A 43,190-nucleotide genomic window follows, 5' to 3' on the forward strand; every position below is an offset into this window, starting at 1 on the left:
CGGCAACCCTCCATTCGCGGTGGGGTGCCCCGGGTGACGACCCGGCCGGTCCGGAACGGATACGGCAAGCGCGGATCCCCCTGTGGGGGTCCCTCTTGAGTGAGGTCCCATGAGCACCGTTACGTTGAACGCCAACACCATTCCGTCTTTTGCTGAGGCAACCACGGCATCCGTAGCAGCAGCACGGCCGCTGGCCGCTGTTACGGGCGCAGAGTTGCAGGCCCCCCTGATCCAGGGCGGCCACGTCCGTTACGCCAACCTTGACTACGGCGCATCAGCACCGGCCCTGACCATTGTTTCGGCGTACCTCAACGAAGTACTGCCTTATTACGCCAGCGTCCACCGCGGTGCGGGTTTTGCGTCGCAAATCAGCACATCCGTCTACGAGAATTCACGGAACATCGTGCGTGAATTCGTTGGCGGGCGGGCTGATGACTCCGTGATTTTCACCCGAAACACGACGGACTCCCTGAACTTGCTGGCCGGATGCCTTCCCGTGGTTGATGGCCAGGCAGCAGGCGAGGTCCTGTACCTGGACATCGAACACCACGCCAACCTGCTGCCCTGGCAAGGCGTGCCCCACCGAAGCGTCGTGGCCGCGCCAACGCTTGCCGCTACCTTGGACAAACTCCGCAGCGAACTCGCCCAAGGCGGCGTGAGCCTGCTGGCGGTCACGGGTGCCTCGAACGTCACCGGTGAAATCCTTCCCATCGCCCAACTTGCCTCCCTTGCCCACGAATTCGGCGCACGGATCGTGGTGGACGCCGCGCAGCTTGCACCACACCGCCGCATCAATATCGCTGAAGCAGACGTCGATTATGTCGTGTTCTCCGGTCACAAGCTCTACGCTCCGTTCGGCGCTGGAGTCGTTGTGGGGCGCCCTGACTGGCTCGACGCCGGTGTCCCCCACCTGGCTGGCGGCGGAGCCGTCCGTGAAGCCCGGTTGGATTCGGTCAGCTGGGCCACCGGCCCGGCCCGTCACGAGGGCGGTTCTCCCAACGTCCTGGGAGCGGCAACCCTGGCCCGTGCCACCCAGGTCCTGGCTGGCCTGGATGAGCAGGAATGGCATGACCATGAGGCGGCCATCCGTTCCTACTTGGTTGAAGGCCTGGAGGCGATCGAAGGCGTCTCGGTCCACAAAATCTTTAGCGATTCGGTAGACACCATCGGCGTGGTCAACTTCTCCGTGGAAGGGTTCGACGCCGGTTTGGTCGCCGCCTACCTCGCGGCGGAGCACGGCGTCGGCCTTCGGGATGGCCGTTTCTGCGCCCACCCGTTGCTTAAGCGCCTGGGGCTCCCGTCAGGTTCGCTGCGGGCAAGCTTCGGCGTCGGCTCCCGGTTGGAGGACGCCACCAGGCTGCTGGCAGGCATCGAAGAGCTCAAGCGCAACGGACTTGGCTGGGACTACGTGGTGGACGAAGGCCGCTGGGTGCCCGCGAACGACCACCGGAGCTACCCCGAATGGGCGCCCAACACTCCGGGCACGGCAGGCGCCGCGCCCTGCACTGTGGACTAGGAATCCGCGCACCAAAGGGTTCCACGGCTGCGGTAAATTCGTAGGGTAACTTTTGGCAACCCTATGAAGGAGCTCCGCGTGTCCACGCCGTCCCCGGGAGCCGCAAACAGTACGGCAGGCATTCCCGGACCAGCAGGACCGAGGGGTCCCAAGCTCCACGCCACCCGCAGGCACGAACTCGGCCAAAGCTTCCAGGACGGCGGGGAGCACTATGACCGCGTGCGCCCCGGATACCCCATGGACTCCTTGGAGTGGATCCTGCCGCACGGGGCCCGGACAGCGGCCGACATCGGGGCTGGCACTGGCAAGTTCACTTCCCTGCTCCTCCAGCGGGACCTGGAGGTTGCCGCCGTCGATCCTTCCCGGGACATGCTGGAACAACTTCGCAATAGCTACCCGCAGGTCAACGCACTGGTGGGAACAGCCGAGGCAACAGGGCTGACGGACTCAGCATTCGACGTCGTCAGCGTTGCCCAGGCCTGGCACTGGTGCGATCCCCTCCCCGCCAGCACGGAAATCGCACGGATTCTCAGACCAGGTGGAACGCTGGGCCTGATTTGGAACCAGTTGGACACGTCCATTCCATGGGTCCACCGGCTGTCCCGGATCATGCATGCAGGGGACGTCCATAAACCGGGATTCCGGCCAGTCATCGGCCCGGAGTTCCATGGCCTGGAGCGCCAGCTGACGTCATGGGAAGATCCCCTTACCCCGGAGGACATGATGGAGCTGGCGAAGTCACGCAGCTACTACCTCCGCGCCAGCGAGGCCACCCGGGCGAAAGTCATGGCGAACCTCCAGTGGTACCTTCACGAACACCTCGGACATGCGGCAGGCGAAACAGTCCCCGTGCCCTACGTGACGCAAACCTGGCGTGCACTCAAGGTCCAGGACGCGCTGCCACGGTAGGCTTGGTGTGTGAAGACCAGTACGCCATCCTCCTCGATCGAGGACTACGTCAAGGTCATCTACTCCTACACGGAGTGGCAGGACAAGCCGATCACTTCCTCCCAGCTCGCCCAGAGGCTGGGCGTGGCCAACTCCTCCGTCTCGGAAATGGTCCGCAAGCTCAAGGACCAGGGCTTGGTGGACCACCAGCCCTACAGCGCCATACGGCTGACGTCCGAAGGCATGCGCCTTGCCTTATCGATGGTCCGCCGGCACCGACTCATCGAGACCTACCTTGTGGAGGAACTGGGCTACAGCTGGGACGAGGTCCACGACGAAGCCGAAATGCTCGAGCATGCGGTAACCGATACCTTCATTGAACGCATGTCCGCCAAGCTTGGGCACCCCGTCCGGGATCCGCACGGCGACCCAATTCCGTCCGCCGACGGCACGGTGGAATTGCCGCACGCGTACCAAATGATCGAGCTGGACCAAGGCCACGCCGGCAGGATCACCCGCATCAGCGACGAAAACCCCGATCTCCTGCGTTACCTGGCCGCCCAAGACATCGCGCTGGACGCCCCCGTTGAAGTCATGGGGCGCAAGCCCTTCGGCGGGGCACTGGTTGTGAAGATCGGCAGCGGACCGGACCGCCGTGAGTTTGACCTGGCCGACGAAGTCGCATCGGCCCTCTGGGTGCAGAGCGCCGGAGTCCATCCAGGGTGCGTCCTCCCAGTCCCCTGAAGTAGCCAAGCGACAGGCTAGCTGCGCTGGCTGGCGGGCCCGCCGTCGTCGGACGCCACATCAGTTACGCTTCCAGCGGGAGCCACCGCTTCACGCGGCGGATTCCGGATTCCGACGGCGGACGCCACCGCCCCGATAAGGAAAAGGGCCGCGGTGACCAGCAAGGCGTTGTAGAGGCCCTGCCGGGTGAACACCGGTCCGACGATCACCCCGGCGAAAGCGATCGTGATCAGCCCGGCAATGCGCGCTACTGCGTTGTTGACGGCCGAACCTATGCCGGCCTCCTCGGTGGGCACCGCCCCAAGTATCGCCGCCGTCAGGGGGGCCACCAGCGTTGCCAAACCCACACCGAAGACAATCTGGCCGGGAAGCACCTGCGTCCAGTAATTGAGGGGCTCCTGGACCGCCAAAGCCATCAGGAAGCCCACGCCGCACAACAACGGACCTGCCGTCATGAACCAGCGCGGCCCATATTTGCCTGCCAAGCCGCCAAAATAAGACGCGCACAGCATCAGGATGACCGTACCCGGAAGCAATGCAATGCCGGCCATCGTCGCACCCATGCCACCCACCTGCTGGAGATAGATGCCCAGGACGAAGAACCCTAGCGAAATCCCGCCATAAATAGCCAAAGTAGCCACATTGCCCCACCCAAAATTGCGGATGGCGAAAAGCCTGAGGGGCAGCATGGGTTGGGCAGACCTGGCCTCGTGGACGAGGAACAGCGCCAGGGCCACCGCACCAACCACCAACGGAGCCCACACCAGCGGGCTCCCCCAGCCCATCCTGCCCTGCTCGATGAAGGCATACACGGGGCCACCCAGGCCGAGCATAGCGAGGAAAGCCCCGAGGTAGTCGATCTTCTTGCTCTTGTCCCGCGCGGCGTCACTTGCGCGCAAGCCTGCCAGCATGGGCCAAATCAGGGCTGCAGGGACAACGTTGATAAAGAAGATGACCCGCCAGGAAAGCATGTCAACGGAAACACCGCCGATGAGCGGGCCCACAATCGCAGCCGCGCTGGTCCACCCTGACCACTGGCCAATGGCCTTGGACTGGGCGGGGCCGGAGAACGACGTGATGATCATCGCCAGCGAACTCGGCACCAGGAGCGCCCCGGCAATCCCCTGCAGGGCCCGTGAAATCACAAGCACTTCCCCGGTCCACGCCAGCCCGCACATGACGGACGTCAACGCGAAACCCGCCAGACCCCATTCCAGGATCCTGGCCCGGCCGAAATGGTCGGACAAAGAGCCGGCCACGAGGATCAGGGCACCCAACGTCAGGAGATAAGCGTCCACCACCCATTGCTGGATCACCAGGCCGCCGCCCAGTTCCCGCCCAATGGCAGGAAGTGCGAGATTCACCACAAAACCATCAAGAATGGCAATGAACGAAGCCACGATTGCCACCACCAGCACACGTTTTTGGAGCGGGGTGCTCGGTTGCAGAGCGGCTGCGTCAGTCATGAGCACAGCCTACGCCGGTGGAGTCCCGTATCGTTGAATGGTGATTAGCAGACGTGACGCCGCCTTGGCCCTGGATATTTCGATGGAAATGGCCCAACGCCACGGCATTCCGTCCCGCCTTAGCGAGGCAGACCTTCGCGAGATGCAGGACAATCCCCCGGCCTGGCTGGTGCAGTCCCGTGCCAACCGCACCGGAAAGCGCCCCGTCTGGGTCCACCTCACATGCGCTGTGTGCGGCTATTCTGAGGCTGTCCGGCCCAAGAAGTGGTGGCCGGACTTCTCCTTCGTCTTTTGCGGCACGCACCGGAACTCCGAGCTGCCGAAGCTTTTCCTCGGCGAAGTCCGCAGCGAATACGAAGGTGTCGGCAGCCGCTTCGTCGGCGTCGTCGATGTACCCGAGAACCAGGCCTAGCTGCACTACCCCGGCTGCTGGCTCATTTCCGACGGCACCGCGATGAGTTGGAAAGTGCGGCCCTCCCGCAGCACGGTGAGGGGGAATGGCTCGCCAATCGCCTCCTCAAAGAGCAGCTTCTGGAGGCTCTCCGCGCTGGATACCGCCCGCCCCTGGGCACGCAGCACCAGGTCTCCTGGCTGGAGACCGGACCGTTCCGCAGGAGACCCGGCTATCACCTCCACGACGCGCAGTCCCTCTTTCTGACCCGTCCGCACCACGGCGCTGGCATCAAGGGGAATCGGAGTGCTGACCAGGCCCAGATAGGCGCGACGCACCCGGCCATCCTTCAGCAACGAGGCAATGATCCTCTGCGTCGTCCTGTTGATGGGGACAGCCAGCCCGAGCCCAAGTCCGGCGACAGCGGTGTTGATGCCGACTATGCGGCCCTTGGTATCAGCCAAGGCCCCACCGGAATTCCCCGGGTTCAGGGCAGCGTCGGTCTGGATGACATCCTCAATCACCCTCCGGTGTTCCCCCGCCCGGACAGGGATGGAGCGGCCCAAGCCACTGACCACACCGGCAGTCACGGAACCCGCCAGACCGAGAGGATTGCCCACGGCAATCACCAACTGTCCCACACGCAAAGAGTCTGCGTTGCCCAACCGCGCCGGAGGCGGCGTCGACTTCAGCCCACGGACCACGGCCAGGTCGGACAAGGGATCCGCTCCCACCAGCTCCACGTCTGTGTGCTTGCCATCGGCGAAGACGACCCTGCCCGACTGGATGCCCGCCACGACGTGGGCATTCGTCAACAGATACCCATCGCCGGTATAGACGACGGCGGATCCGCTTCCCACACGGACCTGACCACGACGTCCGGTGCTTGTCATCTCGATGGCAGCAACGTGCGGTGTAACGGACTCGGCCACCCTGATGACGAGCCGCGAATACGCGTCCAAGGCCTCGTCCTCGTCCGGGAGTTGCTGTTCAAACTCAGGCTCCATACTCATCACTTGCCTCCTGCCAAGCGTCGGACCGCGATCCGCACGCCCCGTCCGGCTTCGCGCTTACCCAGTACAACGACCGGGGTGCGGGGGCTAGTCCGGTTTGCGGTACGCCGTGGGTGAACGGGGGTTTCGGGCACGAAGAAAGCCCCCGGATCACGTGGATCCGAGGGCTTTCAGGGGTGGAGATGGGGGGAATTGAACCCCCGTCCGATGTCGTTTTGTCAGGGCTTCTCCGGGCGCAGTTTGCGTCGGATTTTCTCGGCCCCAGCCATCCTGCAAACAGGTAGCTGATCCGGGCCCAGTCATCTAAGAGTCCCGTTTACCTCAATGACGAAGGTAAACAGCAGTGGCTATCTAAATGACGCCAGGATCCGGGGCGATAGCAACCCCGGGCTGACGGACTGTCTTACTGCTTAGGCAGCGAGAGCGAAGTCAGTGCGCTTAGATTCGGCACTTATTGGTTTGCAGACAGCGTTTACGAGATAATTCTGCATCCTCGGCCCGCTTCACCTGTCGCGACTAACATCGTCGAAACCGATCATCCCCGTATTTTGTTACCAAACCGGCAAGAACCCTCAGGTCCCCGTCGGACTACTTAGCATAGCGCATTAATCGGCCGTTTCATTCCCGGACACGCGCGAAGCCGACTAGCGTCGGTTGCGTTCCCGCAATTCACGCAGAGATTCACGCTTGTCCTGCTGCTCACGGAGGGTTTGCCGCTTGTCGTAGTCCTTCTTACCGCGGGCAAGGGCGATTTCCACCTTGGCCCGCCCGTCCAGGAAATACAGCTGAAGCGGGACCACCGTGAAGCCGGACTCACGGATCTTTTGCGAAATCTTGTCCAGTTCCTCCCGATGCAGCAGGAGCTTACGACGCCGGCGCGCGGCATGGTTGGTCCAGCTCCCCTGGTTGTACTCGGGAATGTGGATACCCTCCATCCACAGTTCGTCATTGTAGAAGGTACAGAAGCCGTCCACCATTGAGGCATGGCCCTCACGAAGGGACTTCACTTCTGTTCCCATGAGGGCAATGCCTGCCTCATAGGTGTCCAGGACATGGTAGTTATGCCGGGCCTTCCGATTGGTGGCCACTACCTTACGGCCACTTTCCTTGGGCACGGTAGAACTCCTTGATAGATGCGGATTTCAACTAGTGTACGCCAGCCCCGGCGGGCTCCAGCACCCTAGAGAAGGTTCATGGGATCCACTGCCGAACCATTAAGCCAGGTTTCGAAGTGGGCGTGGCAACCAGTGGAGTTACCGGTGCTTCCCGAGTATGCAATGAGTTGCCCGGCCGAGACTTGCTGACCGTTGGCAACCACAATGCTGCTGTTGTGATAGTAAATGGTGGTCAGCGAGTTGCCCTGGACAACGCCGTGGGAAATCTTCACGCGCCAGCCGCCTCCGTCTGCTGAGTTCCAACCGGAGTTGAAGACCTCGCCTGCCGCGGCCGCATAGACAGGGGTACCGCACGCCGCACCGAAGTCGATACCGGTGTGCATGTAACCACCCGTGCCGTAGAAGTCGATGGTGCCCGGCGGCGTTGCACGCCACCCGAAACCCGACGTGATGGGTACTGCGCTGGCGAACGGGTGCCGCAAACCGAATGCCGAAGGCGATCCCACAGCGGGCGGAACATAAGGCTGCTCCGGGGGTGCCGGCCTACCCTGTGCTGCCGCAGCCGCGGCGGCAGCAGCAGCGGCCTCCGCAGCGATACGCCGTTGCTCCGCTTCCCAGGCTTCCCGCAACTTGCGGTCCCGCTCCACGATTTCAGCCGCAACGCTGTCTTGCTCGGACTTCACCCGAGCGAGGTTGGCTTCGATCCCTGGTTTGGCCGCTTGCAGTTGGCCGTTCAGGCGGGTGGTGTCTTCGATCAGCTTGTCGACTTCGGCTTTCTTGCTGGCAGCCTCATCCCGCGCCGACTTTTCCCGCTCCAGCGCGGCATCCGCTTTTGCCTTCAGATCCTGGATTTCTTCTTCGACCGCAACCAGCCGCGCCTGTGAGTTCACGTTGGTGGCGTTCTGTTGGGTCAGTTTGGTCATCGCGGCGTTTTGGCTGCGCATGGCCTGGTCAGCCAAATCCATGGACTCGGTCAGGCTTCCGGATTCACTGGACCCGAACAAAAGGGCAATGTTGGTTGGCACGCCACCTGATTTGTACGCCTGTGACGCAATCTGCCCGATCAGCTTTTTGGTGTCAGTGATTTTCTGCTTATCACTTTCCAGCTGCTCGGTAATCTTCGCCTTGTTCTGCTGGGCAAGCTCAACCCGGGCAGCCAATGCTTCGACTTCCTTGACTGCGCTTGCAACCCGCCCCTGTGCTTCCAGCAGCGCCTGCTGGGCACCCGGGAGGCGGCCCTGGTAGATCACCAGGTCACCGGCAGCCTTCGCGATATTCGCATCAACGAATTCAAGGGAGGCCTGGACCCTGGCTGATTCCGCTTCCAAGGCAGCCTGCTGATCATCCAGGTTGTCGGCCTGCGCGGTCGGGGCACCCGAGAGGAGGCTGACAGCAAGACCCACGGCAAGGACAGCACCCAGAATCCGAGCTTGGCCGGACGCAAGGCGCCGACGCAGGGAGGTCGGGTCCAACGTGGTCATCAGGAGTCCTTTTCGCTTGTCAACAAGGTTGTTCGGTGCAACGGCATGGTCATGGCTAAACCTTCAGGTATCGCCGCAAGGTCAATAGTGACGATATACCAGCCAGTCCGGCGCCCAGCGCGACGAGGACCGGAGCGATCACCAGGACCTGCGCTGAAGATATGAACGGCGTATTAAGGAACTGCCTGGACAGGTCGCCATTGAGCCAGAAGTGAGCCATCAGCCACAAGGTGACCGATGCCAACAGGGCTCCAACAACCGCGGCTATGACGCCTTCGAGGATGAAAGGCAGTTGGATCACCATCTTGGAGGCGCCAACGAGCCGCATGATGCCCGTTTCGCGGCGCCGGCTGAAGGCTGAAAGGCGGATGGTGGTGGTAATCAGCAGCACCGCGCAGAAAATCATCACCGCAGCCACGCCAATCGCAGCAACTGAGGCCCCGTTCATCCACGAGAAGATGCGTTCCAGGACCTGTCTTTGGTCACTGACTGTCTCAACACCCGGCTGGGAGGAGAAGGTCTCGCTGATGATCTGGTACTTCTCTGGGTTCTTCATGTTGATGCGGAACGATGCCGGCAACTGGTCTTCGGATACCGAGTCCACGATTGGCGAGTTGGAGAACTGTTCCTTGAAGTGCGTGTAGGCCTCGGCCTGTGATTCGAACTGGAAGTCGTTGATGTACTGCTTTACGGCCGGCGACTCCAGCATGGCCTTCAGGTTGTCCTGCTGTTCCTGCGTGGCCGGACCGGAAGCGCAGCCAACCGCCGTCGAACCGTCGTTACAGAGGAAGACAGCCACCTGGACTTTGTCGTACCAGTAGCCCTTCATCTGGTTGATCTGCATCTGCAGCATGCCCGCAGCACCGACGAACGTCAGCGAAACAAAAGTTACCAATACTACGGAAATCACCATCGACAGGTTACGGCGCAAGCCACTGCCGATTTCTCCGAGGATAAACAGGAGCCTCACAGCTGCGCCCCCTGAGCCCGGTCGAGTTCCTCGCCGCTGGCATCACGCAAACGGCGCGACTCCCCCACCACAGGAATCATCGATGTGTACAGGGCCTTGGCTTCGTCGCGGATGACCTTACCGTTCTTAAGTTCCACCACGCGTCGGCGCATCTCGTTGACGATGTCGTCGTCGTGGGTGGCCATGACCACCGTGGTGCCATTCTGGTTGATTTTGTCCAGGACGCCCATGATTCCCATCGAGGTGATGGGGTCCAGGTTTCCGGTCGGCTCGTCCGCCAGCAGGATGCCGGGACGATTCACGACGGCGCGGGCGATCGCCACGCGCTGCTGCTCACCACCGGAGAGTTCATGAGGCATCCGGCGTTCCTTGCCTTCCAAGCCCACCGTCTTCAGGACTTCGGGTACTGTCTCACGGATGATCGAGCGGCTCTTGCCGATGACTTGCATCGCGAAGGCCACGTTGGCGAAGACATTCTTCTGGGGCAGCAGTCGGAAATCCTGGAAGACCACGCCAATGCCGCGCCGGAGCCTAGGGACTCGCCAGCTCGAAATGTTGGCGACATTCTGTCCAGCCACATACACGGACCCGGAAGAGGCTTTGTCTTCCTTCAGTATCAGCCGCAGGAAAGTGGACTTGCCTGAGCCCGAGGCACCGACGAGGAACGTGAATTCGCCGCGGTTGATCTCAAGGCTGACAGAGTCGAGCGCCGGTCGGGCATTCTGCTCGTAGACCTTGGTGACATTCTCAAATCTGATCATGGCCCTTTAGAACCCCGCCGGACATGACATAGTCGCCCAGTCCAACAGCCGGAGCGCGGGCTTTCGATGGGGGAAGTGAGAGCACCGGCCACTCGACTATACGCACGGGTAAGGAGCTAAACCGGACCTTTGACGGGCGTGTCGCCGAATCCGGACCGACTCCACACAACCATTGACGGGCTGCTGGATCGTCTGGTTGCTGCGCTGCTTAGCTGGCTGCCGAGCTGCCGCGCTGGCAGCGGCCTGGCTTAGCTGGCAGCGGCCTGGCTTAGCTGGCAGCGACGTGGCTTAGCTGGCAGCGGCGTTGCGGTTGCCAGTGCGCCAACGGATGCCGGCATCGATGAAGTCGTCGATGTCGCCGTCCAGCACTGCCGACGTGTTGCCCACTTCGTGTTCCGTTCGCAGGTCCTTGACCATCTGGTAAGGATTCAGCACATAGGAGCGCATCTGGTCGCCCCAGGACGCTTTGACGTCACCGGCCAACGCTTTCTTCTCGGCGTCTTGTTGTTCCTTCTTAACCAACAAGAGCCGCGACTGCAGCACCCGCATGGCCGCTGCGCGGTTTTGGAGCTGTGATTTTTCATTCTGCATGGAGACGACAATTCCAGTGGGAAGGTGCGTCAACCGTACAGCGGAGTCGGTGGTGTTGACCGACTGGCCACCAGGCCCCGAAGACCGGAAGACATCCACCCGGATTTCGTTGTCCGGAATCTCGATGGAGTCCGTCTGTTCAATCAGCGGGATGACCTCAACGGCGGCAAAGGACGTCTGCCGCCGGCCCTGGTTATCGAAGGGACTGATGCGGACCAGGCGGTGGGTGCCCGCCTCAACGCTCAGTGTGCCAAACGCATACGGCGCCTTCACTTCAAAGGTGGCGGACTTCAGACCTGCCTCTTCGGCGTAGGAAGTGTCCATGACCGTGGTTGGGTAACCATGGCGCTCAGCCCAGCGAAGGTACATCCTCATCAGCATTTCGGCGAAATCGGCGGCATCAACGCCACCGGCCCCCGCCCTGATGGTGACAACGGCCTCCCGCTCGTCGTATTCACCCGAGAGCAGTGTAACGACTTCGAGTTCCTCCAACGCCTTGCGGATGGAGGCCAACTCCTTCGCGGCTTCGGCCATGGAGGCTTCGTCGCCCTCGTCCTGGCCCAACTCCACAAGCACTTCGAGGTCGTCAATACGGGATGCAAGCTTCGACAGGCGCTCAACTTCCGACTGCCGATGGGACAACCGGGACGTGATCACCTGGGCTGCTGCGGGGTCGTCCCAAAGGTCCGGTGCACCGGCTTGCTCGCTCAGTTCAGCGATCTCAGCTTTGAGCGCATCAACATCTGTGACGTTCTCGATGGAGCTGTAAGTAGCGCGAAGGGCGCGGATTTCTGCGGGAAAATCAATGTCAGCCATGGTTATCCCAGCGTACGCTATTCATCGGACTCCCCCGCCGGGGCCACTCCCAGGTCCGGATCATTACTGCGTTAACCTCGACCTGGCAATGGACTTGGCCTCCACCGCAATACCGTCGGGAAGCAGGAAGCTGATCACCGGCGGATGGGCGATGGAGGTCAGCACCACAACAGCAGTATCCCCAGGCCCGCGGCCTGTTTCAGCTTCCACAGTCAAATGGTCATGCCTCCCGAAAGCATGGCTTTTGACCAGGTAGGAGCCTGCCGCCGCAAGCACCCTGTTGTCCGCCAAGGCGGTCGACGGCGAACTTCCGTCGCCTATCTCCCCCGCCACATACGAATCGGCGGCCGCGAGCGCTGCTCCGTCTGCCAGTGACAGCAGCTTCTTGTGTTCCAGGTACACCGCTGATGCGGCCATCACCGCTGTGGCCAAAAGGAGGGACAACGCCACGAAGCCGATGATAAGAACCGTCATCTGGCCGTCCTCGGACGTGTTCCTGCCCTTTCTCCAAGCCCTCACCGGTATCGCCCCACAACCTGGGTCGCCGTTGCACTCACCCTGCCCGCGGTCAGATGGCCGGAGTCCGCAAACGGCATCATGGGCAGGGGAACATCCAGGCGCACGGCAACGGAAACCGTGGCGCCCGCCGACGAGCAATCCGATCGGTCGCATGAGATCTCAAGGCTGGCCCGGTCCGGAGTGTAGCCATAGTCCTTCAGGGCGATGAGGACACTTTGTTCCGCCGCCGTTTGCGCCCCCGCCGGATCGGACTGGGCGACGAAGACCTTCGCGGCTTGGTCTGCCGCCCCAACCACAGCGAAGGAACCGCCCTGCAGTTGGCCGACAGTGACCACGAAATAGACCACCGGGACCATCAAAAGCAGGGCCAGGAACGTGAATTCGACCACCGCACTTCCTTCCTGCGCTCCGCGGGGAACCGCATTCGGTACGCGATCGGCCTCGCTTCCTGTTCTCAGGCATAGGGCGTCAGCGAGCCTTTCCCGCAGGGCCTTCCACAGAGCGACCAAGACGTTAGCCCGGGAGCACCGCATGGCCTTTCACCTCCAGTAGTCCGACGGGCCCGATCAACCCGACCAGCGGAAAAGGTGCCCTTACGGTGACCTCCAGGGTGCGGATGCCGTCAACAGTTGCTTCGGCCGAAGTAACCTCCCTCGGGAAGTCAGCATCGAGGGCAGAGCCAATCAGTTCCGATGCACGCGCTGTGGCGTCGGCAGGTGTCCTGTCCGCCAAGGATCCGTAGCGCGCGCCTGAGGCCGCAGCATCGATGAGCGTATTACGAATGTGCAGGACCAAGGTGAACTGGATGATCGACAGGAACAACAAGGTCAGCAACGTCCCGACCAGCACGAAGTCGACCACTGCGGATCCCCGCTCTTCGGCAGTTGCCAAGGCCACAGACCGGCTACGGATATTCAAGGTACGGGCCCTCCCCCCATCAGGCCCTATTTGGCAACCTGGTGGATGGCCTGGTTGAAGAGGTCATTCAAAGCCGGTGCCGCGAGCGCCAGCAGCCCCGCGACGAGGACCGCTGACATCAATGTGATCATCACCCAACCAGGCACGTCGCCACGTTCATGGTCTTCGGCGGCCGTTGCTGTGCGCCCTACCGCGGCCGCAAGCAAGGAGCTGCAGCCTAGGATCAGGACCAGTGCCGCTACAGTGCTTTGCGCTATTTTCTTCATGATTTCCCCACTATGTGTCGAGCTGGTGTTCAAGCAGCTTGTTGGTGAACAGGATGTCGGTGAACAGGATGATGAGTTGGAGTTGGCGTGGCTCTAGAGGCTGATGTCCAGGGCAGCTATGGCCGGGAAGGCCGCGAAAACGACTGTGAGTGGAAGGACGCCAAAGACGAGCGGCACCATCATGGCGATCTCTTTTCGGCCCGCTGACTCCATAAGTTCCCTCTTGGCGGCGTCACGGACATCAGCAGCCTGCGCCCTGAGAACGGCAGCCAGAGGAGTCCCGCGTTCCACAGCAACCACCAGGCCGTCAAAAAACCTGACCAAGGGTGGCAGTTCCGCCCTTGAGGAAAATCCCTGGAGAGCTTCTGGCAGCGGCTTCCCGGAGCGCGCGTCTGCGATGACTATGGCGAATTCGGCGGAAAGCTCGCCGCTGGAGCTACGGGTCACCCTATCCATCGCGCCCATGGCGCTCTCACCGGCAGCTACAGCCAAGGCCATGAGCTCGGCAAGGCTGGGAAATTCGGACAGCATCTTGGCCTCACGACGCTTGATATGTTGGCCAAGAACATAGTCACGGAGCAAATATCCCGCCATTGAACTTCCGATGACCGTGACCACCAGGAGTGCCGGACTGAACTGTCCCGCCGCTGCCCTGACAGCGACCACCAGCACGGCGAGCACAAAGCCGGCACCGGCCCACAGCAACTGCTCCGCCCGGTAATCGAGCGTTGTTTTGGGCGAACCGGCCCGCGCGAGCCGATTGGCCAAAGCGGCAGAACCGACGTTGAACCGGGAAAGGTAGGTCATTGCATCACGAAGCACGGGGCGGAGTATTCGTTCCAGTGGCCCGAACGGCGTCAGGTTCTGCGTGGGAGCGCGCAGCAGGCGCGATTCGAGGTTCCTGGACTTCAACTGCGGTTCGATACGTTCGGCCAAAGTTGTGCTGCGCAGGAAAGGCAGGCGAACAATCGTCAGCCACAGCCCTGCCCCAAGCACGAGTCCGCACAGGACCGCGAGCGCCGTCACCGAGCTCATCGGAGGATCCGTTCGTCCTCAGGCAACGCGCCAATCCGAAGCATGACTGCGTAGCAGAACACGGAGACCAACAAGCCCCCCAGCAACACCATCGCGCCAAGAGTCGAGCTGTAGGCCAGCATGGCCTCCGGCCGGCTGGCCATCACCACCAGGACGATCCATGGAGCGGCCACGGCCAGACGGGCGGCGTTGATCGTCCAGGACTGCCGGGCCTCGAGCTCGCTGCGGGTGCGGGCACTGTCCCGCAGGAACTCCGCGAGGGTGCCAAGCATGCGGCCAAGGTCGGAACCACCCACCTCCCGGGTCATCCGAAGCGCCTCGACGATGCGGTCGGCCACAGGATCAGCCAGTCGCTCTTTGAGCCTGCTCAACGCAGCATCGAATTGCCCACCGGACCTATAGTCCGCCCCGAAGTCGAGGAACAGCGAGCGCAATTCATCCGGCCCGTTGTGTCCCAGTTGAATCAGCGCCTCCGGCAATGCCAGGCCTGCCCGGATGGCGGAGCGCAAATGGTCCACGACATCCGGCCAAAGGACGCGGAGTGCCGCGCGGCGCTTGTTCGCCCTCCTGCGAACCACGGCGAATGGCACCCAGGAACCGAAGATCGCGAAGCACACAGCGATGGGAAGGGACGCTGTCACCACGAAGAAGACAAGGAGGGCCAGAAGCCCAAATCCTGCGCAGGTCGCAAGAAGCCCTCCAGCCGTCACCTTTTCTATCCCCGCCGATACCAGCAGCAGGTCCAATCGCCGTGGTCTGGCCTTCTTCTTTCCTGCGGGTTGGCCCCACGTGGACCACCACACAAGAAATACGCCGAGGCCGCAGAGACTCCCCAGAAGCGGGGCCATCAGTTCAACTCCAGGAGAGCGGCAACATCAAAGCCTGACCGGGCAAATTTTTCGACCGCGGGCATGGAGTTGGCTTGAGGCTGCAACTGCCCGCCACTCATGCCGAACACTGGCGAGGACTCGATAATCCCGTTTTCCACCCGGCGACCCAAGGAGAGCACCTCGGTTACTTGCCTGCGCCCGGTGGAGTGGCGACCGCAGTGCACCACAAGGTCTATGCATGAAGCGACCGTGGGTACAACGAAGGCACTGGAGATGTTAGCCCCTGCCAGTAGCGGCAAGGTACAGATCTTGGTTACGGCGTCATGCGCTGAGTTGGCGTGGACAGTACACATACCGGGAAGCCCGGAGTTAAGCGCGATCAGCATATCCAGGCTTTCGGCTTCACGGACTTCGCCGACGATCAACCGGTCGGGCCGCATACGCAGCGCTTCCTTGACCAGCCGACGCAAGGGGATTTCACCCTCGCCTTCCAGGTTGGGTTGCCTGCATTGCAGGCCCACTACATCGCGGAGCGGGAGTTGAAGCTCGAAGATTTCCTCGACCGTTATCACTCGTTCTCGAGAGCCCACGTTTGCCGCCAGGCAGTTCAGCATGGTGGTCTTCCCCGCCTGGGTGGCCCCTGACACCAGAATGTTGAGGCCGCTGGCCACGGCAGCGCCCAGGAACCTGGCAGCCTGGGGTGTCAGGCTTCCCAGTTCCACGAGGTGCTCCAGGCGGTTTGCCCTTGCAATGAATTTCCGGATATTGACTGCCCAGTGCTTCCGGGTGATGTCGGGTATGGCTACATGCAGCCTTGATCCGTCCGGCAGCGCCGCATCCACGAACGGTGATGACAGGTCCAGCCGCCGCCCCGAGCTTTTAAGCATCCTTTCGACGAGGTCGCGGACCTGCTGCTCAGTCAGGCTTATGGCAGTCAGTTCAGATTCCCCGTTGCGGGCCACATAGATTTCATGCGGGGCATTGATCCAGACCTCCTCGATGGAGGGGTCATCCAGGAGTGGCTGCAGGGGTCCGAAACCTGCGACCGCATCAAAGACGTGGCGTCGGGCTGTCTCGAGATGTCCCAAAGGCGGAAGTGGTCCGAGGAGCGCCCGCTCGTCGTAGTCGCTGACCGCTGCCTCCACGAGGCGCCTCACATCCGCGGTTTGTTCCATGGGATCCAATCCCCGGCGCCGGATGAGTTCGCGAACTTCGCCCTCGACGATTTTTACAGCGTCCACATCTCCCCCAATGATTCCCGGATTGGTCAATCGAGAGGCGCATCTCGAGTGACTCACGCTAGGCGAGCGCCAAGACGGCCTCAAGTCACTCCGGGGCACATGTGGATAAGTAGAAATCATGAGTCACAGCAGTAACCTCAACCCCACTAGTCACTCCAGTTCCGGAATGTTAGGGTAATGCCGTTAGGAGCTGGCCTTTGGTCCCACGCGCAGGCGCCCGCCCCGGAGCTTGTCCGCAAGCCACACCATGCGCCGCTGAGCCGCGGCACAGGGCCGGAATGAAAATGACAAGATCTTCCCTTGATGGGCCCCGAAGGTTGTCGTGGACGCACGCAGGCGTTGCACTTGCGGTCGCCCTCGTTGCGGGCAGTTGCCTCGCAGCTCCTGCGCAAGCTGTCGCAAAGGGACCCCAGCCGGCTCCACCTGCCACATCGCAGCCGGCGCCGCCGCAGGGCCCACAACCCGCTCCGACAGGCACCGTCCCGGTCCAGCCCGAAAAGGACTCCCAACCGGGTATTACCCCGACCGCACCCGCAGAACCCAAGCCGGGAACCGCCGTCGGACCTTCTCCGGAATTGCCGCCGCAGTCGGCCGCTGAATCGATGGGTGAGGCCGCGGCCCAGCCTTCCAGCACCACGGCACCGCCCGGCACGAGGCAGGACGCCGCGGCCTTGAACGCCGCCATGAAGGAAGCCATCCCATATGGAGGTGCTGAAATGGGACAGCGCTCTCCGCGGGTTTTGGCGGCAACCGCGGATCACGGAACTCCCGCAGCCCGGGACGCGCAGACTTATGGGGACGAGACGGCCCAGCCCCAGGCAGCAGACACCGGCCACTGGCGGCCGTCCATTGGCATTGCAGGTCAGGATGTCAGCGCCCACCAAGGTAACGTCAACTGGCAGAGCCAATGGAACCAGGGCTCAAGGTGGGCTTACGTTAAGGCCACTGAAGGTAACTACTACCTCAACGAGAACTACGCCCAGCAGTACAACGGCTCACGCAACGTCGGCATGGTGCGCGGGGCCTACCATTTCGCCATCCCCAACTGGTCCTCCGGCGCTGACCAGGCCAGGTACTTCGTAGCGAATGGCGGCGGTTGGACCGCGGACGGCTACACCCTTCCCCCTGTCCTCGACATCGAATACAACCCCTACGCCGGACGCACCATCAACGGGTTCTACTTCGGCAACACCTGCTACGACATGTCCAAGGCCCAGCTTGGGCAATGGGCGGCCGATTTCGGCAACACCGTCAAAGCCTTGACCGGACGTTTCCCGGTCATATACAGCACCACGGACTGGTGGAACACCTGTGTAGGAAACTCCACCTTCGGCAGCTACCCCCTGTGGATTGCCTCGTACTGGAACAACCCCACCAACACACCTGGAACCTTGCCTCTGAGCTGGGGTAACTACTCCATGTGGCAGTACAGCAGCACCGGGCCGTTCGAGGGTGATTCGAACATCTTTAACGGCAGCTATGACCAGCTCAGGACATTTGCGCGCGGGGTTTCTTCCCCATCCAATCCCTCCATCGCATCAGGAGCCGACATCCTCGCTACCAGCCCAGGAGGAGGATTGGACGCGTTCCCGGCCAGTGGAACCGGCCAGATCACCGGACCTGTAGCGATTGGCTCGGGATGGTCCGGGGCTTCGGCGCTCTACGTGGTGGACTGGAACCAGGACGGCGTCCAAGACATCCTCTCGCAATGGTCAGATGGCACTCTGAAGGTGTTCAGGGGCGCTCCCGGAGGCGGTTTCTACGCTCCCATCCAAGTAGGCTCCGGGTGGCAGGAAATGTCGCTGACTGTTGGGTGGTGGAATCTCACGGACGGATACCCCGGTGTCGTAGGCCAGGACTATAAGGGCAACCTGTATCGCTACCCGAACAACGGAGGCGGCGGGCTCGGAAACGGGGTCCTCATCGGGACGGGTTTCAGTGGACACCAGCTCAACCAGATCGACTTCGATGGTGACGGCAGCCAGGACATGGTCACCCGCACTGAGGATGGAACCCTCAGGATGTTCAGATCCAACGGCGTGGGCAGCTTCCTTAGCGAACCAAGCACCGTGATCGGTTCAGGCTGGGGTGGAATGACTGCAGTCAGTTCCGCGACGAACTTCTCTGGAGCTGACTCGCAAGGGCTGCACGCTCGCGCCTCCAACGGCGACCTCTACTACTACCCTGCAGGATCCGGGACGTGGGGAACGCGGAGCCTCATCGGCTTGGGCTGGAACGATGCGACCCTGATCAGCGGAATGGCTGTGGATGTGGACTCCACCTTGGGAATCGATCAGGAGGACGTCCTGGCAGTCCGGCCAGATGCCAACCTCTATCGCTATCCCGGCACCGGCACTACGGCACTGTTGCCGGAAGACTTGATCGGAACAAGTTGGGCCGGTCTCACCGCAGGTTTCGTTGCCGACTGGAACGGTGACGGCGCCTTGGACATCGTTGCGCTATGGTCCGACGGAAGATTGAACGTCTACCCGGGCAAGAGCGGCAAGGGATTCGGGGCCCCGATTTCCCTGGGAAGCAACTGGAAGGGCTGGACGCTGAGCGTCGGCACCTGGAAGAAGTCCGACGCCCACCCCGGAATCGTAGGCTACGACTCAAACGGCCGCCTGTACTATTTCAACAACCCCACCGGGAAGACAGTCTCCACCGGAGTTGCCATCGGGACGGGCTGGACCGGTCTGGATATTGTGCAAATGGACTTCGACAAGGACTCCAACGCCGACCTGCTGGCTAAAACCAGCACCGGGGACCTGAAACTGTACCGTTCAAACGGCAGCGGAAATTTCGTGCCTGAACCCGCCTCCTTGGTTGGAACGGGCTGGAACATCATTTCGAGTTTCGATGCCGTCAGTGGCTTCGCTGGCTCCGGTTCCAGCGGAATTATTGCCCGGACCACCATCGGGGAACTCAGGTACTACCCTGTGGGACCGAAGAAATCCTGGGGAACTGCAACCCAGATCGGATCAGGCTGGAACGGCCTGACAATTTTGGCTCCGGCAGCGAAATAGCCTCAGTCGAAACCCCTCTCCGGCACCGTCAACGGAACGGTGCCGGAGGCGGAACCCACGCCTGCACGTTGAAGCCTCCGAGGCTGTTGGCGCACTTAGGCAAGCAGTGAGTTCATGGCATTTATCAAGGTTGTCTCCACGCCGTTGGTACCGGCTTTGAAGTGTGCCAAATGTCCATAGACAGTCATTGAGCCCCCTGCGATTCCCGGGAAGTCAGGTTCCCAACCTCCTTCATAACTTCCGAGGGGCATGGATGGCGGGAAGAACTCGTTGCTGGGAATATAGCAGCACGACTCGTTGGCATATCCCCCAACGATGATCCCGTTGGTACCTCCGTTGCGGTTCCGGAAATAGGCGGCATATCCACTGACGAGCTCTCCGCCGACCATGGCGATCTTCAACTGAGGGCTGCCGTTGAACTTCCACACCTGGAAGGGCGACGGCACAGCCGTTTCAAAGCTGTTGCTGTCGATTCGTCCGATCATGACCTGTGCGTGGCGCTGATACCACTGCGGTTGGCCATTGGGATTTCCGAGTCGGGCCACGTAGGCAGCGCGCACTGCAGCCAGATTGGCCGCCGTCGGAGTGATGTCCAACGGCAGTTGGACTTCCTGGTACCGAGTCACTAGTGGCCCGCTGAGGGCACGGCCTGCGGACTGCATGTTCGAGTTCACAGTAGCCCCGAGGGCATCCCCATGCTGGTCCCTGAGTTCCCAGCTCCGCACGCCGCCCGGGTCCTGGTCCCCAGCAGGGCCCTGGATGAACATCGCAAAGCAATCTGGATTGCGATTCTCGATATAGTTGCAGGCGCCTGCAGCGAAATCCCCATCAAAGAGCGTACGCAGGCCTGCGCTGATCGGGTGGCAGCCGTAACTGAAAATAACAGCAGCCGGCGTGCCATTTCCGCGTCGGGCTACAAGAATGGGCACTGCCGTCTCGGTGTAGGGAAGGCCCACTCTGTTCGCAGAAAAATTTTGCGTCGACACTTTGTAGTCAAAAGTCACGGATGTTTCGTCCGCATCCAGGGCCTCTTGGGCGAGGTTGACAATCGTGTCTTCAAGGTCCGCACTGTAGGAACGCACAAGACCGAGATCTGCCAGACCATAAGCCATGAAGGGATGAAGGGTGTCTATCAGCGCCGGGCCATTGTGCGTATGCGTAGCCTGGATCAGAATGTCGCTGCTCGACCAGCCCGCGAGGCCGAGGATCCTGTCCCTGATGCGCTGGTGCATGGAACGCGGCAACGCCAGAACATCCAAGCTGATGATGATGTGGGGACTTGCGTCCTCCCAGATCAGGATGGCGCGGGCGTACAGAGGCTCAAAGGGCGAACTGCTCGTGGCCTCGCGACCACCATCCGTTGAACCATACCCCGCCATATACGGATTGGTGCTCAGAGACGGCGTTATATCAGCGCTTGCAGTTCCAATTCGAAACGCCATAAAGATCACTTCCTTGATTGTGCGCAACGGGTGATCTTCGTTTGCCCCCAAACAAAGTCCGTTTCCCGATAACGATGAACAGCCAATACGTGAGACCACCTTCATTAGACCATGTGGTCACACAGTTCAGTACGGTTGAATGAGACGAATCCGCCCCTGGAATTGCGGTCAATATAAATCGCCGCACCATGCGTATTCGCGCATGTGGCTACCGGCTAACCTGCCACCGAAGTCTTGAGCCAGCGGGTAAGCAGGATCGCCTGCGGAGCCAACGGCGCCAGAGTCAAGGCGCCCTTCACTACCGGGACTCCGAATGCCGCAAGGGAGGCCGCGAGATTGCGTGGATCCGTGCGGGTACAGGCCCTGACGATGCGGAGGCATAGCTCTGAAACCTGTCCTGCTGGACCGCCGGCGGCCACGGCAGCGTTGACTGCAGCCGTCTCCTCGGGGGTCAGCACCAAGGGTCCACTACCGACATACGTCACTTGGCAGTCCGTGATGTGCATGTATCTCGTCGACGCCCACACCTCTTCAAGACTCGAGAACTTGCCGATGAGGCTGCCGTCGGCAGCCGTGCAAGTGAATTGGTATCGAACCTTGGGCTCCGGCCGCTCAACGGCGACTTTGTTGTCCTTGGTGACAACCTGGGCCACATCAAGAGCGGAAGGTTGGGACGTATTTACTTTGATTCCTGAGCAACCGGCCAAGGCAAAAGTCGCCACACCGAGCTGAAGAACACTGCGCCTGCGCATGTCCACCGAGGGATCCCCACTTCATTCGGATGCTCCCCAGCTCCGCATGCATTGGTTATTCGCCCCAAGCCGTTTCCGGCTGCGTCTTAGTACATCTTCCCCCAAATTCCGCATTTGTCACTAGTAAAGTTCTGACCTTCCTCAAGAACCACCTGTTTGCCCGCTTCCGCCAGCCCGCCTCTGGCTACCACCGAACCATCCGGTCCGGTGACTGTCCACGCGCATTCGTCGGCATTACCGCTTGGCTTCACCAGCTGGACAGCGCCCGCCACCACGCCGTCGCCCACGGCGTGAGTGCCGTCTCCAAACCTCTCGCCCCGCGCCCAAGCTGCGATGATTTTCCCTTGCGGCCCTTTGGGGCAGTAAGCCGCAGATGCAAGCAACGTCCCACGGCTTGCCCCATCGAAACCTCCGGGACCAACCTCCTCGCTGATCCGGGCGCACAGGCGGAGGACGTCCAATAAGGTATCGAGACCGTTGCCGGAGCTCTCGCCCTGCGTTGACGCTGATGAAATCGCTTCAGATTCCCGGGGCGTCGGTTCGAAGGGTTCGGATCCCGCATAAGTGACCTGGCATGAGGCCATCCGCGTGTAGTTGCTGGCGGCCCAGACTTCAGCAAGACTCGATAGCTGAACCTCGGGGGACGCATCAAGGCTTGAGCAGAGGAACGCGAACCGGCCAGGATCATCCTCCCCCGGGGTCTCATCTCCCCCAGTTACGCCGTTGAGGGTTCCCGACGATGCTTGCCCGCCTGGGTCCAAGGTGGCCGTCGCGGATGGGCTGCTGGATGGGGATGCCTCTGACCCCTGTGGGGGGGTGGCCGGCGTGGGTTGAGGCGAGGGGGCCGTGCAGGCGACCAAAAGCATCAGCACCGGTAGTGCAGTAGGAAATAGTCTGCGCATTGTGACCTCCACCTCAATCGTGCGTGGCGGCAGTTACGGGGTCAAGTCATCCTCGCCGTCACGAAATCGGTTGGGATCGGCCAGGGCCAACGTTGCTGGGAGGCCGCAGAAAGAACATTCCGAAAACAGTAGTGACAAATGGTGGGATTGGTGGAAGATGTACATAGACGCAGCCGGAGACGGCGTGGGGCGAATAACCAATGCATGCGGAGCTGGGGAGCATCCGAATGAAGTGGGGATTCCTCGGTGGACACGCGCAATCGCAGTGTTCTTCAGCTTGGTTTGGCATGTCTTGCCTTCGCCGGTCGCTCAAGAACCTTTCATCCAGCCACGCTAGCTTCTGCCCGCGGTGCAGCCGCAGCGGAGCATCGCCGTCTTAGACTGACCGCGCTCCTGGCCGCGGCCAGCTTGGCCACGGCCGCCCTAACCGGTGCGCTGGCGGCCGGACCCGCAGCGGCAGACCAAGCCCGCCAAACCGTGACTACCGGTCTGACCAAGGCAGCGGGTTCGGTAGTGGATCCGCGCGGCAAGCTTTGGGTTTCAGATGCCCGGGCCGGTTTCTGCCGTGTGACTGAAGCTTCAGGCTCAACGCCTGGAGGCATAGAAGTGGCCACATGCCTAGGCGGGACCCTCTCTGGCCACGACAATGGGCCAGCTTTAGCTGGTACCCCGGCGATGATCGATCCGACACCTGCCGCCGCCGGCTCAGGCGATGAGATCGCTTTCATTCCGGACGCCGCCGTAGGAAGTTCCGACGTCGTCCGTGCGCGCTGGAACTCTGGAAGCAGTACGTTCGAATACGATGGCGCGCTGACCATCTTTGATGGGGACCTGCGGCCGAATGCCGTCAGCGATGGCCCGGACGGCAACATCTACCTCTCGTTCGGGAACGCCCGGTCGATTGTTAAGATTGTGGACCCAACCGCCCTCCACCCGAGCATAGAGTCCATCGCCTCCGTCAACTCACGTTCCCTGGGCCTGGCAGCAACGCACCGAAACAGCGCCGGAAATGTGGTGGTGTATGTCGCGGAGACCTCAGGTTTGACCGTCTTCACAGCCCCGGACGATGGTGAACTGACCAATCTCATCCCTTCCCCGCTTTACAACGTCGGAAAGCCGACTGCCATCTACTACGACTGGCAGTCACCTTTGGTTCTCTACACAGGAACCGCAGGCGGAACCTCCACAGCCGACGTCGGAAAAGACACCATCTCACGCATCGACTTGAGCACGGACACCGTGGACAACAAGTGGGCCGTGGGCTTCAGCATGGTGGGAGGCCTGGGCATCCGGGACGGCAAGTTGCTGGTCATGGAAGACCCGGGTCAGCTTGACCCCGCGAAGCCGAGCGAGCGCGGCAGGCTTCTGTCCTTGGGCGGCGTCGTTCCGTCAATCACCAGTGGCCCAACGGCTGCCGATGGCACACAAGCCCCCAACCCGGCTTTCACCAACGACTCCACCCCGACATTCTCAGTGGCATCCACCCCACCCGGCGGAGCCCTTGAATGCAGCCTGCAGTTGAGTACGGCGACGCCGGTATGGCAGGTATGCACGGCAGGCACCTTCACGCCGGCTGCTGCGCTGGCGAACGGTGCCTATACATTCTCCGTCCGGGCAGCGCCTTCGGGACTCCCGGTATCCCGGGCATTTACTGTCGATGTGACAGCACCTGCCGCCCCCGTAATCACGTCACCCGCGGCCGGATCGACGGTCAACGGCTCACCGGTCCTTGGTGCAACCTCGGAGCCGGATTCGACCCTGGCCTGCTCGGTTGACTCCACCACGACGTTCACGGCATGCGCCACTGGTTACGTGTTCAAGCTCGCGACTGCTGGACAGCACGTGCTTCGTGTGCGGGCCACGGATATGGCAGGAAACGTCAGTCCGATCGCGTCTGTAACCGTAACGGCCGACCTGACGGCACCCCAGGTATCGATCTCGTCCCCGGCCGAGGGGGCAACTGTTGGCATCTCGCCATCATTCACGTTCTCCTCCTCGTCCCCGGACATCGCCGGCTTCAGATGCAAGCTCGGCAGCAACGCCTTCACGGCCTGCACATCGCCGAAGGCCTACACGAATGTTCCCAGCGGCCCTACCTCATTCACCGTGGAAGCTACTGACACTGCAGGCAATACGTCCACGGCGACAAGGAACGTGTCGGTCTTCGCCGCCGACACCCAGCCACCTGTGGTTTCCGTTGATCCGGCTGGTGGCACGTATGGGTCCAACAAAACCATCAACCTGTCAGTCAATGAGGCGGCCACCATTTTCATCACCACGGACGGGACAACGCCCACAACGGCAAGCACCGTCTACGCGGGACCCATACCGCTGACGTCGATGACCCTGAAGTACTTCGCCCGGGACACCGCCGGAAATACCTCAGCAGTCGTTTCGCAGACCTACGTTCTCGACAACCTGGCGCCAACGCTGACCGTCTCACCGGTCGACGGCGCGTACCCCTCGGGCCAACAGGTCACGATGTCGTCGACTGAGGCCGGTAGCATCTTCTACACAACTGACGGGACCATTCCAGGCACCGCGGCCGCAGGAAGTACCAAGGCATACACAGCGCCCTTTGCGCTGGCAGGTAACACGACCGTGAAAGCACTGGCCGTGGACGCATTCGGAAACGCCTCTGGCGTGACATCCCGTTTGTACACCGTTCTGGATACAACTCCCCCGGTGGTTACCGTAACTCCACCGGCGGGCAGCTATCCTGCGAACCAGCAGATCACGCTAACGTCCAATGAACCCGGTTCGAGCATCTACTTCACCACCAACGGAACAAATCCGACCGCAACCGCCGCGAACAAGTATTCGTCGCCAATTACCTTGACCGCGGCCATGACCTTGAAGTATTTCGCCGTTGACGCCGCCAACAACAGCTCAACCATCGCTACGCAGGCCTACACGATCTCCGTGCCACCTGCCAATACGTGGAAGGACTACACCGGAGACTCCAAGAACGACGTCCTGGCACGCGACAACGCGGGCACACTGTGGCTCTACCCGGGTAACGGCACCGGAGGTTGGCTTACCCAAAAATCGTTGGGCACCGGCTGGAACTCGCTGAATGCAATCGTCCCTACCAAGGACTTCAATGGTGACGGACGCAGTGACGTACTCGCCCGGGATACCAACGGCATCCTCTGGTTGTATCCAGGTAATGGGACCGGTGGGCTGCAGACCCGAGTACAGGCCGGGACGGCATGGACAAGCATGACGCTAATCCTGGCCCCGGGTGACTTCAACGGTGATGGAAAGGCCGATGTCTTGGCAAGGGATGCCGCTGGAGCCCTGTGGCTCTACCGCGGCAACGGCACCGGCGGTTTCACATCAAGCGTGCAGGTGGGCGCCGGGTGGAATGCCATGAATGCGATCCTCAGCACCGGTGACTTCAATGGCGACGGGAAATCCGATGTTCTTGCCCGTGACACCTCAGGCATCCTCTGGCTGTACCCCGGCAATGGAACCGGCGGGTGGCTCAGCAGGGTCCAGGTGGGAAGTGGTTGGAGCGGAATGACCGCCATCCTGGGCCCGGGTGACTTCAACGGCGACGGCAAGAACGACGTCCTCGCCCGGGACTCGGGTGGCAACCTCTTCCTCTACCCGGGTAACGGAACGTCCGGCTGGCTGTCCCGCAGCCAAGTGGGTTGGGGTTGGGGAGGATTCACCTCCCTCCCGTAACTGAACAGCTTGCACAAAGGGAGAGCCCGGACGCTTGATGCGTCCGGGCTCTCCCTCTGTCTTCCAGAGTCTTGCCTTCTAGGTGCGTTCCTTCATGGGGTGCATGGAAGGCCTGTTGGGACTGGCTTGAATATCCAGTTGCAACGAGACCAACAGCATCTGCACACCCAGCACAAACGGCACCACAGCAAGCATCACCGACCCCGCCGTGGGTGAACCGACGCTGGCTGCCAAAACCCAGATCCCGGCCACCAGGCCCATGACGATCAGTGCGATCCCGGCAATTAGCAGGAGGGCCACAGCAGAGAAGGACCACACCATGTACTTCCACCACACCCGACGCCAGAAACCACCGAAGAGCATCGCCAGCAGCTCGGGGATAACCTTCCGGAGCTTGATGCTGGACACCTCATTGCCGTACACCGCCGGAATGGGAACGTCCACAATCGGCACGTCCAGGATGTTCAGGTGGATGAGAAGGTCGTTCTCGAAGCTGTAGCGGGCCGCTACCTTGTTCATGGGCAGACGGCGGAGCACCTCGGTCCGGATGGCGGTATAGCCATTCTGCGGATCAAAGATGTGCCAGTAGCCGGAAGCCAGCTTCGTCATGAAGGACAAGACAATGTTGCCGAAGATGCGGTAACCGGGCATGCCGGCGAACGATTCTCCGGAGAAGAACCTATTGGCCTTGGCGAAACCGTAGCCGTCAACCACAGGGTCCAGCAGCTGCGGAAGGTAGTCGGGATCCATCTGCGCGTCGCCGGCCATGACGACGTTGATGTCTGCACCCAGTTCCATTGCAGCCTTGTGGGCTGTCAGGACAGCGCCACCCACACCCTGGTTGACCTCGTGGCGGATCAAGGTGACCCGGCCGTCGTCGGCCCGGCGGGCAGCGCCAGAAGTGTCGTCCGGGCTGCAGTCATCAACAATGACGATGTCATCGACAAAGTCGGGCATCGTTTCGATGACCTGTGCAATGTGGTTTTCTTCTTTATAGGCCGGTACTACCGCGGCAATTCGAACGCCTCGATACATCGATTATCCTTCGCTGCTGTTAGGTGTGAGTTTTTGGGCCGGCAAGTCGGAGTCAGGCTCGCCATGTATAGGTTCAGTGGCGTTCTTCACTTGCTTTTGCTGCGGGAAGATCCAGTGCTTGTAGATGAAGTAGTTCCACCCCATGGTGACAATCGTCGCAACTACTTTACCCACTACATATCCGGCCCCAAGGAACTGGAAGAGCTCCACAATGCCCATGACGGCCACGGTGTTGAATGCCAGAAGGACCGAGTACCTGAGAACACCGCCCAGAGCAGTGCCGCCACCGTTGAAGGCGAAATGGCGCTGCAGGAAGTAGTTGAAGAAGAAGCTGCCCCAGAAACCGGCTCCGGTTGCGAGCCACAGGGGCCAGCCGAAGACCTGGAAACACAGAGCAAGCAGGCCAAGGTCAACAAGGAAGCTCAGGCCGCCAACTACAAGGAACTTGAACAAGCTCGAGGCCATGAACTTTCCGATGAAAGCCTTCATGATCAGCAGATCCTTCCTAGCGGGGCAATGCCATCAGGCTTGGTGTTCTCAAGGATTCCCGAGACACCGTCAAGCTGATGACGGTCCTTGGATGCGGCGTCGAACGCTTGTTTTCCGCCAGGGAGCTGGCTCCAGTCGATCTGATACAGTGCCGCGTTTCCTTCACGCACCACGAGCTTAAGGTACGGGATGGAATCCGGCTGTGTCAGGCCCGGCTTGGGCTCATCCCACGCGCGGATCCGGCCATCGGCGATGTACACCCATTCGATGCCAAGCTCGGAAGCAGCGGCACGGGCGGCGTCGTCGGAGGCGAGGTCACCCAACTTCTGCAGGACCAGCAACTGCCGGTTGGTGGGAAGGATTTCGAAGTGTCGGATCATGGGCATACGGTTCCCGAGCGCGTACATCCACACGGAACCATCGCAGGAATCGTTCAGCACGGTGGCGTCCTGCGGAACATAACGGTCCATGGTGCTGAGCAGATCCACCTCGGATTTGCTGAGCGTTGCACCGTCCACCTTGGTGTTGATGTTGATCCGCTCCGCGTTTTGCTTGAAGTACGGGATGGCGGCAATGCCGCTCACCAGGAGCACGGCGGCCGCCACGGCAGCTGTCAACACAGTGCTGCCCCTGTGCGACGACCCCACTTCCCGGTTGGTGGAGCGTGAAGCGCGGACCCTGCCAACGAGCCAGGTAACTGCCTCTGCTGTCTGGGCAATGCCCAAGCCCGCCAGCGGTATGAGGAGCATGACAAGGATGCCGAAGATCCGCCACTGGTCATCGTAGAAAGGCGCCGTCAATGACATAAAGCGGGGGTTGTCCGTACCCATGGTGTAAACCGACAGGAACGCGAACGCCAGGACGGGGCCGAAATACCACCACATGCGGATCCTGAAGACGAGCGCAAGACAGCCCAGGGCCACCATGGCCGTGAGGATCGGCATGGCCATGGAGCCGTGATTCAGGAAAATGATGTTCTGGATGGCACCGTTGCGGTCCGTGTCGGCTGCCCACACCTGCTTGGAAACCCGCTCGGATTCCTTCAGCATCTGGGTAATGATGGGCAGCCCCAGGACCACGGCCAACACACCCGAGACCGCCAAGTAGACGGTAATTCCCAGAATTCTTCCCCTGCGGCGAACCAGCGCAGAGAGCATCCAGAAAACCAGCACCGGCAGGACAACGAAGGCCAGGGAGGGGTGAACGGCGATCAGGCCCACTGCGCCGAAGGCGATTCCCGGAATCCAGAACTTCCGACGGTCCACAGCACCTTTGACAGCGAGGTAAACGAAGGGGCCCACCAGCAACATTCCGGCAAAGAAAGGTATCAGCGGACCACGCCAGAGCAGGTCGTAGGGGTACACGGTGAACCAGCCTGACACGGCACCCGCGGCTGCCACTGCGAGTGGGCGACGGGTGACCACCATGGTCAGCGCCATGGTGCTCAGGGGCAACTGGACGCCCATCATCACCAGGACAAAGACGTTCAGGAACACGGGGATGCTGACGCCGCTCATCGGCCAGAAAAGTGAGAGCACGGCATGGAAGGCGATCGGGTAGCTACGGATCGGGGCTTCGCCAATATTGGTGTCGTAGTAGGCAAAGTTGCCCGCGATGCTAGGATCCCACTCATGGTTGACCGAGATCAACCTGATCATGTTGGCGTGCCAGGGAATGTCCCAGTCCTGATTGATTCCCAGGAGACCCTCAGTACCAACAGTCCACGACACCGCGGCGACGGCGCCGCCGGCCACCAGACCTGCACCGATGACCAACCACGTCCCCTTGAAGTGGTGCTTCCCAAAGATGCTCTTTACCGGAGGATTATCGAACTTGTCCGGGAAGCGCCGCTGGAGAGCCAACCGCGCGACGAAAAGAACCCCGGACAGCAGCACCAGGACCAACACGACGGGCAGCAACTGCCAGCTCAAGCCCAAAGCGTTGCCCATGACGCCGATGACGGTCAGAACACCCATTCCCAGCAACGGGGCCACCACGGGCAGCAAGATACGACGCACGCCCAGTGCCTCGCCCAGGAGCCAGCCTGGCCCCCACCACAACACAACGATCAGGAGTACACACAACAGCAGCGGGCCGATACCCATCCCTACGATCGCCTTTCTTAGATGCTTCTACTAGCCATCCGTTGACAGACGACTCTTGCAATTTATTCCGGTTAGTGGCGGTCTCGAAGCCATGCCACAGCCTGGTCAGCAGGTCCCTCGAACTGCACTGTTCCCGAGGACAGCACCACACCGCGGTCACAGATACGCGCGATCATGTCGAGGTCATGGCTTACCACCACCAAGGTTCTCCCCTCATCGGAGAGTTGCTTGATCTTGGCCAAACATTTCCGCTGGAAGGGTTCGTCGCCCACAGCCAGGATCTCATCCACCAGAAAGATGTCCGGCTGGGTGTGGACTGCAACGGCGAACGCGAGGCGAAGGAACATACCCGATGAGTAGAACTTCACTTCGGTGTCGATGAACTGCTCGATCTCCGAGAAAGCGACGATGTCGTCGAACTTTTCCTCGATCTCCTGCTCGGACATTCCCAGGATGGCAGCGTTGAGGTACACATTTTCACGACCGGAAAGATCCGGGTGGAAGCCCGCGCCAACTTCGATCAGGCCTGCCACACGCCCTTTGGTGCGAACAGTCCCTTGGTCTGGCAGGATCACGCCGGAGATCAATTTCAACAGCGTGGACTTGCCGGAGCCGTTGAACCCCAGCAGGGCCACCGTCTCACCAGGTTGGATTTCGAAGCTCACATCATGCAGGGCATCAAACTTTTTGGTCAGCTCCCCCTTGCGGCCCTTGACGAGCCACACCAGTGTTTCCTTCATGGAATGCGAATGGCGGAGGTTGAAGGTCTTTTTCAGCCCCTTGACGATTACTGCGGCGCCCAACTAAACCTCCTGCGCAAAGTGGCCTTCAAGGCGTCGGAAGACGATCTGGCCGATAACTAGGAACAATGCAGCCATGCCAAGACCAATGAATCCGGTCATCAGCAGGTGTGGTGGCAACTCAACTGGCTGGTTGACAGTCGGGTACCAGAAGGCCCAGTGGAACAGCTCCACAGCAACCGTGATGGGATTGAGCTGATAAATGGTCAATACCCAGGGTGCGGCCAGGCGCCGGATCATGGTCCAGTCGTAGAGGACCGGGGATGTCCAGGTGACAATCATCATGAGCATGTCCACGATGTTCTCAGCGTCCCGGAAGAACACATTGATGGCACCGGCAAGCAGTCCCAAACCTGTGGCCGTGACCGCAACGATGACGAAACCGAGCAACGCACCGAAAAGCTGCGAAATATCGGGGTGCCAACCGTTGAGCAGCGCTGCTGCCAGCAACACGATCAGTTGCGGCAGGAAATGTACTGCCGCAACCCACACCGAGGCTACGGGGAAAAGCTCCCGTGGCAGATAGATCTTTTTCACCAACGCCGCGTTCGAAACGATCGACCTTGTGGCATTCGAGAACGCTTCGGAGAAGAAGTTGATGACAATAACGCCGGAGAACATGTACAGCGCATAGTTGGGGATCTGGTCCCCCACACGCAACACGATGCCCAAGGCGAAGAACAGCACTACGTACTGAACCAACGGCTTGACGTAGGACCACGCCAAGCCCAGCACCGAGCCACGGTACCGGACCCGGAGTTCCTTACGCACAATCAGCTTGAGCAGATACCTGCGACGGTAGACGTCAAGAAGCCCGGCGCCCACTCCGGGGACGGCATATGTATCAGTGGAGTTCGACATCGCTACTTGTTGGGCTCCGACGCTTCAAAGGTCTTCCGCCAGGATTCCATGGACGTGATCTCCGGCAAGGCCTCACGGTACTGGGTCCGCAGGGTCTCCCAGTTTGAGAACAGCTGTGCGTGGAGCTTGGCGGACTCAACCACCAGTTGACGTGCCAGCTGGGGATCACGCAGGTGCCATGAGGCGCCAGTGCCATCAGCATTGGAAACCACGGCGCTGTCCAGATGCGCCAGGCTCCACCACTTGCCGTCCTGGTGCGCGACGTGCGCCTCAGGGTTGACCTTGGCAGAATCGCGGACCGGAGCCAACGCCTGTTTCAGCACGGTTTTCACTGCCCAGGGAAGCAGGCCGAGCGCGCCGGGCTGCTTGTAGGATTGGGGCTTCTTCGGGGGACGCTTGCGGAAGACTTCCGGGAAAGCAGACGGATCCGTCTTGATCTGGGAATCCTGGAACTCGTCGCGCATGGCGCGGAGCTTCGGCATCATGGTGGGCAGTTGATCATGGAGATTCCCTGGGCCCGCCAGGACATCACGAAGAGCCATGATGCGCGCCTGCTCAGGGTAGTACTGCATCGATACCAGGTGCTTGACGTCAGCGTTCAAGCTTTCGCGCAGGATACGTCCGCCCTTGGGGAACGGTGAGTGCAGCAGCGTGGCAATAAGCCTGTTGCGCTCGTGGTAATACGCCTGCCAGTCAACGGAGTCGTCCTTGTCTGCCCAAGAGACATGCCACACTGCGGCGCCCGGGAGCGTAACGGTGGGGAATCCTGCAGCGCGGGCACGCAGGGAGTATTCCGCGTCATCCCACTTGATGAAGACGGGAAGGGACAGGCCAATGGTTTCCACCACTGTCTTGGGGATGAGGCACATCCACCAGCCGTTGTAGTCCGCGTCCCAACGCCTGTGGAGCTGCGGGGTGGACCGGAGGCCGGCAGCGGAGAAGTCGTGGTTGCCGAGACCTTCCACCGGGCCCCAGAGGAAGCGGTAGAAGTTCACTACCTCTGAGTAGGCGTGCAGTACCGACTTGTTGTACATGTCGAACATGTGGCCACCCACGATGGTGGGCTTCCGGCAGAGGTCAGCGAACGCGACAGCGCGCATGACACCCTCTGTTTCGAGCTCAATGTCGTCATCCAGCAGCATGACGTAATCGCTCTTGTCGGACACGAGCATTTCGTACATGTTGCGGGCGAACCCACCGGAACCGCCCAGATTACCCTGGTTGATGACGCGCAGCTGCTCGCCCATGGACTCGGCCACCGAGTCAAAGCCTGCCTCATCGGCGACCTTCTTGTTGCCCTGGTCCACGATGATGAGCTCGGCGAGGATCTCACGGAGACCTGCATCGGCGTCAATGGATTTGATGGTCTCGAGGCAGTAGTCCGCACGGTTGAAGGTGGTGACACCCAGTGTCACCTTGCCCTGCGGGCGGCCTTCATCGGGCACTGCCCAGTGCGCGCTCTTCAAGGTCATGCCGTCGCCGCCGGCGATCAGGTCGAACCAGTACCAGCCGCCATCACCGAAGGGAGCAAGCGACAACTCGAAATCGTTGCTGGACGCGCCCTCTACAAGGATCGAGTCCACACGCTGCGCGGCACCACGGGCATTGGAACGGTAAACAATGACCGTTCCCTCCCCCTCGGTGTCGAGGTGAAGGACAGTCTTGGTTGCCACGGTCCACTTGCGCCAGTAGCTGGCCGGGAAGGCGTTGAAGTACGAACCGAAGGACAGGCGCTCACCCCTGCGGACCTGGACGGAACCACGGTCAAGGATGTCTTCCGGGTGCAGCTTGCGGGTCATGCCAACTGCCTGCACGACGGCGGTGCTGCCGCCGTCGTCCTTCTGCACCTTGCTGGTGTCCGGGTCGACATAGAGCGGAAGCGTGTCCAAGTCCCGGTTGGCGGGGAACACAACGCGCTGGACGATGCGCATCCCCTGCTGGGCGGCGCTTTCAGTGGACTGAGCGGCAGTCATGCCTGCCTCCTGGCTTTCGTTGGTAGTAGTGGTCATGCGTCCACTCCCCCGCTTTCAAGCTTTGCGCCGCCGGTGAAGTGCGGCTTGATCTTGTTGTCGAACATGGACAGTGCCGACCCGATGGCCATGTGCATGTCCAGGTACTTGTACGTGCCGAGACGGCCACCGAACAGCACCGACTTCTCGCCACGGGCGAGGTCGCGGTAGGCCAAAAGCTTCTGGCGGTCATCAGAGGTGTTGACCGGGTAGTAGGGCTCGTCACCCTTCTCGGCAAAGCGCGAGAATTCGCGCATGATGACGGTTGCGTCCTTGGTGTAGTCACGCTCGGGGTGGAAGTGACGGAACTCGTGGATCCTGGTGTATGCAGCTTCGGCATCCGGGTAGTTCATGACCGCGCAGCCCTGGAAGTCCTCGATGGGAAGGACTTCCTCCTCCAAGTCAATGGTGCGCCACGACAGGTCGCCCTCGGCGTAGTCAAAGTAGCGGTCCACAGGACCGGTGTAGATGACCGGAACCTGGCCAAGAACTGACGAGCGGCCGTACTCTCCGTCGTCAAAGAAGTCAGCGTTCAGGATGACCTCAATGTTGGGGTGATCCGCCATCCGCTCGATCCACGCGGTGTAGCCATCCACCGGAAGGCCCTCGTGGGTGTCGTTGAAGTACCGGTTGTCGTAGTTGTAACGCACCGGGAGTCGCGAGATGATCTCGGCGGGCAGGTCCTTGGGATCCGTCTGCCACTGCTTGCCGGTGTAGTGCTTGATGAACGCCTCGTACAGCGGCCGGCCAATCAGCTGGATGCCCTTGTCGTTCAGGTTCTGGGGGTCGGTTCCCGCCAACTCACCGGCTTGCTCAGCGATGAGGGCCTTCGCTTCCGACGGGCTCAGGGCCGACCGGAAAAACTGGTTGATGGTGCCCAGGTTGATGGGCATCGGGTACACCTCGCCCTTATGGTTGGTGTACACCTTGTGCTGGTAGCTGGTGAACTTGGTAAAGCGGTTCACGTATTCCCATACACGCTCGTTGGAAGTGTGGAAGAGGTGCGCACCGTACCGGTGAACCTCGATTCCGGTCTTCTCTTCGTTTTCGCTGTAGGCGTTTCCTCCAATATGGTGGCGGCGATCAAGCACCGCGACCTTCAGCCCCAACTCGGTAGCGGCGCGTTCTGCGATGGTCAGGCCAAAGAAACCCGAGCCGACGACGACGAGATCAGCGTTCACAAACTCTCCTGTGTATTGGCGTGCGGGCACAGAAATGCCCACGTCTACTGGTCAAGGCTACCCGACAAGGCTGGGGTTCCCTGTATCGGGCGCAGCCATCGGCCCACCGATGCGCAGGTTTCCAAACGGCAAAGGGAGGCCGGCCATCGGCCAACCTCCCTTTGTGCTTGCGTCGAGATTGCTCCCTCAGAGCATGACGACGGAGCCGGATTTTGCGGAATCCAAAACTGCTTCCGCGACCCTCAGGGTCTCAAGACCTTCGGCCATCGTAACGACGTTCATCGACTTTCCAAGGACCGCGTCACGGAAGGCTTCGTGCTCCATCTTTAGGGGCTCACGCTTGGCCAACGCGAACCGCGTTGACGAGCCCTCCGAAACACCACGGAAGGCTGCAACAGAGTCCCAATCCGTCTGGAACGTACCGTTCTCGATAAATGTCAGGTCAGCCGAGATTGTATCGGCGATGTACGCACCCCGCTCACCCAGAACAACAGTCGTCCGCTCCTTCATGGGGGACAGCCAGTTCACGATGTGGTTGGTCACCACGCCGCTCTTGAGGTGGCCAATTGCCGTAACCATGTCCTCGTGCTCGCGGCCGCTGCGGGAGGTGGTGTGGGCAACGACGTTGACAAAGTTACTTTGCGCCAGCCACGCCGTGAGATCAATATCATGTGTTGCCAGGTCCTTGACCACACCAACGTCGGCGATCCTCGCAGGGAACGGGCCCTGACGGCGGGTACTGATCTGGTACACCTCTCCCAGGTCGCCGTTCTCCAGTCGCTCTCGCAAGCTCTGCAGCGACGGATTGAAGCGCTCGATGTGCCCTACGGCACCAATGAGTCCCTTGGCCTCGAAAGCCCTCGCGATGCGACGACCAGACTCGGAGTCATTGGCGATGGGTTTTTCGACGAGGCAGTGCACGCCGGCCTCCGCGAGCTTCAGAGCCACTTCCTCGTGCAGCACCGTCGGCACAGCAGCAACAGCCATGTCGATGCCCTGCTCAATAAGTTCATCCACCGAGCCGCAGACGGTCAAGCCATCGGCAACGTTGTGCGGGTCCCCAAAGGAATCCGCAACGGCCACTAGGTCCACGCCTTCGAGTTCGCGGATGACCCGGGCGTGGTGGCGCCCCATCATGCCCAATCCGATGAGGCCTGCGCGTAGGTTTGCCACTAGCTTCCTGCCTTCGCAACGGCGTTGACTGCGGCGACGATCCGGTCAAGGTCGTCCTGGCTCAACGACGGGTGAACCGGGAGGGAAAGCACACTTGCCGCCGACTCCTCGGTGACGGGCAGGTCATCAGAGGTCTGGAACGGGGCGAGGCGGTGGTTGGGGATGGGGTAGTAGACGCCACAGCCAACGTTGTACTCCTCGCGGAGTGCCTTCGCGAAACCGTCACGGTCCTCAGCGATGCGGATGGTGTACTGGTGGTAGACGTGCTCGTACCCGTCCGCAACTTTGGGAGTGACGACGCTTTCGATGTTTGCATCGAAGAAAGCTGCGTTTGCCTGACGGGTCTTGGTCCAGGCTTCAACCTTGGTCAACTGCACGCGCCCGATCGCAGCGTGGATGTTGGTCATGCGGCAGTTGAAGCCGACCAGCTCATTCTCGTACTGCCGTTCCATGCCTTGGTTGCGCAACAAGCGAAGCCGGCGCTCGACGTCGGCCAGGCCAGTGCTCACCATTCCGCCTTCGCCGGACGTCATGTTCTTGGTGGGGTAGAGGCTGAACATGGCGAAGTCGCCGAATGTACCGACCTTGCGCCCGTTGACCGCCGCACCGTGGGCCTGCGCGGCATCCTCGAAGACCTTGACCCCGTGCTTGGATGCGAGCGCGCCAATGGCGTCAACATCGAAGGGGTGTCCGTAGAGGTGGACAGGCATGATGGCGGCCGTACGGTCCGTGATCTTCGACTCTACGGAAGCGGGGTCCAGCGTGTAGTAGTCAGGGTCGACGTCGGCGAAGACGGGCGTTGCGCCAGTCAATGCCACAGAGTTTGCCGTGGCAGCGAAAGTGAAGGAGGGAACGATGACTTCGTCCCCGGCGCCGATGCCGGCAGCCAGGAGGCCAAGGTGCAAACCGGAGGTGCCGGAGTTGACCGCCACCGCTGCCCTGCCGTCGAGGAGTACCTGCGAGAATTCCTGCTCGAAAGATGCCACCTCCGACCCCTGGGCGAGCTGACCGGAAGCCAGCACTGCATCTACCGCCTTACGCTCATCTTCGCCAATGATGGGCTTTGCGGGGGGAATGAATTCGGGGCTCATGCCTCTACCTCTCGAAGAATCTCGTTCTGTTCAACATACGTGGCGCCGGTTTCGGGGCATACCCAGTTTTCGCCGCTGCGCTTCAGCGGGAAGCCGGCCTTGCCAACCCAACCATGGCGCTTGGCCGGAACTCCGACCATCAACGCAAAGTCCGGGACGTCTTTGGCGACTACTGCTCCGGCGGCCACAGTGGCCCATCGTCCGATGGTCACGGGGGCGACGCACACGGCGCGGGCGCCGATTGACGCGCCTTCGCGAATCGTCACGCCCACCGGTTCCCAATCATGGGCACTCTTCTGGCTGCCATCCGGGCCAACGGCCCGGGGGTAGGTGTCGTTGGTCAACACCACGGCCGGGCCGATGAAAACGCCGGCTTCCAGTTCCGCGGGCTCGTAGACAAGTGCATAGTTTTGAACTTTGCAGTTGTCACCCATCTTGACCCCGGTGCCAATGTAGGCACCCCGTCCTACGATGCAATTGACGCCAAGTTCGGCCTGCTCGCGGACTTGGGCAAGATGCCAAATCTTTGATCCATCACCAATTACCGCCTTGTCTGAAACATCGGCGCTCTCCGCAACCACTATCACCGGTGAAGGTCCTTCCTCATTGAGCACACGCGACAACGAAACTCATCTTAGCTGAGACACCATGCCCCGGCGTCAAGGAAGCGGTATGAGGCACAGGCTTGGCCTCGTTGTCCACATACGCCATTAAGGGTCCAGAACTCCCGTCGCGGAGTCCCTATCGTCAGTGGTGAAGCAGGCCGTTGCGAGAGGAAACCCGATGACACTGGAGTGCACACTGGTCCATAGTCCCGGTGCTGCGCGGAATTCCGTGCCCACGGAATTGTCCATTGCAGTTCCCGCCGGCACGTCCGGCGTCCACGTTCAGTCCCTCATTGCGGAAGCCCATGGCACCGGCCCTCTTACAGTTCAGGGACAGGAAGTATCTGCTCTCACCGTAGGAATTCCCCCCTTGGTATCCGGGGCCATCCTGGTGGATGGCCCCCCGCAACCTCAGAATCCGGACGCCAGATCGGTGCCGCTGGTGTTGTTGGCCCACTCTGGACCGGCTGCCGGATCCGTCTTCCGGCTGCACCGTGGGCGGTTCATCATCGGACGCGGTCCGGTCGATATCTCGGTGCCGGATTCTGCGATGTCTCGGGAGCAGGCTGTACTGGAGGTTTCCGGCACAGCCGTAGCGTTGAGCCAAGTGGTCGGCGCTGCACCTCTGTACGTCTGCGGTAAGGCAGCGAGGCGAAGCCCCATCAGCTCCGAGTCCTTAATCCGCTGCGGCAACTCGACTTTCAGCATTTCCACCCATAAAGGTGCCCTTTCACCTCTCTCCAGCCTCGCCGGGTGCTCAGTGGCGGAACCCCTTGATGTGGTGCACGCTTCGCCCACCACCCGCCGCCTTCCCTTGGCGCTGGCCGCGGGACTGCCGTTAATAGCCGGCGTAGCCTTGGTTGCTGTCACTGGTGCATGGATGTATCTGGGCTTCACCGCACTCTCCGCGGTCAGCCTCCTGGTCCCGCTGCTCACTGGCAGAAAAGGTCGAAAGGAGCGGGTCGTGGCCCTTTCACGGGCGGTTCAGGAAGATATCGCGCGACGCCGGCGGTGCTCCCCCTCGGCCGCCGACATCATCATGGCCAACTACCGTCCGCCCCCGCCCATGGGCGTGGCCGGCCAAGAAGCCCAGCCTCCGGCCTCGAAGCCGGGAGAGGGTTCGACGCCGGACGGGCTGCCACCGGTGGACGACGGCGCCTGGGTGCGGCTCGGCATCAGCAACAGCGCCCAGGCAAATATTCGGATGGTTCCCCACGATCCCCATTTCCGGCCACCTCCCATCGGAATGGCCGCTGTGACCTTGGATCCGAAGCTCCCGCTGGTGAAGCTTCGTGGACGGCCGGACCATGTGGACGCGTTGCTCCGTTTTTTGCTGATGCAGCTGGGCAGCTTCCAAAGCTCGGCCGACACAGCAGTCATCGTGCTGGGACCGGTCAGTAGGCTGCCCCTGGCTGCCCGTTTCCTCCCCAGAGTGACTCTGGCAGCCAGTTACTTTGCCGCGCTCACAGCCCTCGACCAGCACGGCACCTCCGCTGGCAGGCTTGTCGTGGTCGATGATCCCGGGGGAAGCGGCATGGAATCCATAACATCGCTGCTTACAGCTGCCCACCGGATCGGCTGGCAGGTCATCGACTGCTCCGCCTCGCCGGCACATCTGCTGCCGGCTGTGGAATTGGGGCCATCCGGCATCTCTGGCGTCGTCAAGATGGACGGCTGCAGTCGCGACTTTATCCCGGACCTCGTCCCCGTGGACGTGTTTGACGCTTTCTGTCGGCAATCAGCAGCCGAGGCCTGGACCAAGAGGTCCGGCAATGACCGTGCCATACCCGACAGCTGCTCGTTCGGTGACCTGCATCCGGGCGGCCAGCGCAGGCTGCTGCGCCACTGGGCCGACCCCACAAGCCGGAACGGACTGGTTGCCGTGCTTGGCCAGGGCCGCGAAGGTCCCATGACCTTCGACTTCAAGCTCGATGGCCCACACCTTTTGGTTGCCGGAACCACAGGCTCCGGAAAGTCGGAATTGCTGCGAACCTTAGTGGCTTCCATAGCGCTAAGCCAATCTCCGGACCACGCAACTTTCCTGTTCGTCGATTTCAAGGGTGGTTCAGGACTGGGTCCACTGGCACGCCTCCCGCACTGCGTAGGACTCCTGACCGACCTCACCAGGCATCATCTCGATCGCGCCCTCGTCTCGCTCCGTGCAGAAATCAGCCGCAGGGAGGAGGTACTCGCTGCGGCGGGCGTTTCGGACCTCAGCCAATACCACCGCTTGGAGCGGCATTCCCCTGCAATACCCCATCTGCTTCTGGTCATTGATGAGTTCCGCATGCTCGTGGACCAAGCTCCGGGCGCGATCCAAGAACTCATGCGCATTGCAGCCATCGGACGTTCCTTGGGAATCCACCTGGTGATGGCAACGCAAAGGCCGCAGGGAGCCCTCACTGCCGACATTCGGGCAAACGTCACTTCCAGTATCGCGCTGAGGGTCCAATCGGACGCAGAGTCCTCCGACATCATCAACAGCAAGGCTGCCGGTTCCATTCGAGTCGGGACTCCCGGACGCGCGTTTTTAGCCCGGGCCTCTGGAGAAGCCGAAGAATTCCAGACAGCATCACTTGCCGTGTCTCCGGGAACCAGGGCTTCCGGTTCCGGGTCAGGCCACGGGCTGGTCCTCGCCAGGACCGTTGGCCAGGCCCTACTGCAACGCGGGGCCGCCGAGGCCGGACCCACTGACCGGAATGACCAGGTTGAGGATGGGATGAGCACCGTTATTTCCTCCCTCCGGGAACTCTGGCAAGCCGCCGGCGGGGTGCAGCCGCGGTCGCCAATAGCCCAACCACTGCCCGGTTCCATAGCTTGGTCCGACCACCTCCTTGCCACCGGAACGGCACCAGGCGCGGGCTCCACGATGCTGTCATCATGGTGCGTTGGGCCCCTCGCACTGGTAGATAAGCCAGCCCAGCAAGTCGTCGAACCATTGATATGGATTCCGTCCGAACATGGACATCTGGCAATGATCGGCAGCGCGTCCAGCGGCGTACTGACCTGCTTCAGGGCAGCGGCCGCCATGCTGGCCACGGTCCAACCCCAACCGCATCTCTATGTCCTTGACGGCATCGGGCTGTTGGAGGACGTGGTTCAAAAGGAGCGGCTGGGGGCGAGGGCCGGGCTGCATCAGCTGCTTCTTGCGGCGCAAATCGTAAAGCGCCTTGCAGCGGAAATGGACGCTCGGCGGGACCCCCGGAATGTGGTCCGAACCGGCACCCCACTGGTTCTGGTGGTGACGGGATGGTGCTCGTGGGCAAACGCCCTGCGGAACGGGGTTTTTGGGTGGGTAGAGGCTGCATTGCAGGACATCGTCCGCGACGGCACGTCACTGGGCATCACTGTGCTGATTTCGGGTGAAAGGGAGCTCGTCAGCTCGCGCTTCTTTGCCGCAATCCCCAACCGGGCGTACTTTCCCAGCGGATCCACTGAGGAATCGCGTTTCCACTGGCCCCGCCTTCCCGACGTCGACGACGTAGCCGGTCGGGGTGTCGTCACCGGCAATTTCGTTGACGGACAGACCAGCGTCGCACAGTTCCGGGAAGCACCGAACTCCTGCGCGTGGCCCTTCAAAGACCTGGGGAGGTCCGAACCGCCTTTCCGCATCAGGCCACTACCAGAAACCTTGGGCGCCGAGGACTTCTTCCAGCGCCTGGCGGGAGTACCGCAGCATGCCTTGGATTCGGGACCTTGCACGAAGGCTCCGCTCCCCACGGATGCGGATCCGCTTGGCCCGGGTACGGCTGAAGAAGATGCGCTAACCCCACTGTGGATGGGCGTTGGGGGCGACGAAGCACTTCCCGTAGCCCTGCCCCTTCCCAACCGGGGTGTCAGTGCCATCCTGGGTCGCCGCCATTCCGGGAAGAGCTCCGTACTGGCGGCCCTTCACCAACTCAACCCCCTGGTGCCATGGGTCTACCCTGACAGCACGGACAGGACAGGTTCATTTTGGGCTTCGGTTGCATACGAAGCAGAAGCTGGAGTCTTGGACCCGAACAGCATCCTGTTGGTGGACGACGCCGACTCCCTGGATACGGAAGGCTGCCATGCGCTCGCCGCACTGGCCGGGAAAGTCCGGGGAATTGTGCTCACAGCCACACCGGGACCGGCGCTCGTGCATCACCTGCCTCTTGCCGGCGACGTGCGGGCTTCTGGTACCGGGGTGGTCTTGGCTCCGTCGACTCCGCACGATGGCGAACTCCTCGGAGCTAGGTTGGACACTAATGGATCCGGACGCCCAGGCAGGGGCTTCGTCATCCACGGAAAAGACGTGACGCCGTTTCAAGGGGCCCTAACCGCTGGCTTGTCACCTGCTGGCACGGCAGGAGCAGCCTATAGCGCCGCGGAAGCACCGCCGGTGCGCGATGCGTAGGCGATGACATCCTTTTGGAACAAGAACACTATCGCCACCAAGGCGGGAGCGATCATCGCCAAACCCGGCAGCACCAAACCGCCGGTCATCGTGGGGAACCCGATAGTGAGGACAAACAACTGGGCCACCAAGGCGGCCGCCCGGGTCCATCTGTACCCACGGAACAGGAAGTGGCCCACGGCAAACAGCCACGCGGAAAACGCCAGGAGCAGCCCCAGAGTGAAGATCGCGCCCCAGAACGTGAGGACAGGTGCTCCGGTAAGCAGTTCGAAAGCGTACCAAGCGGCAGCGCCCAGGAGAGCCAATGCTTCCAGTACGACAACCAAGGAAATAACTGTGACGCCGAGCGGCCGCGCAGTGTGTCCGGGGGCCCGGGATGTGCCGGATGCCGGTGCGTCCCGCCCGTCATTTCCGTCGGGTTCAGGCGTGGATTGGGCAGGGTTAACTGGAGGTCTTGACACACTGGCACACTACCCGACATAGTCATCTAGCAGTGAGGGCACTGGCAGCTGATGTGATGCATCGCTCACAGATTCCGGGCATTTCGTCCACTAACACCCCTTGTTTACAAGGCGTTAACATGAAACGCTTGACTCAGACGACCAAGGGGGCCCATGCGGGCCCCTTTCCTTTGGAGCCTCTCGTGAATGTTTTCACAAAAGGGCCCTACTAGTTCTCACGAATGGAGTGACTGATCAGCATGGATTGGCGTAATCGCGCAGCCTGCCTCGACAAGGACCCGGAGCTCTTCTTCCCAGTCGGCAACACCGGACCAGCACTTCTCCAGATAGAAGAAGCCAAAAGCGTTTGCCGTCGTTGCCCCGTAGTTGATACCTGCCTGCAGTGGGCCTTGGAATCCGGCCAGGACGCCGGCGTCTGGGGCGGCATGAGCGAAGACGAGCGACGGGCCCTCAAGCGCCGGGCAGCTCGCGCGCGCCGCGCTTCCTAGGCAACGAACTTAACACGGAAGGGCGCGGGCCCCAGGGGGCGCGGCCGGCCCGGTTTTACCCCCCCGCCGCACCACAACCAGGGGCCCCGCCCCGCGACCCCAAGGGGGGGGGGATCACCAGAAAAACCCCACCCAAAGTCC

General features: G+C 61.4%; 35 protein-coding genes, 1 other RNA gene and 1 riboswitch (1 of these 37 running past the window's edge). Of the genes, 8 read left to right on the plus strand and 28 right to left on the minus strand.

The window, feature by feature from the left end; genetic code table 11:
• A riboswitch (SAM riboswitch) is annotated at nucleotides 1-77 on the plus strand; it begins 37 nt to the left of the window's first position.
• 32 nt (nucleotides 78-109) lie between these two features.
• The 3 genes from J2Y68_RS14905 (at nucleotide 110) to J2Y68_RS14915 (ending at nucleotide 3,148) form a co-directional block, all read left to right on the plus strand.
• Nucleotides 110-1,516 (plus strand): aminotransferase class V-fold PLP-dependent enzyme, encoded by a 1,407-nt coding sequence (locus J2Y68_RS14905; RefSeq protein ID WP_309994529.1) that lies wholly within the window; start codon nucleotides 110-112, stop codon nucleotides 1,514-1,516.
• Between the two features lie 63 nt (nucleotides 1,517-1,579).
• Complete coding sequence (locus J2Y68_RS14910) at nucleotides 1,580-2,425, plus strand: class I SAM-dependent methyltransferase (protein WP_309994531.1); 846 nt, start codon at nucleotides 1,580-1,582, stop codon at nucleotides 2,423-2,425.
• 9 nt (nucleotides 2,426-2,434) lie between these two features.
• Nucleotides 2,435-3,148: a metal-dependent transcriptional regulator gene (locus tag J2Y68_RS14915; protein WP_309994533.1), complete on the plus strand. Its 714-nt coding sequence runs from the start codon at nucleotides 2,435-2,437 to the stop codon at nucleotides 3,146-3,148.
• 17 nt (nucleotides 3,149-3,165) lie between these two features.
• Here the strand turns inward: J2Y68_RS14915 and J2Y68_RS14920 are convergent, their stop codons facing one another.
• Nucleotides 3,166-4,620 (minus strand): MFS transporter, encoded by a 1,455-nt coding sequence (locus J2Y68_RS14920; RefSeq protein WP_397335143.1) that lies wholly within the window; start codon nucleotides 4,618-4,620, stop codon nucleotides 3,166-3,168.
• Between the two features lie 31 nt (nucleotides 4,621-4,651).
• Here J2Y68_RS14920 and J2Y68_RS14925 point away from each other — a divergent pair, with 31 nt between their 5' ends.
• Nucleotides 4,652-5,026 (plus strand): hypothetical protein, encoded by a 375-nt coding sequence (locus J2Y68_RS14925; RefSeq protein WP_309994536.1) that lies wholly within the window; start codon nucleotides 4,652-4,654, stop codon nucleotides 5,024-5,026.
• Nucleotides 5,027-5,031: 5 nt separating this feature from the next.
• Here the strand turns inward: J2Y68_RS14925 and J2Y68_RS14930 are convergent, their stop codons facing one another.
• The 14 genes from J2Y68_RS14930 to J2Y68_RS14995 form a co-directional block, all read right to left on the minus strand.
• Nucleotides 5,032-6,012, minus strand: coding sequence for a S1C family serine protease (locus tag J2Y68_RS14930; RefSeq protein ID WP_397335157.1), 981 nt, complete (start codon nucleotides 6,010-6,012; stop codon nucleotides 5,032-5,034).
• Nucleotides 6,013-6,192: 180 nt separating this feature from the next.
• Nucleotides 6,193-6,561, minus strand: a transfer-messenger RNA (tmRNA) gene (ssrA, locus tag J2Y68_RS14935).
• 101 nt (nucleotides 6,562-6,662) lie between these two features.
• Nucleotides 6,663-7,133, minus strand: coding sequence for an SsrA-binding protein SmpB (smpB, locus tag J2Y68_RS14940; protein ID WP_211711499.1), 471 nt, complete (start codon nucleotides 7,131-7,133; stop codon nucleotides 6,663-6,665).
• 65 nt (nucleotides 7,134-7,198) lie between these two features.
• A complete protein-coding gene (locus J2Y68_RS14945) occupies nucleotides 7,199-8,614 on the minus strand; it encodes a peptidoglycan DD-metalloendopeptidase family protein (protein WP_309994539.1) in 1,416 nt (471 codons plus the stop codon).
• Nucleotides 8,615-8,669: 55 nt separating this feature from the next.
• Nucleotides 8,670-9,584 carry a permease-like cell division protein FtsX gene (ftsX, locus tag J2Y68_RS14950; protein WP_309994540.1) on the minus strand — a complete coding sequence of 305 codons (915 nt, stop codon included), beginning with the start codon at nucleotides 9,582-9,584 and terminating at the stop codon, nucleotides 8,670-8,672.
• Nucleotides 9,581-10,345, minus strand: a complete 765-nt coding sequence (gene ftsE / locus J2Y68_RS14955) for a cell division ATP-binding protein FtsE (RefSeq protein ID WP_309994541.1) — start codon at nucleotides 10,343-10,345, stop codon at nucleotides 9,581-9,583. Before ftsE ends, ftsX begins: the two co-directional genes overlap by 4 nt.
• A 288-nt stretch (nucleotides 10,346-10,633) precedes the next feature.
• Nucleotides 10,634-11,752 carry a peptide chain release factor 2 gene (gene prfB / locus J2Y68_RS14960; protein WP_309994542.1) on the minus strand — a complete coding sequence of 373 codons (1,119 nt, stop codon included), beginning with the start codon at nucleotides 11,750-11,752 and terminating at the stop codon, nucleotides 10,634-10,636.
• Between the two features lie 63 nt (nucleotides 11,753-11,815).
• Complete coding sequence (locus J2Y68_RS14965) at nucleotides 11,816-12,226, minus strand: pilus assembly protein TadG-related protein (protein ID WP_309994543.1); 411 nt, start codon at nucleotides 12,224-12,226, stop codon at nucleotides 11,816-11,818.
• Between the two features lie 41 nt (nucleotides 12,227-12,267).
• Nucleotides 12,268-12,660, minus strand: a complete 393-nt coding sequence (locus J2Y68_RS14970; protein WP_309994544.1) for a hypothetical protein — start codon at nucleotides 12,658-12,660, stop codon at nucleotides 12,268-12,270.
• A gap of 124 nt (nucleotides 12,661-12,784) precedes the next feature.
• Complete coding sequence (locus tag J2Y68_RS14975; RefSeq protein WP_309994546.1) at nucleotides 12,785-13,189, minus strand: TadE/TadG family type IV pilus assembly protein; 405 nt, start codon at nucleotides 13,187-13,189, stop codon at nucleotides 12,785-12,787.
• Between the two features lie 26 nt (nucleotides 13,190-13,215).
• Complete coding sequence (locus tag J2Y68_RS14980) at nucleotides 13,216-13,455, minus strand: hypothetical protein (RefSeq protein WP_309994547.1); 240 nt, start codon at nucleotides 13,453-13,455, stop codon at nucleotides 13,216-13,218.
• Nucleotides 13,456-13,548: 93 nt separating this feature from the next.
• Nucleotides 13,549-14,490, minus strand: a complete 942-nt coding sequence (locus J2Y68_RS14985; protein ID WP_309994548.1) for a type II secretion system F family protein — start codon at nucleotides 14,488-14,490, stop codon at nucleotides 13,549-13,551.
• Entirely contained in the window at nucleotides 14,487-15,338 is an 852-nt protein-coding gene (locus J2Y68_RS14990; RefSeq protein WP_309994549.1) for a type II secretion system F family protein, read from the minus strand. Before J2Y68_RS14990 ends, J2Y68_RS14985 begins: the two co-directional genes overlap by 4 nt.
• Nucleotides 15,338-16,561, minus strand: coding sequence for a CpaF family protein (locus J2Y68_RS14995; RefSeq protein ID WP_309994551.1), 1,224 nt, complete (start codon nucleotides 16,559-16,561; stop codon nucleotides 15,338-15,340). Before J2Y68_RS14995 ends, J2Y68_RS14990 begins: the two co-directional genes overlap by 1 nt.
• 284 nt (nucleotides 16,562-16,845) lie before the next feature.
• On the opposite strand from J2Y68_RS14995, the gene J2Y68_RS15000 reads away from it, so the two are divergent.
• Entirely contained in the window at nucleotides 16,846-19,587 is a 2,742-nt protein-coding gene (locus J2Y68_RS15000) for a GH25 family lysozyme (RefSeq protein ID WP_309994553.1), read from the plus strand.
• Nucleotides 19,588-19,682: 95 nt separating this feature from the next.
• Here the strand turns inward: J2Y68_RS15000 and J2Y68_RS15005 are convergent, their stop codons facing one another.
• Entirely contained in the window at nucleotides 19,683-21,134 is a 1,452-nt protein-coding gene (locus tag J2Y68_RS15005; RefSeq protein WP_309994554.1) for a hypothetical protein, read from the minus strand.
• A gap of 110 nt (nucleotides 21,135-21,244) precedes the next feature.
• On the minus strand, nucleotides 21,245-21,682 hold the full coding sequence (locus tag J2Y68_RS15010) for a hypothetical protein (RefSeq protein ID WP_309994556.1): 438 nt from the start codon (nucleotides 21,680-21,682) through the stop codon (nucleotides 21,245-21,247).
• Between the two features lie 1,676 nt (nucleotides 21,683-23,358).
• Here J2Y68_RS15010 and J2Y68_RS15015 point away from each other — a divergent pair.
• Nucleotides 23,359-26,373 carry a chitobiase/beta-hexosaminidase C-terminal domain-containing protein gene (locus tag J2Y68_RS15015; protein ID WP_309994557.1) on the plus strand — a complete coding sequence of 1,005 codons (3,015 nt, stop codon included), beginning with the start codon at nucleotides 23,359-23,361 and terminating at the stop codon, nucleotides 26,371-26,373.
• A 78-nt stretch (nucleotides 26,374-26,451) separates the two neighbouring features.
• On the opposite strand, the gene J2Y68_RS15020 is transcribed toward J2Y68_RS15015, so the two are convergent.
• The 10 genes from J2Y68_RS15020 to J2Y68_RS15065 form a co-directional block, all read right to left on the minus strand.
• Nucleotides 26,452-27,408, minus strand: a complete 957-nt coding sequence (locus tag J2Y68_RS15020; protein ID WP_309994559.1) for a glycosyltransferase family 2 protein — start codon at nucleotides 27,406-27,408, stop codon at nucleotides 26,452-26,454.
• A gap of 3 nt (nucleotides 27,409-27,411) precedes the next feature.
• On the minus strand, nucleotides 27,412-27,897 hold the full coding sequence (locus J2Y68_RS15025; RefSeq protein ID WP_309994561.1) for a GtrA family protein: 486 nt from the start codon (nucleotides 27,895-27,897) through the stop codon (nucleotides 27,412-27,414).
• A 2-nt stretch (nucleotides 27,898-27,899) separates the two neighbouring features.
• Nucleotides 27,900-30,002 (minus strand): DUF6541 family protein, encoded by a 2,103-nt coding sequence (locus tag J2Y68_RS15030; RefSeq protein WP_309994562.1) that lies wholly within the window; start codon nucleotides 30,000-30,002, stop codon nucleotides 27,900-27,902.
• A 71-nt stretch (nucleotides 30,003-30,073) separates the two neighbouring features.
• Nucleotides 30,074-30,805, minus strand: coding sequence for an ABC transporter ATP-binding protein (locus J2Y68_RS15035; protein WP_309994563.1), 732 nt, complete (start codon nucleotides 30,803-30,805; stop codon nucleotides 30,074-30,076).
• Entirely contained in the window at nucleotides 30,806-31,663 is an 858-nt protein-coding gene (locus tag J2Y68_RS15040) for an ABC transporter permease (protein WP_167263120.1), read from the minus strand. It lies immediately after the preceding gene.
• A 2-nt stretch (nucleotides 31,664-31,665) separates the two neighbouring features.
• The gene (locus J2Y68_RS15045) at nucleotides 31,666-33,672 is read right to left on the minus strand and encodes a glycosyltransferase (protein ID WP_309994564.1); all 2,007 of its coding nucleotides are present in this window, start codon (nucleotides 33,670-33,672) and stop codon (nucleotides 31,666-31,668) included.
• Entirely contained in the window at nucleotides 33,669-34,853 is a 1,185-nt protein-coding gene (gene glf, locus J2Y68_RS15050; protein ID WP_167263124.1) for a UDP-galactopyranose mutase, read from the minus strand. The genes J2Y68_RS15045 and glf overlap by 4 nt, the downstream gene beginning before the upstream one ends.
• Before the next feature lie 186 nt (nucleotides 34,854-35,039).
• A complete protein-coding gene (locus tag J2Y68_RS15055) occupies nucleotides 35,040-36,026 on the minus strand; it encodes a Gfo/Idh/MocA family oxidoreductase (protein WP_309994565.1) in 987 nt (328 codons plus the stop codon).
• The gene (locus J2Y68_RS15060) at nucleotides 36,026-37,117 is read right to left on the minus strand and encodes a DegT/DnrJ/EryC1/StrS family aminotransferase (protein WP_309994566.1); all 1,092 of its coding nucleotides are present in this window, start codon (nucleotides 37,115-37,117) and stop codon (nucleotides 36,026-36,028) included. Before J2Y68_RS15060 ends, J2Y68_RS15055 begins: the two co-directional genes overlap by 1 nt.
• Nucleotides 37,114-37,731: an acyltransferase gene (locus tag J2Y68_RS15065; RefSeq protein WP_211714185.1), complete on the minus strand. Its 618-nt coding sequence runs from the start codon at nucleotides 37,729-37,731 to the stop codon at nucleotides 37,114-37,116. Before J2Y68_RS15065 ends, J2Y68_RS15060 begins: the two co-directional genes overlap by 4 nt.
• A gap of 169 nt (nucleotides 37,732-37,900) precedes the next feature.
• Here J2Y68_RS15065 and J2Y68_RS15070 point away from each other — a divergent pair, with 169 nt between their 5' ends.
• Nucleotides 37,901-42,100, plus strand: a complete 4,200-nt coding sequence (locus tag J2Y68_RS15070) for an FtsK/SpoIIIE domain-containing protein (RefSeq protein ID WP_309994568.1) — start codon at nucleotides 37,901-37,903, stop codon at nucleotides 42,098-42,100.
• Here the strand turns inward: J2Y68_RS15070 and J2Y68_RS15075 are convergent.
• The gene (locus tag J2Y68_RS15075; protein WP_309994569.1) at nucleotides 42,061-42,561 is read right to left on the minus strand and encodes a hypothetical protein; all 501 of its coding nucleotides are present in this window, start codon (nucleotides 42,559-42,561) and stop codon (nucleotides 42,061-42,063) included. The two genes, J2Y68_RS15070 and J2Y68_RS15075, sit on opposite strands and share 40 nt — an antisense overlap.
• 239 nt (nucleotides 42,562-42,800) lie before the next feature.
• Between J2Y68_RS15075 and J2Y68_RS15080 the strand changes: the two genes are divergently transcribed.
• Nucleotides 42,801-43,049 carry a WhiB family transcriptional regulator gene (locus J2Y68_RS15080; protein WP_003804966.1) on the plus strand — a complete coding sequence of 83 codons (249 nt, stop codon included), beginning with the start codon at nucleotides 42,801-42,803 and terminating at the stop codon, nucleotides 43,047-43,049.
• Nucleotides 43,050-43,190: the final 141 nt, after the last annotated feature.

It is taken from the genome of Paenarthrobacter nitroguajacolicus (genome assembly GCF_031455195.1).
GTDB classification, from domain to species: Bacteria; Actinomycetota; Actinomycetes; order Actinomycetales; family Micrococcaceae; genus Arthrobacter; species Arthrobacter nitroguajacolicus_D.

What these genes read in the sequence shown, in the direction of transcription:
- J2Y68_RS15045 (WP_309994564.1), bottom strand. Translation starts at nt 33,672, where the DNA reads ATGACCACTACTACCAACGAAAGCCAGGAGGCAGGCATGACTGCCGCT.
- J2Y68_RS15060 (WP_309994566.1), bottom strand. Translation starts at nt 37,117, where the DNA reads ATGAGCCCCGAATTCATTCCCCCCGCAAAGCCCATCATTGGCGAAGAT.
- J2Y68_RS14905 (WP_309994529.1), top strand. Translation starts at nt 110, where the DNA reads ATGAGCACCGTTACGTTGAACGCCAACACCATTCCGTCTTTTGCTGAG.
- J2Y68_RS15005 (WP_309994554.1), bottom strand. Translation starts at nt 21,134, where the DNA reads ATGAAGGTGGTCTCACGTATTGGCTGTTCATCGTTATCGGGAAACGGA.
- J2Y68_RS15070 (WP_309994568.1), top strand. Translation starts at nt 37,901, where the DNA reads ATGACACTGGAGTGCACACTGGTCCATAGTCCCGGTGCTGCGCGGAAT.
- J2Y68_RS14985 (WP_309994548.1), bottom strand. Translation starts at nt 14,490, where the DNA reads ATGAGCTCGGTGACGGCGCTCGCGGTCCTGTGCGGACTCGTGCTTGGG.
- J2Y68_RS15030 (WP_309994562.1), bottom strand. Translation starts at nt 30,002, where the DNA reads ATGGGTATCGGCCCGCTGCTGTTGTGTGTACTCCTGATCGTTGTGTTG.
- J2Y68_RS14910 (WP_309994531.1), top strand. Translation starts at nt 1,580, where the DNA reads ATGAAGGAGCTCCGCGTGTCCACGCCGTCCCCGGGAGCCGCAAACAGT.
- prfB (WP_309994542.1), bottom strand. Translation starts at nt 11,752, where the DNA reads ATGGCTGACATTGATTTTCCCGCAGAAATCCGCGCCCTTCGCGCTACT.
- J2Y68_RS15040 (WP_167263120.1), bottom strand. Translation starts at nt 31,663, where the DNA reads ATGTCGAACTCCACTGATACATATGCCGTCCCCGGAGTGGGCGCCGGG.
- J2Y68_RS14965 (WP_309994543.1), bottom strand. Translation starts at nt 12,226, where the DNA reads ATGACGGTTCTTATCATCGGCTTCGTGGCGTTGTCCCTCCTTTTGGCC.
- J2Y68_RS15020 (WP_309994559.1), bottom strand. Translation starts at nt 27,408, where the DNA reads ATGTATCGAGGCGTTCGAATTGCCGCGGTAGTACCGGCCTATAAAGAA.
- J2Y68_RS14945 (WP_309994539.1), bottom strand. Translation starts at nt 8,614, where the DNA reads ATGACCACGTTGGACCCGACCTCCCTGCGTCGGCGCCTTGCGTCCGGC.
- ftsE (WP_309994541.1), bottom strand. Translation starts at nt 10,345, where the DNA reads ATGATCAGATTTGAGAATGTCACCAAGGTCTACGAGCAGAATGCCCGA.
- J2Y68_RS15015 (WP_309994557.1), top strand. Translation starts at nt 23,359, where the DNA reads ATGATCGATCCGACACCTGCCGCCGCCGGCTCAGGCGATGAGATCGCT.
- J2Y68_RS15000 (WP_309994553.1), top strand. Translation starts at nt 16,846, where the DNA reads ATGACAAGATCTTCCCTTGATGGGCCCCGAAGGTTGTCGTGGACGCAC.
- J2Y68_RS14990 (WP_309994549.1), bottom strand. Translation starts at nt 15,338, where the DNA reads ATGGCCCCGCTTCTGGGGAGTCTCTGCGGCCTCGGCGTATTTCTTGTG.
- J2Y68_RS14980 (WP_309994547.1), bottom strand. Translation starts at nt 13,455, where the DNA reads ATGAAGAAAATAGCGCAAAGCACTGTAGCGGCACTGGTCCTGATCCTA.
- J2Y68_RS15025 (WP_309994561.1), bottom strand. Translation starts at nt 27,897, where the DNA reads ATGAAGGCTTTCATCGGAAAGTTCATGGCCTCGAGCTTGTTCAAGTTC.
- J2Y68_RS15080 (WP_003804966.1), top strand. Translation starts at nt 42,801, where the DNA reads ATGGATTGGCGTAATCGCGCAGCCTGCCTCGACAAGGACCCGGAGCTC.
- J2Y68_RS14930 (WP_397335157.1), bottom strand. Translation starts at nt 6,012, where the DNA reads ATGGAGCCTGAGTTTGAACAGCAACTCCCGGACGAGGACGAGGCCTTG.
- J2Y68_RS14925 (WP_309994536.1), top strand. Translation starts at nt 4,652, where the DNA reads ATGGTGATTAGCAGACGTGACGCCGCCTTGGCCCTGGATATTTCGATG.